At 69.7% G+C, this 56,867-nt stretch carries 53 protein-coding genes and 1 pseudogene (2 of these 54 running past the window's edge); 16 read left to right on the top strand and 38 right to left on the bottom strand.

All coding sequences use genetic code 11. The features are described from left to right. The 9 genes from ASH02_RS21930 to ASH02_RS21970 form a co-directional block, all read right to left on the bottom strand. Window positions 1-687: the 5' portion of a dihydrolipoamide acetyltransferase family protein gene (locus tag ASH02_RS21930; protein ID WP_082599559.1), read on the bottom strand. Its footprint begins 864 nt before the window's first position; the window shows 687 of its 1,551 coding nt (coding positions 1-687); the start codon lies at window positions 685-687; the stop codon falls past the left edge of the window. A 2-nt stretch (window positions 688-689) separates the two neighbouring features. Further along, window positions 690-1,673 carry an alpha-ketoacid dehydrogenase subunit beta gene (locus tag ASH02_RS21935; RefSeq protein WP_056683381.1) on the bottom strand — a complete coding sequence of 328 codons (984 nt, stop codon included), beginning with the start codon at window positions 1,671-1,673 and terminating at the stop codon, window positions 690-692. Further along, a complete protein-coding gene (pdhA, locus tag ASH02_RS21940) occupies window positions 1,670-2,824 on the bottom strand; it encodes a pyruvate dehydrogenase (acetyl-transferring) E1 component subunit alpha (RefSeq protein WP_082563873.1) in 1,155 nt (384 codons plus the stop codon). The genes ASH02_RS21935 and pdhA overlap by 4 nt, the downstream gene beginning before the upstream one ends. 212 nt (window positions 2,825-3,036) lie before the next feature. After that, the gene (locus tag ASH02_RS21945; RefSeq protein ID WP_056683384.1) at window positions 3,037-5,085 is read right to left on the bottom strand and encodes an iron ABC transporter permease; all 2,049 of its coding nucleotides are present in this window, start codon (window positions 5,083-5,085) and stop codon (window positions 3,037-3,039) included. Between the two features lie 10 nt (window positions 5,086-5,095). Then, window positions 5,096-6,082: an ABC transporter substrate-binding protein gene (locus tag ASH02_RS21950; protein ID WP_056683387.1), complete on the bottom strand. Its 987-nt coding sequence runs from the start codon at window positions 6,080-6,082 to the stop codon at window positions 5,096-5,098. A gap of 26 nt (window positions 6,083-6,108) precedes the next feature. Then, window positions 6,109-6,921, bottom strand: coding sequence for an ABC transporter ATP-binding protein (locus ASH02_RS21955; RefSeq protein ID WP_057295448.1), 813 nt, complete (start codon window positions 6,919-6,921; stop codon window positions 6,109-6,111). Between the two features lie 59 nt (window positions 6,922-6,980). Beyond that, window positions 6,981-7,919, bottom strand: a complete 939-nt coding sequence (locus ASH02_RS21960; RefSeq protein ID WP_057295449.1) for a cation diffusion facilitator family transporter — start codon at window positions 7,917-7,919, stop codon at window positions 6,981-6,983. Beyond that, window positions 7,919-8,254: an ArsR/SmtB family transcription factor gene (locus ASH02_RS21965; RefSeq protein WP_235530127.1), complete on the bottom strand. Its 336-nt coding sequence runs from the start codon at window positions 8,252-8,254 to the stop codon at window positions 7,919-7,921. Before ASH02_RS21965 ends, ASH02_RS21960 begins: the two co-directional genes overlap by 1 nt. Before the next feature lie 123 nt (window positions 8,255-8,377). Further along, complete coding sequence (locus tag ASH02_RS21970) at window positions 8,378-9,898, bottom strand: MFS transporter (protein WP_235539095.1); 1,521 nt, start codon at window positions 9,896-9,898, stop codon at window positions 8,378-8,380. Window positions 9,899-9,986: 88 nt separating this feature from the next. Here ASH02_RS21970 and ASH02_RS21975 point away from each other — a divergent pair, with 88 nt between their 5' ends. Continuing rightward, the gene (locus tag ASH02_RS21975) at window positions 9,987-10,523 is read left to right on the top strand and encodes a TetR/AcrR family transcriptional regulator (RefSeq protein WP_056683398.1); all 537 of its coding nucleotides are present in this window, start codon (window positions 9,987-9,989) and stop codon (window positions 10,521-10,523) included. A 12-nt stretch (window positions 10,524-10,535) separates the two neighbouring features. Here the strand turns inward: ASH02_RS21975 and ASH02_RS21980 are convergent, their stop codons facing one another. From ASH02_RS21980 to ASH02_RS21990, 3 genes are read right to left on the bottom strand one after another with little or no spacing between them, the layout of a single operon-like run. Further along, the gene (locus ASH02_RS21980; RefSeq protein WP_057295450.1) at window positions 10,536-11,567 is read right to left on the bottom strand and encodes a glutathione S-transferase family protein; all 1,032 of its coding nucleotides are present in this window, start codon (window positions 11,565-11,567) and stop codon (window positions 10,536-10,538) included. Window positions 11,568-11,617: 50 nt separating this feature from the next. Beyond that, entirely contained in the window at window positions 11,618-12,691 is a 1,074-nt protein-coding gene (hisC, locus tag ASH02_RS21985; protein WP_056683404.1) for a histidinol-phosphate transaminase, read from the bottom strand. A 9-nt stretch (window positions 12,692-12,700) separates the two neighbouring features. Further along, a complete protein-coding gene (locus ASH02_RS21990; protein ID WP_056891576.1) occupies window positions 12,701-13,279 on the bottom strand; it encodes a VanZ family protein in 579 nt (192 codons plus the stop codon). Window positions 13,280-13,355: 76 nt separating this feature from the next. On the opposite strand from ASH02_RS21990, the gene ASH02_RS21995 reads away from it, so the two are divergent. The 7 genes from ASH02_RS21995 to ASH02_RS22025 all read left to right on the top strand — a co-directional run bounded on the left by ASH02_RS21995 (window position 13,356) and on the right by ASH02_RS22025 (window position 19,723). Further along, window positions 13,356-13,730: a phage holin family protein gene (locus tag ASH02_RS21995; RefSeq protein WP_056683410.1), complete on the top strand. Its 375-nt coding sequence runs from the start codon at window positions 13,356-13,358 to the stop codon at window positions 13,728-13,730. Then, window positions 13,730-14,233, top strand: a complete 504-nt coding sequence (locus tag ASH02_RS22000; RefSeq protein ID WP_057295451.1) for a low molecular weight protein-tyrosine-phosphatase — start codon at window positions 13,730-13,732, stop codon at window positions 14,231-14,233. The genes ASH02_RS21995 and ASH02_RS22000 overlap by 1 nt, the downstream gene beginning before the upstream one ends. Next, complete coding sequence (locus ASH02_RS22005; protein WP_057295452.1) at window positions 14,230-15,084, top strand: fructosamine kinase family protein; 855 nt, start codon at window positions 14,230-14,232, stop codon at window positions 15,082-15,084. Before ASH02_RS22000 ends, ASH02_RS22005 begins: the two co-directional genes overlap by 4 nt. A 46-nt stretch (window positions 15,085-15,130) precedes the next feature. Next, the gene (locus ASH02_RS22010) at window positions 15,131-15,835 is read left to right on the top strand and encodes a response regulator transcription factor (RefSeq protein ID WP_056683418.1); all 705 of its coding nucleotides are present in this window, start codon (window positions 15,131-15,133) and stop codon (window positions 15,833-15,835) included. Between the two features lie 30 nt (window positions 15,836-15,865). Beyond that, window positions 15,866-17,257: a sensor histidine kinase gene (locus ASH02_RS22015; RefSeq protein ID WP_056683422.1), complete on the top strand. Its 1,392-nt coding sequence runs from the start codon at window positions 15,866-15,868 to the stop codon at window positions 17,255-17,257. A gap of 4 nt (window positions 17,258-17,261) precedes the next feature. Beyond that, entirely contained in the window at window positions 17,262-18,002 is a 741-nt protein-coding gene (locus tag ASH02_RS22020) for a M50 family metallopeptidase (protein ID WP_235539097.1), read from the top strand. Window positions 18,003-18,103: 101 nt separating this feature from the next. After that, window positions 18,104-19,723: a S1C family serine protease gene (locus tag ASH02_RS22025; RefSeq protein ID WP_082620990.1), complete on the top strand. Its 1,620-nt coding sequence runs from the start codon at window positions 18,104-18,106 to the stop codon at window positions 19,721-19,723. Window positions 19,724-19,835: 112 nt separating this feature from the next. On the opposite strand, the gene pabB is transcribed toward ASH02_RS22025, so the two are convergent. From pabB to ASH02_RS22065, 8 genes are all read right to left on the bottom strand, one after another. Beyond that, a complete protein-coding gene (gene pabB, locus ASH02_RS22030) occupies window positions 19,836-21,143 on the bottom strand; it encodes an aminodeoxychorismate synthase component I (protein ID WP_057295454.1) in 1,308 nt (435 codons plus the stop codon). Further along, on the bottom strand, window positions 21,140-21,730 hold the full coding sequence (locus ASH02_RS22035; RefSeq protein WP_057295455.1) for an anthranilate synthase component II: 591 nt from the start codon (window positions 21,728-21,730) through the stop codon (window positions 21,140-21,142). The genes pabB and ASH02_RS22035 overlap by 4 nt, the downstream gene beginning before the upstream one ends. 24 nt (window positions 21,731-21,754) lie before the next feature. Next, window positions 21,755-23,431: a sulfatase-like hydrolase/transferase gene (locus ASH02_RS22040; RefSeq protein WP_156409831.1), complete on the bottom strand. Its 1,677-nt coding sequence runs from the start codon at window positions 23,429-23,431 to the stop codon at window positions 21,755-21,757. Window positions 23,432-23,536: 105 nt separating this feature from the next. Beyond that, window positions 23,537-25,444 carry an anthranilate synthase family protein gene (locus tag ASH02_RS22045; RefSeq protein WP_056891583.1) on the bottom strand — a complete coding sequence of 636 codons (1,908 nt, stop codon included), beginning with the start codon at window positions 25,442-25,444 and terminating at the stop codon, window positions 23,537-23,539. A gap of 63 nt (window positions 25,445-25,507) precedes the next feature. Further along, complete coding sequence (locus ASH02_RS22050; RefSeq protein WP_057295457.1) at window positions 25,508-26,425, bottom strand: hypothetical protein; 918 nt, start codon at window positions 26,423-26,425, stop codon at window positions 25,508-25,510. 108 nt (window positions 26,426-26,533) lie between these two features. Further along, window positions 26,534-27,952 (bottom strand): Re/Si-specific NAD(P)(+) transhydrogenase subunit beta, encoded by a 1,419-nt coding sequence (gene pntB / locus ASH02_RS22055; RefSeq protein WP_200950085.1) that lies wholly within the window; start codon window positions 27,950-27,952, stop codon window positions 26,534-26,536. 17 nt (window positions 27,953-27,969) lie between these two features. Next, window positions 27,970-29,493, bottom strand: a complete 1,524-nt coding sequence (locus ASH02_RS22060; RefSeq protein ID WP_056683448.1) for a Re/Si-specific NAD(P)(+) transhydrogenase subunit alpha — start codon at window positions 29,491-29,493, stop codon at window positions 27,970-27,972. A 185-nt stretch (window positions 29,494-29,678) separates the two neighbouring features. Next, complete coding sequence (locus ASH02_RS22065) at window positions 29,679-31,796, bottom strand: MMPL family transporter (protein WP_057295512.1); 2,118 nt, start codon at window positions 31,794-31,796, stop codon at window positions 29,679-29,681. Window positions 31,797-31,899: 103 nt separating this feature from the next. Here ASH02_RS22065 and ASH02_RS22070 point away from each other — a divergent pair, with 103 nt between their 5' ends. Beyond that, entirely contained in the window at window positions 31,900-32,679 is a 780-nt protein-coding gene (locus tag ASH02_RS22070) for a TetR/AcrR family transcriptional regulator (protein ID WP_056891587.1), read from the top strand. Here ASH02_RS22070 and ASH02_RS22075 read toward each other — a convergent pair. Both ASH02_RS22075 and ASH02_RS22080 read right to left on the bottom strand, forming a co-directional pair. Beyond that, window positions 32,657-33,355 (bottom strand): NAD-dependent deacylase, encoded by a 699-nt coding sequence (locus ASH02_RS22075; protein WP_056683454.1) that lies wholly within the window; start codon window positions 33,353-33,355, stop codon window positions 32,657-32,659. The two genes, ASH02_RS22070 and ASH02_RS22075, sit on opposite strands and share 23 nt — an antisense overlap. Before the next feature lie 89 nt (window positions 33,356-33,444). Next, window positions 33,445-34,011, bottom strand: a complete 567-nt coding sequence (locus ASH02_RS22080) for a DUF4333 domain-containing protein (protein WP_235539098.1) — start codon at window positions 34,009-34,011, stop codon at window positions 33,445-33,447. 172 nt (window positions 34,012-34,183) lie between these two features. Between ASH02_RS22080 and ASH02_RS22085 the strand changes: the two genes are divergently transcribed. Further along, complete coding sequence (locus tag ASH02_RS22085) at window positions 34,184-34,483, top strand: type VII secretion target (protein WP_056683459.1); 300 nt, start codon at window positions 34,184-34,186, stop codon at window positions 34,481-34,483. A gap of 37 nt (window positions 34,484-34,520) precedes the next feature. Beyond that, window positions 34,521-35,585, top strand: a complete 1,065-nt coding sequence (locus ASH02_RS22090; protein ID WP_056891589.1) for a hypothetical protein — start codon at window positions 34,521-34,523, stop codon at window positions 35,583-35,585. A gap of 83 nt (window positions 35,586-35,668) precedes the next feature. On the opposite strand, the gene ASH02_RS22095 is transcribed toward ASH02_RS22090, so the two are convergent. From ASH02_RS22095 to ASH02_RS22125, 7 genes are all read right to left on the bottom strand, one after another. Then, complete coding sequence (locus ASH02_RS22095; protein ID WP_057295459.1) at window positions 35,669-36,244, bottom strand: hypothetical protein; 576 nt, start codon at window positions 36,242-36,244, stop codon at window positions 35,669-35,671. 9 nt (window positions 36,245-36,253) lie between these two features. After that, entirely contained in the window at window positions 36,254-36,733 is a 480-nt protein-coding gene (locus ASH02_RS22100; RefSeq protein ID WP_056683467.1) for a YbaB/EbfC family nucleoid-associated protein, read from the bottom strand. An 85-nt stretch (window positions 36,734-36,818) separates the two neighbouring features. After that, complete coding sequence (locus ASH02_RS22105; RefSeq protein WP_057295460.1) at window positions 36,819-37,178, bottom strand: DoxX family protein; 360 nt, start codon at window positions 37,176-37,178, stop codon at window positions 36,819-36,821. Next, window positions 37,178-37,774, bottom strand: a complete 597-nt coding sequence (locus ASH02_RS22110) for a TetR/AcrR family transcriptional regulator (RefSeq protein WP_057295461.1) — start codon at window positions 37,772-37,774, stop codon at window positions 37,178-37,180. The genes ASH02_RS22105 and ASH02_RS22110 overlap by 1 nt, the downstream gene beginning before the upstream one ends. Before the next feature lie 297 nt (window positions 37,775-38,071). Continuing rightward, a complete protein-coding gene (locus tag ASH02_RS22115; protein WP_156393673.1) occupies window positions 38,072-38,839 on the bottom strand; it encodes an SDR family NAD(P)-dependent oxidoreductase in 768 nt (255 codons plus the stop codon). A 64-nt stretch (window positions 38,840-38,903) separates the two neighbouring features. Continuing rightward, window positions 38,904-39,335, bottom strand: a complete 432-nt coding sequence (locus tag ASH02_RS22120) for a nuclear transport factor 2 family protein (protein WP_057295462.1) — start codon at window positions 39,333-39,335, stop codon at window positions 38,904-38,906. A gap of 282 nt (window positions 39,336-39,617) precedes the next feature. After that, window positions 39,618-40,553 carry a 1,4-dihydroxy-2-naphthoyl-CoA synthase gene (locus tag ASH02_RS22125; RefSeq protein WP_057295463.1) on the bottom strand — a complete coding sequence of 312 codons (936 nt, stop codon included), beginning with the start codon at window positions 40,551-40,553 and terminating at the stop codon, window positions 39,618-39,620. Window positions 40,554-40,609: 56 nt separating this feature from the next. Between ASH02_RS22125 and ASH02_RS22130 the strand changes: the two genes are divergently transcribed. Next, window positions 40,610-41,047 (top strand): nitroreductase family deazaflavin-dependent oxidoreductase, encoded by a 438-nt coding sequence (locus ASH02_RS22130; RefSeq protein ID WP_057295464.1) that lies wholly within the window; start codon window positions 40,610-40,612, stop codon window positions 41,045-41,047. Window positions 41,048-41,061: 14 nt separating this feature from the next. Here the strand turns inward: ASH02_RS22130 and ASH02_RS22135 are convergent, their stop codons facing one another. The 7 genes from ASH02_RS22135 to recC all read right to left on the bottom strand — a co-directional run bounded on the left by ASH02_RS22135 (window position 41,062) and on the right by recC (window position 52,922). Continuing rightward, on the bottom strand, window positions 41,062-41,676 hold the full coding sequence (locus tag ASH02_RS22135) for an ACT domain-containing protein (protein ID WP_056683490.1): 615 nt from the start codon (window positions 41,674-41,676) through the stop codon (window positions 41,062-41,064). A gap of 42 nt (window positions 41,677-41,718) precedes the next feature. Further along, window positions 41,719-42,297, bottom strand: a complete 579-nt coding sequence (gene thpR / locus ASH02_RS22140) for an RNA 2',3'-cyclic phosphodiesterase (protein ID WP_057295465.1) — start codon at window positions 42,295-42,297, stop codon at window positions 41,719-41,721. A 130-nt stretch (window positions 42,298-42,427) separates the two neighbouring features. After that, entirely contained in the window at window positions 42,428-43,573 is a 1,146-nt protein-coding gene (locus ASH02_RS22145; RefSeq protein ID WP_057295466.1) for an acyl-CoA dehydrogenase family protein, read from the bottom strand. A 106-nt stretch (window positions 43,574-43,679) separates the two neighbouring features. Next, a complete protein-coding gene (locus ASH02_RS22150) occupies window positions 43,680-44,402 on the bottom strand; it encodes a hypothetical protein (protein WP_056683500.1) in 723 nt (240 codons plus the stop codon). 50 nt (window positions 44,403-44,452) lie between these two features. Further along, window positions 44,453-46,246 (bottom strand): exodeoxyribonuclease V subunit alpha, encoded by a 1,794-nt coding sequence (recD, locus tag ASH02_RS22155; RefSeq protein WP_057295467.1) that lies wholly within the window; start codon window positions 46,244-46,246, stop codon window positions 44,453-44,455. Further along, entirely contained in the window at window positions 46,243-49,581 is a 3,339-nt protein-coding gene (locus ASH02_RS22160; protein WP_235539099.1) for a UvrD-helicase domain-containing protein, read from the bottom strand. Before ASH02_RS22160 ends, recD begins: the two co-directional genes overlap by 4 nt. Beyond that, window positions 49,578-52,922, bottom strand: coding sequence for an exodeoxyribonuclease V subunit gamma (gene recC, locus ASH02_RS22165; RefSeq protein ID WP_057295468.1), 3,345 nt, complete (start codon window positions 52,920-52,922; stop codon window positions 49,578-49,580). The genes ASH02_RS22160 and recC overlap by 4 nt, the downstream gene beginning before the upstream one ends. Window positions 52,923-52,941: 19 nt before the next feature. On the opposite strand from recC, the gene ASH02_RS22170 reads away from it, so the two are divergent. Beyond that, window positions 52,942-53,709 carry a hypothetical protein gene (locus ASH02_RS22170; RefSeq protein WP_056891602.1) on the top strand — a complete coding sequence of 256 codons (768 nt, stop codon included), beginning with the start codon at window positions 52,942-52,944 and terminating at the stop codon, window positions 53,707-53,709. Between the two features lie 40 nt (window positions 53,710-53,749). Then, window positions 53,750-54,487, top strand: a complete 738-nt coding sequence (locus tag ASH02_RS22175; RefSeq protein WP_156388742.1) for a hypothetical protein — start codon at window positions 53,750-53,752, stop codon at window positions 54,485-54,487. Window positions 54,488-54,507: 20 nt separating this feature from the next. Here ASH02_RS22175 and ASH02_RS22180 read toward each other — a convergent pair whose 3' ends face one another. Beyond that, window positions 54,508-55,137, bottom strand: a complete 630-nt coding sequence (locus ASH02_RS22180) for a TetR/AcrR family transcriptional regulator (protein ID WP_056683516.1) — start codon at window positions 55,135-55,137, stop codon at window positions 54,508-54,510. A 125-nt stretch (window positions 55,138-55,262) separates the two neighbouring features. Between ASH02_RS22180 and ASH02_RS27615 the strand changes: the two genes are divergently transcribed. Next, window positions 55,263-55,313 (top strand): hypothetical protein (locus ASH02_RS27615; protein ID WP_442938423.1); only part of this gene is annotated, 51 nt, incomplete at its 3' end. A gap of 1 nt (window position 55,314) precedes the next feature. After that, a pseudogene (locus ASH02_RS27620) lies at window positions 55,315-56,255 on the top strand (DUF5938 domain-containing protein); the annotation flags it as partial. Window positions 56,256-56,264: 9 nt separating this feature from the next. Here the strand turns inward: ASH02_RS27620 and ASH02_RS22190 are convergent. Beyond that, a protein-coding gene (locus ASH02_RS22190; protein WP_056683523.1) for a hypothetical protein crosses the window boundary here: on the bottom strand, window positions 56,265-56,867 show its 3' portion. It continues 231 nt past the right edge of the window; only the last 603 of its 834 coding nucleotides appear in the window; its start codon lies beyond the right edge, outside the window — the gene reads right to left on this strand; its stop codon occupies window positions 56,265-56,267.

Genomic DNA, 56,867 nt, shown 5'->3' on the forward strand with positions numbered 1-56,867 from the left:
ACGCGTGACCGTGCCGTTGGGTCCAGTGGCGCGCAGCGCGGCCAGGTCGACCCCGAGGTCCTTGGCAAGCTTGCGCACCGGCGGCTTGGCCAGGGCGCGTACGGCGCCCGGGTCGGTCGCCGAGGCGGGCACGAAGGCCGGCGTCTCGAACTGCGGGGACACGGCGGACTGCGACGGAACGGCCGGCTCGTCGGCCTCGACCACCGGCTCGGACTGCGCACCGCCGGGCGCGAAGGCACCCTGCAGCTGCATCTGGGTGGCCGCCGCCGACTCGGTCGACGGGGAGGCCGAACCCTTGCGGGGTCGGCGGACCGGGCCACGCTCGGCCTTCATGCGGCCGACCAGGCTCTCGCCCTCGCCGCCACCGCTGGCGGCCGGGTTGGAGAGGTCGATCTCGCCGATGTCGCGGGCCGGGGCCTCGCCGGACGGGGCCGCCGGGGCCGGGGCCTCGTCGGGGTCGCCGACGGAGATGATCGGGGTGCCGACCGGGATCATCTCGCCCTCGGGCACCAGCAACGCCAGCACCGTGCCGGCGTACGGCGAGGGCAGCTCGACCAGCGACTTGGCGGTCTCGATCTCGACGATGATGTCGTTGACCTCGATGACGTCGCCGACCTTCACCTTCCAGGCGACGATCTCGGCCTCGGTGAGGCCTTCACCGACGTCGGGCAGCTTGAACTCAGCCATGCTCAGAACTCCAGGGATCGGTCGACGGCGTCCAGGACCCGGTCGAGGTCGGGGAGGTAGTCCTCCTCGATGCGGGACGGCGGGTAGGGGGTGTCGAACCCGCCCACGCGCAGCACCGGCGCCTCCAGGTTGTAGAAGCACTTCTCGGTGATGCGTGACGCGACCTCGGCACCCATGCCGAGGTTCACGTGCGCCTCGTGGACGATGACGGCGCGGCCGGTGCGGCGTACGGAGTCGAGGACCGGACCCATGTCGAGCGGCGAGAGCGTGCGCAGGTCGATGACCTCGAGCGACTTGCCCTCGGTCGCCGCGGCCTCGGCCGCCTTCATCGCGGTCTTCACGGTCGGCCCGTAGGCCAGCAGGGTGAGGTCGGTGCCGGTCTTGACCACGCGCGAGGTGAACAGCGGCTCGGGGGTGATCGACTCGTCCAGCTCGGCCTTGTCGGCGTGGTACTGGCGCTTCGGCTCGAGGAAGATCACCGGGTCGTCGCAGGCGATGGCCTGCTGGAGCATCCAGTAGCCGTCGACCGGGTTCGAGCAGGCCACGACCTTGAGGCCGGGGGTGTGCGCGAACTGCGCCTCCGGCGACTCTGAGTGGTGCTCGACCGCGCCGATGCCGCCACCGAACGGGATGCGGATGACCATGGGCATCTTGGTGTTGCCCTTGGAGCGGAAGTGGATCTTGGCGACCTGGCAGACGATCTGGTCGTACGCCGGGTAGACGAAGCCGTCGAACTGGATCTCGACGACCGGGCGGTAGCCGCGCATCGCCATGCCGACCGCGGTGCCGACGATGCCGGACTCGGCCAGCGGCGAGTCGATGACGCGGTCCTCGCCGAAGTCCTTCTGGAGGCCGTCGGTGATGCGGAAGACGCCGCCGAGCCGGCCGACGTCCTCACCCATGATGAGGACCTTGGGGTCGTCTTCCATCGCCTTGCGCAGCCCCATGTTGAGGCCCTTGGCGAGGGTGATCTTCTGGGTGCTCATGAGTGGGCCTCCTCGAAACCGGCGGTGTAGGCCGCGAAACCGTCACGCTGCTCGGCGAGCTCCGGGGGGATCTCGTCGTAGACGAAGTCGAAGATCGCGTGCGGGTCGGGGTCGGGCAGTGCCTTGCAGCCCTCGCGGAGCCGGACGCCGAGGTCGTCGGCCTCCTGCTTGACCGTGTCGAGGAAGCCGTCGTCGACCAGACCGTTGCGCTTGAGGTAGGCCTCGACGCGGGCGATCGGGTCCTTCAGCTTCCAGTGCTCCACGTCGGCGGAGAGCCGGTAGCGGGTCGGGTCGTCGGTCGTGGTGTGCGCACCCATGCGGTAGGTGTAGGCCTCGATGAGGGTCGGGCCCTGTCCGTCGCGGGCCCGCTGCAGCGCGGCCTTCGTGACGGCGTACGTCGCGAGGACGTCGTTGCCGTCGACGCGGACGCCGGGGAAGCCGAAGCCGAGAGCCCGCTGGTAGAGCGGGATGCGGGTCTGTCGCTCGATCGGCTCGGAGATCGCCCACTGGTTGTTCTGGCAGAAGAACACGACCGGCGCGTTGTAGGACGCGGCGAAGATGAAGCCCTCGTTGACGTCGCCCTGTGAGGACGCGCCGTCACCGAAGTGGGCGATCACGGCGGCGTCGCGCTCGGGGTCACCCGTGCCGACGACGCCGTCGCGCTGCATGCCCATGGCGTAGCCGGTGGCGTGCAGCACCTGGGCGCCGATCACGATGGTGTACTGGCCGAAGTTGTTGTCGTTGGGGTTCCAGCGGCCGTGGTCGACCCCGCGGAAGAGACCCAGCAGGTCGAGCGGGTCGACCCCGCGGCACCAGGCGACGCCGTGCTCGCGGTAGGTCGGGAAGACGTAGTCCTGCGGACGCAGGGCGCGGCCGGCGCCGATCTGGGCGGCCTCCTGGCCGAGCAGCTGTGCCCAGATGCCGAGCTCGCCGTGGCGCTGGAGCGCGGTGGCCTCGGTGTCGATGCGGCGGGTGAGGACCATGTCGCGGTAGAAGCCGCGCAGTTCCTCGGCGGAGAAGTCCATGTCGAACTCTGCGTGGTGGACACGCTCTCCCTCGGGCGTCAGGAGCTGGACGAGCTCCGGCCCTCCGTCCTGCTGTGAGGGACCGAAGACCTCGACGAGGTCTGGCCCGAACTCTGCATGGGACACGTGTGCACTCCTTCTCTTCGCCGGCCTGCGGGGTCACCGAGGCAGGGTGTGGGAACCGCGTCACGAACGCGTCGAAGTGGTGGTACGGCGTGGACGTGACGGTCTATCCGGCACCGGGAACCGTCTGTGACGGGAACCACACTGCCGTTCTCTCAAGGTACCCGTCCAGTCGGCCCCCTCGCCAATCGAGCGGTGCCTGCCCCAGACCCGCCTCAGGCCCGGGAGCGCCAGAGCAACCAGACGAAGTACGGCGTACCGATCAGGGCGGTGACCATGCCGGCCGGCACCTGGTCGGGTGCGATCACGTTGCGTCCCAAGGTGTCGGCCAGGCTGACCAGGAGCGCTCCGAGGAGCATTGCCACCGGGAGCACCCGGATGTGTCGGGAACCGACGACGGCGCGGGCCGCGTGCGGGGCCACCAGGCCGGTGAAGACCACCAGGCCGATGGCGGCGGCCGAGGCGGCGGTCAGCACGACGGCGACCACCAGGAGGAGCAGCCGGGTCCGCTCCAGGGACAGGCCGAGCACCCGCGGGGTGTCGTCGTCGAGGGCCATCACGTCGAGGTCGTTGCGGTGGCGCAGCAGCAGCGGGAGTCCCACGAGGACGACGAGAACGAGCGGGACGACCTGGTCGTAGGTGCGGCCGTAGGTGGAGCCGTTGAGCCAGGTCAGCGCGAGCTGGGTGTCGTAGGGGCTGGCGCTGATGATGATGAACGCGATGAGCGCCTGGCCGACGGCCGCGACACCGACGCCGACCAGCACGAGCCGGATCGAGTCCAGGCCGCCCCGCCACGAGACGGCGTACACGATCACGAAGGCGACGGCTGCCCCGACCAGCGCCGCTGCGTTGATCGTCCAGAGCGCGGTGGTCCCCACGAACGAGATGCAGGTGACCGCACCCACACCGGCGCCCGCGGTGACGCCGAGCAGGCCGGGCTCGGCCAACGGGTTGCGGCAGACGGCCTGGGTGGCGCAGCCGGCGAGGGCCAGCGCCGCGCCCGCGAAGGTGGCCGCAATGAGACGCGGGGTCCGCTCCTCGAGCGTGTAGTGGACGACTGGCCCCGCGTTCCCGGTGAGCCAGTGGGTCACGTCGCCGAGCAGGAGGCGGTCGTCACCCATCAGCAGCCAGCCGTTGCCTGCGAGCAGGCCGAGGACGGTCGCACCGACGAGGAGCACCGACAGCCCGACCACGAGCAGCGTCGTGAAGCGGAACGGGGACCCGGGGCGGGTGCGCGCGGAGGGCGCGTCGGGCACCGTGCCACCCTGGCGGAAGGTGCGGGCGATGCCGACGAGGACGATCGCGCCGAACATGGTGGTCGCGACGCCCGTCGGCACCCCGGGCCCGAAGGTCCCGGTCGGCACGAGTCGCATCAGGACATCGGCCAGGACCACCAGGACGATGCCGATCAGGCCCGAGAGCGGCAGCAGCACGCTGTGCTTGTGCACGTCCTTGATCCACGGTCCGGAGAGCCGTGCCAGCACGGGGGCGCACAACCCGATGAAACCCATCGGGCCGGCGACGGTCACGGCGAGGCTGGCCAGCAGGACGGCGATGAGTACGGCGGCCAGCTGCACGAGCCGCACGTTGACGCCCAGGCTGGACGCGGCGTCGTCGCCCAGGCTGATCAGGTCGAGCTGTCGGCTCAGCAGCATCGCGACGAGCACCACGACGACGACCGCCACCGCCCCCTGCGCCGGGGCGTCGATGCTGATCTGGACCAGGTTGCCGTTGCCCCAGGCGAAGAGGCTCTGGGTCTGCTCCTCGAAGAGCAGCAGAAGCAGTCCGGTCAGGGAGCCCAGCGCCAGCGCGAGTGCCGACCCGGCCAGCACCAGGCGCGCCGGACCGGAGGCTCCGCCGGACAGGGCCAGCACGATCCCGGCGCCGAGCAGGCCGCCGAGGAAGGCGACGCTGCCCTGCAGGAACAACGGCAGCGAGATCCCGAGGGCCGCGACCAGGGTGGCCGCGAACCAGGCTCCGCCATTGATCGCAAGGGTGTCGGGCGAGGCGAGGGGGTTGCGGGTGACCGACTGGAGCAAGGCTCCCGAGACGCCCACGGACAGCCCCACGACCAGGCCCGCCAGCAGGCGTGGGAGGCGTGAGCCCATGAAGACGTCACGGGTCAGCTCGTCCCCGCGCCCGAGCGCGAGCTCGAGCAGGTCGCCGAAGCCGATGGCGGACGTGCCCTGGGTCAGGTGCACCGCACTGGCGGCGAGGGCCACCAGGACCAGCACCCCGAGGCCGGTGAGACTGCGCAGGGTCACGACCGGTGGATCACTTCGTCAGGTTCGCGACGATCTGGTCGACGAACTCCTGCGCCGAGACCGGTCCGCCGAACGTCCACACGCCCTTCTCGAGCGGGTAGAGATGGCCGCTGGTCACGAACTCGAGCTCGTTCCAGATCGGGTTCTTCTCGAGCTGGTTGCCGAAGACGTCGTCAGCCTCGACCGGGCTGTTGTAGAAGAACCGCACGCCGTCACCGAGTGAGGTGAGGCCCTCGGGGTCCGTGGTGCCCAGACCCCAGTCCTTGTCGACCTCGCCGGTCCACGCGTTCTCCAGTCCGAGACCCTCGGCGAGGTCGGACATCAGCGAGCCCTTGCCGAACAACCGAATGGTGACGTTGCCACCCTCGGCCCAGCCGTCAGCCATCGCGAACGTGGCGCCGGCGGCGTCGCTCTCGGCGATCGCCTTCTTCCCGGCCTCGAGCGAGGCCTCTAGGTCGCCGATGATCTTGTCGGCCGCCTCGGTCCTGCCTACCGCTTCGGCGATGGTGCGAACGTTCTCCTTCATCAGGTCGAGCTGTCCGGAGCCGTCGGCCGTGTCGAGCACGATGACCGGCACGTCGCGCTTCTCGAGCTGCTTGACGATGGCCTCGGGACCGGAGCTGTCGGTGATCACCAGCTCGGGGCCGGTCTTCATGATCTCGGTGAAGCTGGGCTCGCTGCGCTTGCCGACGTCCTGGACGGAGTCGTCGACCTGCGCGTTCGCCACCCACGCGTTGTACTCGTCGCCGTCCGCGTGGGCGACCGGCATCACGCCGAGGCTGACCAGGGTCTCGGTCTGCATCCACTCCAGCGACACCACCTTGGTTGCGGGGTGGTCGAGCTCGACGGTCTTGCCGCGAGCGTCCTCGACCGAGACCGGACCGCCGGTCGCGACGGAGTCCTCCTGCTCGTCCTTGGCGGGTTCGGTGCTGCCGCAGGCGGAGAGGGCCAGGGCCAGCGGCAGGCAGGCGAGTGCGAGCGCGCGCGATGTCTTCACGGTGGTGCCTTTCGGGGGTGGGTGGGTCAGGCCATCTGGGCCAGGCGACGCTCGGTGCGGTGCACCGGGTGCACGGAGACCCGTGAGGTGGCCGGGTCGCGGTGGATCGCGACCGGGAGTCCGTAGACCGCGGAGACACGCTCCGAGGTGAGGACGTCTGACGGAGCGCCCGTGGCCTGGACGGCTCCGTGGTGGAGCAGGGTCACGACGTCGGCGACGTCGGCGGCCTGGTTCAGGTCGTGCAGCACGACCCCGACCGCGACACCGTGGTCGTCGGCCAGGTCGCGCACCAGGTCGAGCAGCTCGACCTGGTAGCGCAGGTCGAGGTGGTTGGTGGGCTCGTCCAGCAGGAGCACGTCGGTCTGCTGCGCCAGGCAGCAGGCCAGCCACACCCGCTGGAGCTCGCCACCGGAGAGCTCGTCGACGCCACGGCTCGACATCTCGGCGACTCCGGTCACCTCCATCGCCCAGGCGACGGCGGCCGGCCCCTCGGGGTCGCGGGCCTTCCACTTGCCGCGGTAGGGGTGGCGACCGAACTCGACCACCTCGGCGACCGGGACCCCCGAGGGCACCGGTCGGTTCTGTGAGAGCAGGGTGATCACGCGGGCGAACTCGCGCTTGCCCAGCGTGGAGACGGACTCGTCGCCCAGGGAGAGCGTGCCCCGGTCGATCTTGTGCAGGCGGGCCATGGCGCGCAGCAGGGTCGACTTGCCGCTGCCGTTCGGCCCGACCAAGGCGTGGACCCGCCCGGGATCGACGGTGAGTGACGCGGCACGGACCACCGTGCGGTCGTAGTAGGAGAGGTCGAGGCCTTCGCCACGGAACTGCGCACTCTGCATGAAGTCAGGGTAGCCTAACCTCACTTGAACGGTCATCAGGGCGTCCGAATGCCGGCGGCTCAGTCGCAGCCGGCCTCGCCGAGGTTCTCGTGGCTGCGATGGCTGGCCGGCTCGACCTGGAAGGTCGCGTGGTGCAGCTGGAAGTGGTCGACGGCGCAGCCCTGGAGCCGGTCGAGCATGCCGCCGACGCCGATCTCGGCGAGTGCCTCGTCGGTGACGGTGATGTGCGCGGAGAGGCTCGGCAGGCCACTCGTGATGGTCCAGGCGTGCAGGTCGTGCACGTCGGTCACGCCGGGCACCTCGACCAGGTGTCGTCGTACGTCGGCGAGGTCGAGGCCGGCCGGCGCGATCTCGAGCAGCACCACCAGGGACTCCTTCAGCAGCACGAACGACCGCGGCAGGATCATCACCGCGATCAGAAGCGACGCTATCGGGTCGGCGCGATGGAAGTCGGTGGTCAGGATGACCACGCCGGCGGCCACGGCGAGCACCGATCCGACCAGGTCGGCGAGGACCTCGTTCGCGGCTCCCTTCAGGTTCAGCGAGCCGGTGTCGGAGCGGTTCAGGATCACCATCGAGACCGCGTTGGCCACGAGGCCGACCGCCGCGAAGGCGATCATCGGGCCGGCTTCGACGTGGGTCGGATCGGCCAGACGACTGATCCCGGCCCAGGCGAGATAGCCACAGACACCCAACAGGACAAGGGCATTGACCAGCGCCGCCAGGATCTCGGCGCGGTGGTAGCCGAACGTCGAACGCGGCCCGGGTCGCAGTGTGGCGACGTACGACGCCCCGAGCGCGAGCACCACGGCGGCGGCATCGGTGGCCATGTGACCGGCGTCGGCGAGCAGGGCGAGCGAGCCGGTGACGAAGGCGCCGACGACCTCCACGACCATGACGGAGGCGGTCACCGCGAGCACGATCCTCAGCCGCTGGCGGTCCTCCGCCCGGCCGCTCGCATGACCGGTCGAGTGTCCGTGACCGTGTCCGTGGCCCATCAGCGGTCCCGATGACGCACGACGGCGTCGACGGCGTGCTCGGCCTGGTTGAAGGCGACCTCGACGAGCTCGAGGGCGTGGTCGTTGGCCAGCCGGTAGTAGACCCGGTTGCCCTCCTGGCGCGTGGAGACGACCCGGCTCATCCGCAGCTTGGCGAGGTGTTGGGAGACCGCGGCCTGCGACTTGCCGACCTCCTCGGCCAGCACGCCCACCGACTGCTCGCCGTCGCGCAGCGCCATCACGATGCGCACGCGTGTCGCGTCGGCGAGCAGGGAGAAGATCTCGACGGCCACGGGCAGGTGCGCGTCGAGCTCTTCATCCGTATATGCGTGCATGCGCATATAGTCGCACACCCGTCGACCTGTCGCCAGTTCATGTCGACCCGTCGCCAGTTTCAGAAGCTCACGACAGGTCAACCGAAACTGGCGACAGGTCGAGCGGAATTCACGACGGGTCGATCAGACGCGGGCGCGCAGGATCCGATGGACGGCGAACGCGACCGCGAAGGACAGCAGCGAGGCGATCGCTGCGGTCAGCGTGACTCCGGAGTCGAAGGCATGCGAGGCCGAGGCCAGCAACGCGTCGGCCGATGCCGGGGGCAGTCCGCCGGCAACCTCCACGGCTCCCCCGAGGGTGGCGCGGGCCTGCTCGGCGTCCGGGCCAGAGACGGTCACCGGCACGTCGATGCCCTGGCGGTAGGCCAGGTTCAGCAGGCTGCCGAGGACTGCCGTGCCCAGCACCGCACCGATCTCGTACGCCGTCTCCGAGACCGCAGAGGCGGCACCGGCCTTCGCCGGCGGAACCGCACTGAGCGCGAGGTCGTTGGACACCGTCTCGGACATGCCGACGCCCGCACAGACCAGCACGAAGCCGATCAGGAGCACGGCGCCCGAGCCGGTGTGCCCCATCGCGGAGACGGCGGCATAGCCGGCCGCATTCAGCAGCACACCCGCCACCATCACCCGCGCCGCGCCGAAGCGCCGCACCATCGGCACCGCACCGAGGCCGAGCACGACGGTCACGACCAGGCCGGGAACCATCATCAGGGCGGCATCGAGCGGCGAGTGCCCGGCGATCAGCTGCAGGTGCTGGGCCAGGAAGTAGATGAAGCCGACGAGCGCGAAGACGCTGACCAGGTTCACCACCAGCGACACCGAGAACACCGGGTTGGCGAACAGGCGGACGTCGAGCATCGGGTTGCTGCGCCGCAGCATGCGGCGTACGAACCCGATGCCGCAGGCGATGCCGACCAGGACCGCCATCAGCGTCAGCTCGTCCAGTCCGTGGGTGGCCACCGACTTGATCGCGAAGACCGAGGCGGCCAGCGCCACCGAGACGAGGGCGATGCCGGCCGGGTCGACCGGACCGGGGTCGGGGTCGCGCGACTCGGGGAGCAGCCGCATGCCGAGCACCAGGAGCGGCACGAGGAGTGGCACGGCGATCAGGAAGATCGAGCCCCACGAGAAGTGCTGCAGCAGCCAGCCGCCGACCACGGGACCGAGCGCGGCGCCCGCGGAGAAGCCGGCCATCCAGATCGCGACGGCGGTCCGCCGCTCGGCCGCTTCGGTGAAGATGTTGCGGATCAGCGAGACGGTGGCCGGCATCAGCATCGCACCGAAGACGCCGAGCAGCGCACGGGCCGCGATCAGCCAGCCCGCGCTCGGCGAGAAGGCGGCCATCACGGAGACCGCCGCGAAGCCGGAGGCGCCCCACAGCAGGATCCGGCGCCGGCCGATCCGGTCGCCGAGACTGCCCATCGTGACCAGGAGCGCGGCCAGCACCAGCGGGTAGATGTCGATGATCCAGAGCAGCTGGTTGCCGGTCGGACCCAGCGACCGCGACAGGGACGGTACGGCGAAGCTCAGCGCCGTGTTGTCGATCGAGACCAGCAGCACGGGCAGCATCAGGACGGCCAGCGCCACCCACCGGGAACGGCGGGAGAGCTGGTCGGGAGCGAGCGGGAGCTGGTAGATCGTCACCCGCACAACTGTACCGTCTGGACGGTACAGTTACTAACCCGTGCGATGGTGATCTCCGCCTCCACGCCGTGGTCGATAGGGTCGCCCCATGTCCCGTCCTCCCAAGGCCCGCGAGTCGGCGCTCGCGGCGTACTGCGAGCTGCTGCGCAGCGAGGGCGAGCGCGCAACCACGATCGACAAGGTGGCCGCCCGGGCGGGGATCTCCAAGGGCGGGGTGCTCTACCACTTCCCGAGCAAGGAGGCGTTGGCCGAGGCCGCACAGGCCAGGTTCCACGAGGAGTGCGAGCGCGACCTGGTCACGATGGCGCAGGCACCCGAAGGGCCGTCACGCCATTACGTGCGCACCTCCTGGACCAGCGGCAGCGACCTCGACACCTACTACACGGCCATGGTCCGCCTGGCCCAGTCGTCCTGGCAGCCGGCCATCGACGAGCTCGAGAGGGTCCACGCGGCCTGGCTCGACCTGATCCGCTCCGAGGTCGGGGACCGGCACGCCGCCGAGGCGATCATGCTGATCGGCGAGGGCCTCTACCACCACTCGTCCATGCCGGGCGAGTGGTCGCGCGCCACCTTCGCCCGCTCGCTGGACCAGCTGCTCGACCAGGTCGACCGGCTCAAGGCCTGAGTCGGCGCTCGGTCAGAGCCGCTCGCGTCCGTGCGGCGAGGTCCATCCGCTCAGGTCCGGGCCCTTCGGCACGATGCCCGACGGGTTCACGTCGGTGTGCACCACGTAGTAGTGCTGCTTGATCTGGTCGAAGTCGATCGTCTCGCCGAAGCCGGGCGTCTGGAACAGGTCACGCGCATAGCCCCACAGCGCCGGCATCTCGACGAGCTTGTTGCGGTTGCACTTGAAGTGCCCGTGGTAGACCGGGTCGAAGCGCGCCAGCGTCGTGAAGAGTCGTACGTCGGCCTCCGTGATCGCGTCACCCATCAGGTAGCGCCGGTCGGTCAACCGCTCCTCGAGCCAGTCCATCGCCGTCCAGAGCCGGTCGTACGCCGCGTCGTACGACTCCTGCGAGCCGGCGAAGCCGCACCGGTAGACGCCGTTGTTGACCTCGGTGAAGACCCGCTTCATCACCGACTCCATCTCCTCGCGGAGGTCGTCGGGCCACAGGTTGGGCGCACCGGGGCGGTGGTGGTCTCGCCACTCGAAGAAGAGGTCGTGGGTGATTTGCGGGAAGTCGTTGGTGACCACCCCCTTGGTCGGCACGTCGACGATCGCCGGCACCGTGATGCCGCGCGGGTAGTCGGGGAACCGTGCGAAGTAGGCCTGCTGCAGGCGTTCGTACCCGAGCACCGGGTCGACACCGCCCGGGTCGAGGTCGAAGGTCCAGCTCCGCTTGTCGTGCGTGGGTCCGGGCAGGCCCAGGGAGATGACCTCCTCGAGGCCGAGCAGTGAGCGGACGATGATCGAGCGGTTCGCCCACGGGCACGCCTTGGCCGCGACCAGGCGGTAGCGACCAGGCTCGACCGGCCACACCTGGACGTCGCGCGGGCTGTCCTTGCTGCCGCTCGGGAACGCGTCGTCCAGCGGGTCCGCGGAACTCTCCCCGGCGAGGATCCGGTCGGGGATGTAGTTCATGTCGCGGGTGAACTCCTTGCCCTTCTCGACATAGGCCTGGCTCCGGTCGGTCACGGCACTCCTCCTGAAAGTTGCTTCTTCAACCATAGTCGGCGCAGGCGTGGCCGGTGAACTCACAGGCAGCGTGAGTGCGGCGGTCAGTGCGGGAAGGTGCCGGCCAGGTCGACCAGGCGGTCGTTCGCCTCGGGCTCGCCGATGCTGACCCGGGCACCCTCGCCGGCAAACGGGCGCACGACGATGCCGGCCTCGTCCGCAGCGGCGGCGAAGTCGGCGGTCTTCTCGCCGAGCGCGAACCAGACGAAGTTCCCCTGGGCGTCGGGGATGTCCCAACCGGCCTCGCGCACACCCTCGACGACCCGTGCGCGTTCGCCGACCAGCGTCTCCACCCGGTCGAGCAGTTGCGGCTCGGCCTTCAGCGAGGCGATGGCCGCGGCCTGGGCGACACCGGAGACCCCGAACGGCAGCGAGACAGCGCGCAGGGCGGCGGCGAGCGGCGCCTGCGCCACGGCGTACCCGACCCGGAAGTTGGCCAGCCCGTAGGCCTTGGAGAACGTGCGCGTGACCACGACGTTGGGGAACTCGCGGTAGGTCGCCAGCCCGTCGACGGCGTCGTCCATGCGCACGAACTCGACGTACGCCTCGTCGACGACGACCAGCACGTGAGAGGGCACCTTGGCCAGGAACTCATGCAATGCCGTCTGGGTGACGGCGGGGCCGGTGGGGTTGTTCGGGGTGCAGACGATGACGACCTTGGTGCGGTCGGTGATCGCGGCAGCCATGGCGTCGAGGTCGTGCTCGCCGGTGGCGGTGACCGGCACCTGCACCGACGTGGCCGCGGCGGCCGTGACGGCGATCGGGTAGGCCTCGAACGAACGCCACGCGTAGACCACCTCGTCGCCGGGGTCGCAGAACGACTGCATGATCTGGTAGATCAGCGCGACCGACCCGGTGGCCACGGAGAGGTCCTCGACCGGTACGTCGAAGTGCTCGGCGAGTGCTGCGTACAGCTCCACGCAGCCCATGTCGGGGTAGCGGTTCATCTGGCCGACCACGCCCATCGCCGCCTCGACCACACCGGACAGCGGCGGGTACGGGTTCTCGTTCGAGCTGAGCTTGTACGTCGTGAAGTCGGGGCGCGGCACGGGCGGCTTGCCGGCCACGTACGCCGGGATGTCGCCGACGTTGGCGCGTGGCTTGGGGGTCGAGGTCATGGCCGCAGGTTAGTACCCCGCGCGGCTGCGTCGTTTCCGGTGCTTGTGGCGCCACGGCTGGAACACCAGGATCAGCACCAGCCCGAGCCCCACCCCGAACGCCGCCCCGGTGACGTTGTCGACGATGTCGGTGACGTCGCAGGCCCGGTCGATGCGGGCCACCTCGAGCTGGGTCTTCTCGATCACCGCGGAGAACGCAGCGAGCGCGACGAGGCCCAACGGGGTGAGGATCCAGCCGGCTCGCCACCGGGCCACCGAGAGCACCAGCAGCGCGCCGGCAGGGATGAACAGCGCGGTGTTGAGCGTGCGCTGCCCGGACTCGAAGATCCAGAACCCGTCGGGGGCCGGGCCGCCGATGTCCGTCGAGCAGGTGGCCATCCGCGCGTCTTCCGGAATGGCCAGGTCGACCGCGTCGAGAGGCGTGAGCGTGACCAGGCCGATCACCGTGATCGCCCACAGGAAGCCGGCGATGGAGAAGGCGGAGACCCAGCCGAGCGGCTTGAGCAGGGCGAGCGCCAGGAGCAGGAACACGACGGCGGAGGCCACGGTCCCGAGCACCATCGCACCGGTACCGCCGAACTCATTCACCCGCCAGAGGTTACAAGCCGGGCCCCGAAACGCCGATCCTGTGTGTCCGCGTTGACGCCTTGTCTAGGCTGAGGCCGTGAAGTTCCTCGCCTGGCTCCTGACCAACGCCGCTGCGCTGGCTGTCGCGGCATGGCTCCTGGACGGCATCAGCTTCGAGGGCTCCGACTGGCAGGCGAAGATCCTGCCCCTGCTGCTGGTGGCCCTGATCCTCGGCCTCGTGTCGATGTACGTCGAGCCGGTGGTCAAGTTCCTCTCGATCCCGTTCATCATCTTGTCCATCGGCCTCTTCCTGCTGGTGATCAACGCCCTGATGCTGATGCTGACCGCTTGGATCGCCGACAAGGTCGACATCGGCTTCCACGTCGACGGCTTCTGGAACGCACTGTTCGGCGGCATCATCATCACGCTGGTCTGCGGCTTCATCGACGTGGCCGTGCTCGAGGACGACTGATGCCGCTGCCGCTCCCGCGCACCCACGGCACCTACCGCGTCGCCCTGGTCTGCCTGGGCAACATCTGCCGCTCCCCCATCGCCGACGTCGTGGTCAACCACCGGCTCGACGAGGCCGGGCTGGCCGACCACGTCCATGCCGACAGCTACGGCACCGCCGGCTGGCACGTCGGCAAGCCGATGGACCCACGCTCGGCGGCGGTCCTGACCACCCACGACTACGACGCCACGCAGCACCGGGCCCGGCAGTTCGACGCCGACGTCGTGTCGTCGTACGACCTCGTCCTGGCGATGGACCACGACAACGTGAGTGACCTCGCCGCGATCGGGGTCCCCGCCGACCGCCTGCGCCTGTTCCGCGACTTCGACCCGACACCCGGCGACGGCGTCGTCCCCGACCCCTACTACGGCGGCGACGACGGTTTCCGCGACGTGCTCGCCATGGTCGAGCGCACCGCACTCGGCATCACCCACGCACTGCAGCAGGAGGTCGTCCGTTCATGACGCGCAACTCCGCCACCGCTCGCAAGGCCGAAGAGCTCCTCGACGTCCAGGTCGTGGCCACGGCGCCGGTCGCCGGCGGTGACATCTGTACGGCGACCAGGCTCAAGCTCTCCGACGGACGTTCGGCGCTGATGAAGACCCACGTGCACCCACCCGAGGGGTTCTTCGCCGCCGAGGCCCGCGGGCTGCGCTGGCTGGGCGAGTCCGGGGGCGTCGCCGTCCCCGACGTGCTGGCCGGCGACGCCGACTGCCTGATCATCTCGTTCGTCGAGACCGGGAAGCAGACGCCCGACGCCGCGGTGGAGTTCGGTCGCGCGCTGGCCGCGACCCATGCCGTCGGCGCCACCGGCTTCGGCGCCGACGCCGACGGCTTCATCGGGCGACTGCCGATGCGCAACACCGCAGCCGACACGTGGGCGGAGTTCTACGCCACCCGCCGGCTGTTGCCCTACCTGAAGCTGGCCCGCGACCGTGGTGCGATCGACGAGTCGGGTGCGAGGGGCATCGAGTCGCTCGTCGGACGACTCGCCGACCTGGTCCCGGTCGAGCCCCCGGCCCGACTGCACGGCGACCTCTGGAACGGCAACGTGCTGTGGGGCACCGACGGGCACATCCACGTGATCGACCCCGCGGCGTACGCCGGTCACCGCGAGGTCGACCTGGCCATGCTCTCGCTCTTCGGCATGCCCCACCTGCCGCGTGCCCTCGACGCCTACCACGAGGCCGCGCCGCTCGCCGACGGCTGGGAGGACCGGCTCGGATTGCACCAGCTCTTCCCGCTGCTGGTCCACGCATGCATGTTCGGCGGCGGGTACGGCGCCCGCGCGGCCAGCGTCGCGGCGCGCTACTGAGCGCGATTCTCAGCCACGCCTCAGGAGTCTTTGGCACAGTGGTGTCGTGAACAGTGCTGCACCCAAGCCCCACGTCCTCGTCGTCGACGACGACCGGGCCGTCCGTGAGTCCCTCCGGCGCTCCCTCGAGTTCAACGGATTCACCGTGTCGATGGCCGAGGACGGCGCCCAGGCCCTGGCCGGGATCGGCAACCTGCGACCCGACGTCGTCGTGATGGACGTGATGATGCCGCGGCTCGACGGCATCGAGGCGACCCGGGCACTGCGCACTGCGGGCAACGACGTACCGATCCTCGTGCTGACCGCGCGCGACGCCGTGGGTGACCGCGTCGACGGCCTCGACGCTGGCGCTGACGACTACCTCACCAAGCCGTTCGCACTCCAGGAGCTCCTCGCCCGGCTGCGCGCACTGCTGCGCCGCGTCGTACCCCACGACGAGCTGGTCGACGAGACGCTCGCGTTCTCCGACCTGACCCTCGACCTGGCCAGCCGCGAGGTGCGCCGCGGCAAGCGCGCCATCGAGCTCACCCGCACCGAGTTCGCGTTGCTCGAGATGTTCATGCGCCGTCCCAAGCGGGTGCTGGAGCGCTCGTTCATCCTCGAAGAGGTGTGGGGCTACGACTTCCCCACCACTGCGAACTCCCTCGAGGTGTACGTCGGCTACCTGCGCCGCAAGACCGAGGCCGAGGGCGAGGCCCGGCTGCTGCACACGGTGCGCGGGGTGGGCTACGTGCTTCGGGACTCCCCGTGACGGGCAGCCGAATCTGATGGGCCGACTCTGATGGGCCTGTCGCCGCGCGAGCCGAGCCGGTGGCACTACCGCCGCAGCCTCGCCAGCCGGGTCACCCTGCTCACCACGTTCGCGGTGGGCCTGACGGTCGCCGTCCTCGCCCTGGGTGCCTACGTGACCGTGCGCATGCAGATGCAGGCCAGCCTCGACGCCTCACTGATCGACCGGGCCCAACGCGCCTCTCAGGCTCCGACCCTGTCCGAGCTGACCGTGGAGATGCGCTGGCCGTCGTGGGCGTTCGGCGCCGCCGACGTCCGTATCGCGTTCATCCGCCAGGACGGCAAGACCTGGTCGATCGACGACGGCCCGGTGCTCAAGCTCGGTGGCGACGAGATCGACGTCGCCAGGGGCGACGCACACAGCTCGATCCGCACCATCGAGGCCGGTGACACCCGCTACCGCGTGGTGACCGTGCCGACCCGCGACGACGGTGTGGCGCTGGTGATCGCCCAGTCGCTCGACTCCCAGGAGACCGTGCTCGGGCGCCTCGGCATCGTGATGCTGCTCTTCGGGGTGGCCGGCGTGATCGCTGCCGGAGTGGCCGGCTGGGGCGTGGCCCGCAACGGGCTCCGGCCAGTACGCCGGCTCACCTCGGTGGTCGAGGAGATCGGCCGCACCGAGGACCTCACCCCCATCGAGGTCGAGGGCAACGACGAGATCGCCAGGCTCTCCTCGGCGTTCAACACCATGCTGGCCGCGCTCGAGGCCTCCCGCGAACGGCAACGCCAGCTGGTCGGCGATGCCGGCCACGAACTGCGGACGCCGCTGACCTCGCTGCGCACCAACCTCGACCTGCTGCTCCAGGCCGACGCGTCCGGCGGCATGCCGCCCGAGGCCCGCGCCGAGCTGCTCGACGACGTGGGCGCCCAGATCGAGGAGATGACCAACCTGATCGGCGACCTGGTCGAGCTCGGCCGCGACGAGCACGCGCCGCACCAGGTCGAGCTGGTCGATCTCAAGGAGGTGCTCGACCGGGCCATCACGCGGGTACGCCGTCGCGCGTCGAGCATCGACTTCGACGTCGAGGCCGAGGACTGGTGGGTCACCGGCGAGTCGGCCGCTCTCGAGCGCGCCGTGATGAACCTGCTCGACAACGCCGCCAAGTGGAGCCCTGCCGACGGCACGGTGACCGTCCGCCTGGCAGACGGTGTGCTGACCGTCGCCGACCAGGGCCCCGGCATCTCCGAGGCCGACCTCCCCTACGTCTTCGACCGCTTCTACCGATCCACGGAGTCGCGGTCGATGCCCGGCTCCGGCCTGGGGCTCTCGATCGTGCGGCAGACCGCTGTGCGCCACTCGGGGTCGGCCGAGGCGAGCACTCTCCCCGACGGCGGCGCCTGCCTGACGCTGCGACTGCCCGGACGCACCCTGCAGCAGGTCTGACCCGGTGCGCTTCCCTGACCCGGCCACGTCCACGGTGGCCTTCACCGACGTGGCCGGCGAGATCTGGTCCCGCGCCACGACGACCGTGCAACCCGCACCGTCCCCGCGCGTCGTGCTGCTGCTCGCCGTGCTGGCGCTTGCGCTCGTGGTGCACCCACTCAGCTGGCACTGGGTGCGCCACCTGGTCACCGTCGTCCACGAGGCCGGGCACGCGTTCGTCGCCGTCCTCGTCGGCCGACGGCTCTCGGGCATCCGGGTGCACTCGGACACGTCCGGGCTGACCGTCTCGCGCGGGAAGCCGCGCGGCCCCGGCATGGTGGCCATGCTGTGCGCCGGCTACCTCGCGCCTGCCGCCCTGGGCCTGCTCGCGGCGCTGATGCTGGCGAACGGCCGCGCGTTCGGCCTGCTGTGGCTCCTGGTCGCCCTGCTCGTGGTGATGTTCGTGCAGATCCGCAACTGGTACGGCGCACTCGTGCTGCTGGTGATCGGCTCTGCCCTGGTGGGCGTCTCCTGGTATCTCTCCGACACCCTCCAGTCGGCCCTCGCCTACCTGATCGCCTGGGTCCTGCTGCTCGCCGCGCCGAAGCCCGTCGTCGAGCTCATGCGCGAGCACCGCGGTCGCCGTACCGGCTCGGACGCGGACCAGCTGGCGCGCCTCACACCGTTCCCCGCAGGCTTCTGGATGGTGGTCTTCCTGCTGGCGAACGTCGCCGGCCTCGCCCTGGCCGTCGCCACGCTGTTCTGACCTGAACGTCTGACCGGGACGTCTGACCTGGACGTCGATCTGGCCCGACAGGCCGCGGATGAGGGGTTTCCGGGCCGAACATTCACGGCATGATGTCGGCCATGAGCGATGAGAACGCGGGAGACGACTCCAATCCCACGACGGCGATCCGCCCCGGCGCGCGCAAGCACCAGCAGGCCGAGCCGACCCAGCCGTACGCCGCCCAGCCGTACGCCGACCAGCCGCCGGAGCCCGCGTCCCCGGAGGCCGAGCCCAGCGTGGCTCACGCGATCAACGATCCCGGGCCCGACCACGAAACCTCCCCCGTGCCTCCCGCCCAGGCGCCCCAGCAGGCGGCGTACGACGGTCGCCACGCGCACCAGCCCGGTCCCTACGCGCCTCCCCAGGACCAGGCGTCGCCGGCCCCGCAGAGCCAGTTCGCCCCGCCCCAGGATCCTGGCCACCCGGGTCAGCAGGGCCAGTTCGCACCGCCCGGACAGGCCGCCCAGCCCTACGGCCAGGGCCCGCAGCACGCCCAGCCGTGGGAGGCACCCCCGGCGTACCCGACGGGCTATCCCCAGCCGGGGCACCAGGCCCCCCTGGGCCCGCCGACCGAGCACCGACAGACCGGTGGGAGCGGGCGCGGCAAGACCGGCATCGGCCTGCTCGCGGGTGCGCTGATCCTCGGAGCGGCCGCCGGCTTCGGCGGCGGCTACCTGCACGACGAGACCTCCGGCGGCGGAGACGGCAAGGTCGACGCCGGCCAGATCGACATCGCCGGCCTCAACCTCCAGGACCTCGTCTCGGTGCAGAACGTGGCGGAGAAGACCCTGCCGTCGGTGGTCAAGATCGAGGCCTTCGGGGCCTCCAGCGGCAGCACGGGTTCGGGGATCATCATCAGCGACGACGGCCTCATCCTGACCAACTACCACGTCGCCTTCAACGGCATCGAGGGCGACACCACCGTCTACTTCGACGACGGCAGCAGCACCACCGGGTCCTTCGTCGGGGCCGACCCCGACATGGACATCGCGCTGATCAAGGCCGACGACGTCTCCGGCCTGACCCCGATGAAGTTCGGCGCGGCCGAGGACCTGAAGGTCGGCCAGGCAGTCGTCGCGGTCGGCTCGCCGTACGGCCTCGAGTCGACCGTCACCGCCGGCATCATCAGCACCGTGAACCGCCCGGTCAACGTCGCCGGCATGGAGGCCTCGCAGGAGGCCATGGTCTACCCCGCACTGCAGACCGACGCCGCGATCAACCCCGGCAACTCCGGCGGCGCACTGGTCAACATCAAGGGCGAGCTGGTCGGCATGAACTCCGCCAACCGTACGGCGTCCAGCAACACCGGCTCCGAGGGCGACCTCGGCTCGATCGGCATCGGCTGGGCCATCCCGGTCAACGTCATCGCACCGATCGTCGAGGAGCTGAAGAACGGTGACGAGCCGACCCACGCGTGGTTGGGCATCATTCCCGGCAACGCCCGCGAGTCCGGAGTCGCACAGGGCGCCACGGTCGAGGACTTCACCAGCGACAGCCCCGCCGAGGAGGCCGGCCTGAAGCAGGGCGACGTGGTCGTCGCCGTCGACGACTACCCGATCGCCCAGGGCCTCGGCCTGGTCACCACCGCCCTGCAGTACCGCCCCGGCGACAAGGTGAAGCTGCGGGTGCTGCGTGACGGCAAGGAGCAGACCTTCGAGGTCACCCTGGCCGAGAAGGGCCGCCTCTTCGACGACCTGTGAGGCCGGGCATGCAGTGAGCCGTGCAGTCGGCCGTGCCGTGAGCGCAGCGCCGGCGGAGGCCGGGTCGTGCCGCACAGGGCCTCCGCCGCCCCAGTCCAGGCCCGGCCCCGGCTCAGTCGAAGACGCGGGTCAGGCGCTCGGCCTTGAGGCGGGACTCGGCGTACTCCTCGTCGACGTCCGAGCGCACGGTGATTCCGCCGCCGGTGCCGAGGCGCCAGCGTCCGTCGCCGCTGGTGGTCAGGCTGCGGATCACGACGCCGAGGTCGGCCCGACCGTCGCCGGAGATCCAGCCGAAGGCCCCGGAGTAGACGCCACGCGACGAGTCCTCGACGTCGCTGATGATCTCCATGGTGCGCAGCTTGGGCGCGCCGGTCATCGAGCCGGCCGGGAACAGCGCGCGCAGGGCCCCGATCGTGGTGATGTCGTCGCGCAGGTGGCCGCGCACGGTCGACACGAGCTGGTGCACCGAGCTGTAGGTCTCGACGTCCATCAGCACCGGCACCTCGACGGAACCGACCTCGCAGACCATGCCGAGGTCGTTGCGCAGCAGGTCGACGATCATCAGGTTCTCGGCGCGGAACTTCGGGTCCGTGGCCAGCAGCCGGTGCAGCCGCTCGTCGTCCTCGGCGCTCTCCCCTCGCGGAGTGGTGCCCTTGATCGGCTTGGTCTCGATCGCCCGGTGCCGGTCGACGGTCGCGTAGCGCTCGGGTGACGAACTGAGCAGCCAGGCACCCTCGTGCTGCAGGAACCCGGCGTACGGCGCCGGGTTGAGCGCGCGCAGTCGCAGGTACGCCGACACCGGGTCGAGCCCGGACTCGATGGCGAGGCGGTAGGTCAGGTTCACCTCGTAGGAGTTGCCGGCGTGCAGCTCCTCCTGCACCCGCGCGAACTCCGCCGCGTACTCCCCCGGCACGTCGGTGGTCGAGGCCACCTCGGTGGTGGAGGCCTCCTCGGTGGTGGAGAACAACGAGGCCTCCTCGGTGGTTGAGGAGCGAGCGCCAGCGAGCGTCTCGAAACCACCACTCCCCGACACATCCACCTCGGCATGCTCGAAGATCCGCACGTTCCTGGTCCGCATCCAGACCGCGGTCGGCATCGGGTCGTCGGCATCGACGGACGCCGGCAGGTCCGGACGGCTGGCGTAGCCGAAGTAGCCGACCCAGTGCACGTCGGCGCCGTCGCCGGCCGACTCCGCCTCGAGTGCGGCGAAGATGTCGTCACCGACCACCTCACGCGTGCCGGCGGCGACACGGTGCACGAGGCCGGTGCGGGCGTCGTACGTCAGCGAGACGTCGTCCTCGTCCAGCCAGCCCAGGATCGAGCGGCGTCCCGACCAGGGCCGAGCGCCACCACCGTCCAGCCAGAAGCAGCGGTCGTGGGCGGCGGCGATCTCGAGGAAGTGCGGCACCGGGTCGGTCATGTCCGCCCCAGGAAGTTCGCCACGAGCTCGGCGCCGTGCCGGCTGAGGATCGACTCGGGGTGGAACTGCACGCCGTGAAGGGGAAGCGTGCGATGCCGGACCCCCATGACGACCTCCGGCTCACCGGGCTCGCCGTCGCAGGTGGCGGTGACGACGAGGTCGTCGGGCAGCCGGGTCGCGGCCAGCGAGTGGTAGCGCACCACGTCGAACGACGCGGGCAGCCCGGCGAAGACGGACGTGCCGTCGTGCCGGACCGAGGCCACGTCACCGTGGGCCGGGGTGATGCGCTCGACCGTGCCGCCGTACGCCGTGACCAGGCCCTGCATGCCCAGGCAGACGCCGAGCACCGGCGTCGTGCCGGCCAGCAGCACGTCGTTGCCGACCGCGAAGTCGGCCGGGTCGGACGGGTGGCCGGGGCCGGGCGAGAGCACGACATGGCTGAAGCCGAGCAGGTACGCCGCGGACGTGGCGTCGTGCTGCACGACCTCGGGCAGGGCCCCGGTGACGGCGGCGACGAGGTGGACGAGGTTCCACGTGTAGGAGTCGTGGTGGTCGACCACCACCACGTTCGTCACCGCATCGATCACATGCGCAACCTACTGGGTCAGGACCTAGCGCGTCAGCGCCAGACATTTCGGCCGGACGCGCTCGGAGCGTTGTTCACCGCACGCGACGAACTCCTCCAGTCGCCGCTGCAGCCGGCGCACCTCCGCCCGCTTGCCCGGGTCGGCGTAGGAGTTGGTCTGCTCGAACGCGGAGTCCCGGTAGTCGTAGAACTCCCAGGCGTAGTCGGTGCCCTGCCAGTCCGGGTCGAGGTCGAGCCGCACCAGGAGCGCGTCCCGGCTGCGGATCGCGACGTACGACGGGATGACGTCGATCGTGCCGCCGGAGTAGACCCGGTCCGGGTCCAGGCCGAGCGAGGGCGCGTAGGTGTGCTCGAAGAACGCGTGGCGCGACCCCTTCGCGGTCTGCTCGAGCAGGCTGGGCGCGAACGACGTGCCCGAGCGCCAGGGCTCCGGCTCGAGGCCGGCGAGGTCCTCGAAGGTGGCGGCCAGGTCGATGTTGTTGACCACCTGCGGGCGGGTGCCGGCCTCGATCGACGGCCCGACCACCAGGAGCGGCACGTGCGCGTCGGAGTCGTAGGGCGCGCCCTTGCCGCGCTCGAGGTCGTGCTGCCCGAGGTGGAACCCGTTGTCGGAGGTCAGCACCACATAGGTGTCGTCGTCGACGGCCGCCAGGATCCGCTCGACCATGCGGTCGATCGAGGCCACCATGCGGGCCCGGTTGCGCAGGTCGACGACCGCGTCCTCGGGCCACAGCGTGGTGGTCGTCGGCTTCCAGCCCGGGGCCGGGGTGCCGTCGGCGCGCACCGGCAGGTTGTCGGACTGGTCGTCGCCGAACCCGACCAGGTCGTCGAGGTCGAGGTCGCTGCAGTCCACCCGACCACAGTTGCCCAGCGGCCCGGCGTGGCCGGTGCGGTCGCGCATCGCCGGCGGGAAGAGCGGCTCGTCCGGCCACGGGGTGTCACCGTCGACCCGGCTGTGCGGACCGTACGGCGCCACCTCGAGGTAGAACGGCGCGTCGTCGGGGGTGTGGCGCTCGATGAAGTCGAGGGCCAGGTCCTCGGTCACCGTGCCGGCGTACGCCGCGTCCTTCACCTCGTCAGTCGCCGACGCGGGAGGGATCGCATGCTCCCGGACGCGCAGCTCGCCGTCCTCGACGTACGAGCTGGCGAAGCCCCAGCCGTCGTACGCCGAACCGAACAGCGCGTTGAACTCGCTCCAGCCGGCCGGCAGCTCGAGGTCGGTCATGCCCGGTTCGAACTGGTTCAGGTACTTGCCGACGAACCCCGTCGTGTAGCCGCTGTGCTTCAGGTGCGCGTTGACCGAGCGTTCGGGGTTGCCGTAGGCGGAGAACGCCTCCCAACCGCCGATCGGGCCGTAGGGGTTGGGCAGGTTGGCGGTGTTGGTCAGCACGCCGGTCTGGTGCGGGTACTGCCCGGTCATCAGGCTCGACCGCGACACGCAGCACAGGGAGTCGACCACGAACGCCCGGTCGTACGACGCACCCTGCTGCCGCATCGCCTCGGCCGAGCGCATGGTCTGCAGCAGGTCGAGGGAGAAGTCGTCCATCAGCACCAGCACGATGTTGGGGCGGGCCGGGATCTCGACGGGCGCCGCGATCGTGGTGGAGGGGCCGCCGGGCGCGTCGGCGTCGGCGACAGTGCCCTGATGGCGTCCGGTGACGACGACGGCGGCAACCAGGATCGCCAGGAGCGCAAGGGACAACACCCGGAACCGCACTGCAAACCCCCGTCTGGTTCGAGCCTCTGCCCTATAGACGTCGGTGAGGCCCGAAAGGTTGCGCCGGGGGGCGCCCGGGTTGGCTGAGGCTCAGGTCAGGAGTTCGCGCATCAGGTCGTGGATCAGGTCGTAGCCGTTCTCGGTCAGGATCGACTCGGCGTGGAACTGGATGCCCCGGAAGTGCGGCCCGCGGACGAGGTGCACGTCGCCGGTCTCGGGGTCGGCCTCGACCGTGACCCCGTCGGGGGCCTGCCCCTCGACCCGTCCGACGAACGTGTTGTAGAAGCCGACCCGTTCGGTGCGGCCGTCGATCGAGACAGGTGACTGGGTGCCCTGGAAGACGATGTCCTTGTAGGCAAGGGGAATCCCCAACCGCTGGCACAGCGTCTGGTGCCCCAGGCACACCGCGAGGAACGGCTGCTCGGCGGCCAGGAGCGCGTCGACCGCGGTGCGGAACGTGGCGATCTTGGGGTGGTCGCCGTCGCGCGGGTCACCAGGGCCGGGGCCGACGATGACGAGGTCGAACCCGTCGAGCACGCCCGGCGCGTAGTCCTCGTGGCGGACCACGGTCGAGGTCATGCCGAGCACGGTGAGCACGTGCCGCAGCATGTTCACGAAGTCGTCCTCGCCGTCGAGGATCACCGCCGACTTCCCCTTCAGGGCCACGTCGGGCGCCGACCCTTCCTGGTCGGTCAGCCAGAACTTCGAGAGCCGCTGGTTGCGGGCGTTGAGGGCGATCAGCACGTCCTCGTCGCGGGCCAGCTCGCCCAGGCTCTCCGGGGGCGCGGCCGCCGGGGGCACCAGCCCGAACGCGCTGAGGATGCCACCGGCCTTGGCGTGCGTCTCGCGCACCTCGGTGGCCGGGTCGGAGTCGCGCACGAGGGTGGCTCCGGCGACCACCCGGAGCACGCCCTCGGTGCTGACGTCGGCGGTGCGGATGACGATGGGGCTGTCGAGGGTCGGCTGGCCCTCGCCGTCGCGCCCGAAGAGCGCCAGCGCCGCGCCGTAGTAGGCGCGCCCCTCGGGCTCGTAGGCCGCGATCAGCCGGCAGGCGTTCTCGACGGGTGAGCCGGTGAGCGTGGCGGCGTACATCGTGTCGCGCAGCACCTCGCGCGGGTCGCGGTCGGTGCGGCCGGCGAGGAGGTACTCGGTGTGCACGAGGTGCGTCATCGGCTTGAGGAACGGGCCGAGCACCTGGCCGCCCTCGTGGCAGATGTCGCACATCATCTTGAGCTCTTCGTCGACGACCATGAAGAGCTCGTAGATCTCCTTCTCGTCGGCGAGGAACTCCAGCAGCTGAGCCTTGGTCTGCTCCTGCGGCTGCGCCTGCTTGGGCAGGTGGAAGGTGCCCGAGATCGGGTTCATCCGCACGTCGCCGCCCTGGATGCTGACGTGCCGCTCCGGGCTCGCCCCCACCAGGTAGCGGTCGCCGGTGAAGAAGACGTAGGTCCAGTAAGCACCGCGCTCGCGCTCGAGCAGCCGGCGCAGCACGGTCAGGGCCTGGTCGTCGCCCCAGCCGCGGGCCTTGGCACGGTAGTTGCGGGCCACCACGAGGTTGGCGCCCTCACCGTTGCCGATCTCGTGTGCGATGACCTTCTCGACCACACGGGTGTAGTCGTCGTCGCTCGAGTCGAAGCCGCCCGGGTCGTCGAACTCCACCGGTACGTCGGGCAGGGCGGCCAGCAGGTCGGCGTACGCCACGTGTTGCTCGAGGTCGATGTCGACCACGACCAGCGGCGTGCCGTCGTCGATCGCGTCGAACCCGCGCTCCCGGACCTGGCGGTAGGGCACGGCCACCAGCCGGTCGAACTGCCGGCCATCGACGGGGATGCCGGTCTCGAGCGGCACGTCGAGCAGGCTCTCCACGACGGTGCGCCGGCCACCGACCAGCGACAGGGTCGCTGCGTCCTTCTGGCGGACGATGGCCCAGGCCTCGTGGCCCCGCAGCTCCTCCAGCGCAGCGCGCGCATCGGTCGGGGCGGCAGGGTTCTCGGGCATGGCGAGACTCTACTGTCTCCTGGTTGAGTGCTCAGGTGGTGCCCAGGGCAACCACCTGAGCACTCAACCTGCGCGCTTCACCAGCGGGACACCGAGAGCGATCAGGTCCGCCATGACTTCACCCGGTTCGTCGCGGATCTCGACAGCGGCACATCGCGCAATCAATCGCGTGGGGGTGGTGATCCTTCGTTGTCGCCGCATGTCCGCGGAGTACTGCATGACGTCCAGGTGGAAAGCACCGTCGACTTCCAACACCACCACCCGGCCATCGGGGAGGTCCCACTCGCAGTCCGTCCATCTCCGCCTTCCTGCGCGGTCGACGCGGGCTCTTTGCCTGTGCGGCGGCACGACGCCGTAGGAGCGACAGGCTCGCCGTACGTCCATTTCGGCAACCGACTGTGCCCCACCCGCCAAGTCGAGAAGAGTGGCCCGGAAGTCACGGGACCGGCGCAAGGGATTCATCGTGGTCAGACATGCGCCGAGTCGATCCGGTGTGGTCAGACCCTGTTGGACCACGGCGGCCAGAGCACCCTGCGCCGTGCGCTTGCTCCGATCGTAGGCGCCGAAGAGCAGAACTGCCGGCTCGAGACGCAGCAGCGGGAGCGTCACCGGTGCCAGCCACTTCTGGATGGGCCTTCGAGTCCGGACGATGTGCAACTCGGGAACCTTCTCGAAGGAGAGCGCGTCGTCCACGACCACCGTGACGAGGTCGCGATCCCAGTTGCGAAGGCCGTGCACCTTGGCCGCGGTGAGCCCACCGACGGCCGACCCCGGGCCGCAGTGGAGCACTCCGAGCCACAACCGCTGCTCCCAGTTGAGTGGGCCGGTGGTCGTGGTGAGGACTGACTCCGTGCGCCAGCACCATCGGCCGGCAGAGACGTTGGCGCGCACCGCGGCACGAGTCACGCCGAGGGCGTACAGCTGACTGCGGGCCAGGACTCCGTGCTGCAATCCGGCCAGGCTTGACCATGCCTCATCCATGCAATCGATTCTGCGATGGCATGGGACCGGTCTCGCCGGTCATCCACAGGCGCCGAGGTTGAGTGCTGAAGTGGTTGCTAGGGCAGCCACTTCAGCACTCGACCTGGATCAGAGCGCGCGGAGGATGTCCTCCACCCGGTCCTTGGCGTCACCGAAGAGCATCTGGGAGTTGTCCCGGAAGAACAGCGGGTTCTGGACGCCGGCGTAGCCCGACGCCATCGACCGCTTGAACACCACGACGTGCTCGGCGTTCCACACCGTCAGCACCGGCATGCCGGCGATCGGGCTCGACGGGTCCTCCGCGGCGGCGGGGTTCACGGTGTCGTTGGCACCGATCACCAGCACGACCGTCGTGTCGTCGAAGTCGTCGTTGATCTCGTCGAGCTCGAGGACGATGTCGTAGGGCACCTTCGCCTCGGCGAGCAGCACGTTCATGTGACCGGGCAGGCGACCGGCGACCGGGTGGATCCCGAAGCGTACGTCGATGCCCTTGTCCCGCAGCTTGGAGGTCAGCTGCGCGACGCCGTACTGCGCCTGGGCGACGGCCATGCCGTAGCCGGGGGTGATGATCACCGACTTGGCGTGGGTGAGCAGGTCGGCGACGTCCTCGGCGTTGGTCTCGCGGTGCTCGCCGTAGTCGGTGTCCTCCGAGGGGCCGGCCTCGATGCCGAAGCCACCGGCGATCACCGAGATGAACGAGCGGTTCATCGCGGTGCACATGATGTAGGACAGGTAGGCACCCGAAGAACCCACCAGCGCGCCGACGATGATCAGCAGGTTGTTGTTGAGCAGGAAGCCCGACGCGGCCGCGGCCCACCCGGAGTAGCTGTTCAGCATCGAGACGACCACGGGCATGTCACCGCCACCGATGGAGGCGACGAGGTGCCAGCCCAGGGCCAGCGCGACGATGGTGACCACGATCAGAAGCCACAGCTGCGGGTCGATGACGAACCACACGGTCAGTGCGGCGAAGAGCACCAGCGCACCGAGGTTGATGAGGTTCTTGCCCGGGAGCACCAGGGGCGCGGACTTCATCTTCGCCGACAGCTTGAGGTTCGCCACGATCGAGCCGGTGAAGGTGACCGCACCGATGAAGACGCCGATGAAGACCTCGGCGGAGTGGATGCCGAGCAGGTCGGCGTGCTCGAGCACCTTGGCGTCGAAGCGGTGCGGGTGTGCCTCGATGTGCAGGTAGCCGTTCCAGCCGACGAGTACGGCGGCGAGACCCACGAACGAGTGCAGCAGGGCGATCAGTTCAGGCATGCCGGTCATCTCGACCGTGCGTGCCAGTTGCAGGCCGACCAGGGCGCCGACGATGACCGCGGCGATCAGCAGGCCGAGACCGAGGCCCTCGATGTCCTTGTCGATGGCGAGGACCACCGTGGCGACCAGGGCGATCGCCATGCCGGCGATGCCGTAGTAGTTGCCGGCCTTGGCGGACTCATGCTTGGACAGCCCGGCGAGGGCAAGGATGAAGAGCAGGGCGGCTACGACGTACGCAGCGGCCGATGCGGATTCGATGCTCATGATTTCTCAGCTACCTATCAAGACCTGGAGAACATGGCGAGCATGCGGCGAGTCACCGCGAAGCCACCGAAGACGTTGATGCTGGCGAGCAGGATCGCCACGAAGGACACCGCGGTGATCGTGCCGTCGTACTGACCGATGGTCTCCAGCGCGCCGACGACGATGATTCCCGAGATCGCGTTGGTCACCGACATCAGCGGAGTGTGCAGCGCGTGGTGCACCTTGCCGATCACGTAGTAGCCGATCACGACGGCCAGGGCGAAGACCGTCAGGTTCAGCTGCAGCTGCGCCGGCGAGGCCGCGACCAGCAGGAAGAACAACAGGGCTGCGCCGCCGACGATCGCGGAGGTGCGCGCCGGGCTGGCCGGCTTCTTCTCCTCCTTGACCGCAATCTCCGCGGCCGGGGCGGCGGCCGGGGCGGCCGAGACCTGCACCGGCGGCGGGGGCCACGTCGACTCACCGTTGCGTACGACGCAGATCGAGCGCTGCACCACGTCGTCGAAGTCGAGGACGAGCTGACCGTCCTTCTCCGGCGTCATCAGCTTGAGGAGGTTGACCAGGTTGGTGCCGTAGAGCTGCGAGGCCTGCGCGGGCAGACGGCCCGCGAGGTCGGTGTAGCCGATGATCGTCACACCGTTCTCGGTGGTGACCACCTCACCGGCGACCGAGCCCTCGACGTTGCCGCCGGACCCGGCAGCCATGTCCACGATGACGCTGCCCGACTTCATCGAGGCGACCATCTCGGCGGTGATCAACCGGGGCGCCGGGCGTCCCGGGATCAGCGCGGTGGTGATGGCGATGTCGACGCCCGGCATGGTCTCGGCATACAGCGCCGCGGCGCGGGCGTTGTAGTCGTCGCCCATCTCCTTGGCGTACCCGGTGGCCGACACCTCGGCCTCAGGGTCCTCGACCGCGAGGTACTCACCACCCAGCGACTTCACCTGGTCGGCGACCTCGGGACGCGGGTCGGTGGCCTTGACCACCGCGCCGAGCGAACCGGCGGCCCCGATCGCGGCGAGACCGGCGACACCGGCACCGGCGACCAGCACCGTGGCCGGCGGGACCTTGCCCGCAGCGGTGACCTGGCCGGTGAAGAACCGCCCGAAGACGTGGGCGGCCTCGACGACGGCACGGTAGCCGGCGATGTTGGCCATCGAGCTCAGCACGTCGAGCGACTGGGCGCGCGAGATGCGCGGCACCGCGTCCATCGACAACGCCGTGATCGGCCGCGAGGTCAGGTCCGCCACCACCGACTCGTCCAACCGGGCATTCAGGATGCCGATCAGCGTCGCGTTCTGACGCAGCTGGTCGAGCTGGGCATCCGCCGGGGCGTTCACGCCGAGGACGATGTCGCCCTCGAACGGATCGCCGATCTTCGCACCGGCCTCGACGTACGCCTCGTCCGCGAAGCTGGAAGCCGAACCGGCCCCCGACTCGACGATCACGTCGTAACCGAGCTTGAGCAGTTGGCCAACGGTGGCCGGGGTGGCAGCGACACGGGTCTCCCCGGTCTGTGCCTCCCTGATGACGCCGATGATCATGTGATCACTCCGATTCCATGCTGATGACGACCACGCAGTCTGTGGCGACGTACGCGATGCTGGCAGCATTCCGCATGGGTAGCGGAGTCCTGCCGGGTGGTTGGCAATCTAGAGCCCGGGCGCCCAATATGCGGGCAACCATCCCAGCATGCGGATCGTGAGTCGCGCCTCAGCGCCCGATCCGGTCAGTGGCCCTTGAGGCCGAAGCGCTCCCACCACCGCAGCAACGGTCCCGGCGCCCACCAGTTCCATCGGCCGAGCAGCTTCATCGTCGCCGGCACCAGCAGGGCACGTACGACGCTCGCGTCCAGCAGCAGGGCGACCAGCATGCCGATTCCGATCATCTTCATGAACACGATGCCGCTCAGGCCGAACGCACCGATCACGATCGCCAGCAGCAGCGCCGCGCTGGTGATGATCCGCCCCGTCTTCTGCAGTCCGGTGGCGACCGCCTGGTCGTTGTCGTGGGTGAGGTCCCACTGCTCCCGCACACGGGAGAGCAGGAAGACCTCGTAGTCCATCGAGAGGCCGAAGAGGATGGCCAGCATGAGGATCGGCTGGGTGGCGTCGAGGTAGCCCTGGGACTCGAATCCGAGCGGCCCCTCCAGGTGACCGTCGGCGAAGATCCAGGTCACCACTCCGAACGACGCTGTGATCGAGATCGCATTCATCACGACTGCCTTGACCGGCAGCACCACCGACCCGAAGGCCAGGAAGAGCAGCAGCAGCATCACGCCGATCACGATCAGGCCCATCCACGGCAGGTGGCTGCCCACGGAGTCGAGCAGGTCGACCGTCGAGGCGGAGAGCCCGCCGACCTGCACCGACCCACTGCCCGGCTCGACGTCCCGGATCCGTTCCACCACGTCCTGGGAGAACTGGGACTGGCTGTTGCCCCGCCAGGTCGCCCTCAACAGCGTGACGTCGCCCTTGTCGGCCACCGGCTCCACGGTCACCGGGGCGCGCATCCCCTCCACCTCGCGGACGTACGCCGCCACGTCGGCCTTCGACGTGCCGTCGAGCAGCAGGTTGGCGCTGGAGGTCTCGGGACCGAAGTCGGTGTTGAGCTTGTCGGCTGCGACGTGCGCGGGCGCGTCGGAGGGCAGCACGCGATAGTCCACGCTGCCCCACTTGACGCCCAGGAACGGGGACGCGATCGCCAGGAGGGCGACGGTGACCAGCACGGTCACGACCACCGGGCGCCGCATCACGCCGTGTGCCAGTCGGGCCCAGGCGCCGTGGTCACTGCCCACCGAGACCGGACGGTGCCGGCGCCACGGCAGGCGACCGCCGTCGACCCGGCGTCCGAGCAGTCGCAGCACCGCCGGAAGAACCGTCAGCGCGGAGACCATCGCCACGATCACGGCCGCCATGCCGCCGTACCCCATCGACTTGAGGAAGCTCTGCGGGAAGACCATCAGCGAGCTGAGGGCGGCCGCGACCGTCAGCCCCGAGACGAGCACGGTGCGTCCGGCGGTGGTCATGGTCGTCCTGATCGCGGTCGCCGAGGCGTCGGGGTCGTCAGCGGGGAGGCGGCCAAGCTCCTCGCGGAAGCGGCTGATGATGAAGAGGGCGTAGTCGATCGCCAGGCCGAGCCCGATCAGGGTGATCACGTTGACGGAGAAGACCGACACCTCGGTGAACACGGTGAGCAGCCGGACCACGGCCAGCGCGCCGATCACCGCGATCGCCCCGACCAGCACCGGCATCGAGGCGGCGACAAGGCTGCCGAAGATCAGCAGGGAGAGCAGCAGCACGAACGGCGCCGAGATGGTCTCGGCCTGCGCAAGGTCCTTCTCGGTGATGTCGTTGACGTCGCCGTACACCGCGAAGGCGCCGGCCACGTCGGTCTTCAGCCCGTCGGCCTCGAGGTGCGGCTCCAGCGCGTCCCAGCTCTCGAGGAGCTCGTTCTGGGTGTCGCCCTCGAGAGAGATCGGCACCTGGACGGCGTGCTTGTCGTGACTGACCAGGGCCTCCGACGGGGTGTCGTAGTAGTTCACGATCCTGGTCGTGACGGTGGGCAGGTCGGCCACCATGTCGCGCACCGCGGCCTCGAACTCCGCGTCGTCGACGGTGAGGTCGTCGCTGGAGTAGATCGCGACCACGTCGACGGTCTGGTTGCCGAACACCGCCCGTTCGTGGGCGAGTTCCTTCGAGGACTCGCTGGCGGAGTCGTCGAAGCCACCCTGGGAGAGCGAGTCGAAGACGCCGGCCCCGTAGGCGCCCGCGCCGAGCACCGCGAGCACGCCGATGACGAGGATCTGCACTGCCCTGCGGGCGACGATCGCACCCCAACGCTCCATGACGACCATCCCTTTGTGACGAGGTGTCAGATTAGTTAACGCCGTTAACTGTAAACAGTGTAAACTCGTCGCGTCAACCGCCCCCGGGAGGAAATTCGTGACCATGGCCAAGGAACGCCGCGAACGCCAGCGGCAAGCGACCCTCGACGAGATCGTGGCCGCCGCGCGCGCGATCCTGGCCGAGGGAGGCGAGCTGTCGCTGCGGGCCGTGGCCCAACGGATCGGGATGACCGCGCCCGCGCTCTACCGCTACGTCGAGTCCTACCAGGACCTGCTGCGCGTGGTCGCGATCGGCATCGACAGCGCCATGTCGGCGGAGTTCCTCGAACCAGCCCGCGACGCCCACCCGGTCGACGACCCCGCGGCCCGCATCACCGCCGCTGCAGTCGCGTTCCGTCGCTGGGCACTCACCGCGCGCAACGAGTTCTCCGTCGTGTTCGCGAACATGGACGTCGCCTCACTGTGCATGGACCCGACCCTGACCGAGACCACGCTGACCAAGGCCTCCGCCTCGGGAGCCCTGTTCAACGACCTGCTGGTGCAGATCTGGCAGAAGTACGACACCCCGTTCCCGCCACTGAACGAACTGGACGACGACCTCGTGCAGATCCTGCGCGACCCGATCATGCCCGACGTCCCACTCGAGATTCCCGACGAGATGCGCGGGCTGCTGTGGGTCTTCACCCAGTCGTGGGCCGCCCTCTACGGGACCGTCACGCTCGAGGTGTTCGGACACCTCGACCCGCGGATGATCGAGAGCGGTGTGCTGTTCCGCCAGATGTTCCGCACCCAGGCCACGCTCCTCGGCCTCGCCGACGAGCTCGACCGGCTCGAGCCGCTGATCGTCACAGGGCTGAATGTCACAGGGCTGCGCGCGACATGACCTCGTCGACCCAGACCGGCACCAGCTCGCCGGCCTTGCCGTGCCGCGCCTCGTCGAAGAACGACGTGCCCTCACTGGGCACCAGGTTCAGCTCGAGGGTGCGCGCGCCACATGCCTTGGCCATCTGCACGAAACCGGCCGCCGGGTAGACCGCCCCCGACGTACCGATGGAGACGAAGAGGTCGGCGGCCATCAGCTCGCGCTGGATCCGGTCCATCTCGTAGGGGATCTCGCCGAACCAGACCACGTCGGGCCGCAGCTCGCTGACCCCGCACCGCGGGCACGGCGGGAAGTCGCTGAGCTCGTCGGTCCAGTGGGAGCGCCTGCCGCAGCCCCGGCACAGGGCCGACAGCAGCTCGCCGTGCATGTGCAGCACACGGCGCGAGCCCCCGCGCTCGTGCAGGTCGTCGATGTTCTGGGTGACCAGGAGCAGGTTGTCGCCGATCACCTCTTCGAGGCGGGCCAGCGCGAGGTGCGCCGGGTTCGGCTCGACTCCGGCCAACGCGGCCCGGCGGTCGTCGTAGAACTTCTGCACCATGGCCGGTCGGGCGTCGTACGCCTCGGGGGTCGCGACGTCCTCGACGCGATGGCCCTCCCAGAGGCCGTCGGCGTCGCGGAACGTCGGCACGCCGCTCTCCGCGGAGATTCCGGCACCGGTCAGCACGACGACATTCACCCCTGCACCATAGAGGGAACCGGCGAAGCGTCACCGCCGTTTCAGGATGCGTACGACGGGGTGTCGCGCGGCCACCGGCCCGACGGTGCTCACTTCTCGGCGAAGGTGTAGCTCATCGTGTAGTTCGTCAGGTCCACCTCGGTGGCGGTCACCTCCAGGCTCTTGTCCTCGCCCGCCACCGTGAGGGAGCAGGTGATCGTGGCGCCTTCCTCACCGGGCAGGTCGGGGCACTCGAGGGACTGCGGCGCCTCGCCGAACTTGCTCTCGGCCTGGGTCGACAGGTCCGCCTCGATCGACTCCGCGGTCTGGCCGAACTCCTTGGCGGCGTCCTCCATCTGCACGTCGAGGCCGAAGTCGTCACCCGAGACCTCGCTGACCTCGACCTGCCCGTCGACGACGAGGTAGTAGCCACTGGCCTCGCTCGTGCGCGTGCACGTGGCGGTGGCGCCCTTCTCACGGTCGACGTCGGGGCACTCGAAGCCGCCCTCAGCGAGGTTGTCGACCTCGCTCTCGAGCGCCGTCTCCGCCTTGGCCGCCACGTCCTTGCCGGCGATCACGTCCTTGTCGTCGCCCCCGCCGCCGTTGCCGCCGCCGTCGTCCGAGCAGCCGGCCAGCGCCACCAGGGCGATCGCAGCCAGTGTGGTCGTGAGCGTCATCGTGCGCATGGAAGTCCCCTGGTGTCGGTGAGTCACGGCCCCACCCTTCCCGACTCCCGCAGAATCATGCGTACGCCGTACCCGGAGCGGAGCGATTCGGTCGCTGGACGATGTTTCAGTGTCCCGAGGACGGGTACGGGCCGGAGCACACAACCCCGATCGAGGAGTCCCCATGAGCGGAGAAGTCCGTGTCGACCCGCCGTCCCTGCGGCGACTGGCCACCGAGCTCGACGATGTCATCACCCTCCTGGCTGCAGCACAGCAGTCAATTTCCGACTCAGACACCCAGGCCGATGCGTTCAGCCCTTCGGGCCAGCCGCTGGCCTACGCCTTCCTCGGCGCCATCGAGTACGCCGGCAACGACGCCTACGAGCAGGCCGCCCAGGTCGCCTCGATCCAGCGCCGCCTGAACCGAACCGCAGACCAGTGGGAAGAGGCCGAGGAAGCCTCGACCGTACGAGTCATCCGTTGACCCCGCGCACCACCACCCCAACGACTGAGGAGCGAATGTGAGCATCGGCGAAGGCGTCGACGCAGGAGTAGAGGCAGCCGTCCGCGTCAACCAAGGGTTCTGCATCTATGCAGGCTGTTTCCCGATCAACGTGCTCCCGCCACCCCTGTCCATCGTCGCGGACCTTGCCCTCACCCAGGCCGCCAAGTCGTTCCCGGCGATCGGCGATGGTGGAACCCTCGGCCGTCACGGCATCGTGAAGCGGCGCGGAACGCTCGGCGGGCTCAACAAGAACCCGGGCCTCAAGTTCAACAACGGCACTGCCTGGATCATGAGTGACGGGCTGGGCGCGCCCTTCGCGGTCGGCGAGGCAGCCGACAAGTGGTTCGATGCCGCGGACAAGCTCTCGCAGGCCCGCTCGCGCCTGGAGCAGCTCACCTCCAGCCTCACCTCGGACCAGTGGTCGGGTGACGACCGCGAGGCGTTCAACAAGGAGCTCGGTGAGCTGGCCCAGCAGATCGGGGACGCCGAGCTGTTCGCCACCATCGTGGGATGGTCCCTGGTCGCCGGCGTGGTCCCCCTCGGCGCCTGGCCCCTCGGCTGCAGCATCGTGGGCGTCATCCAGTTCGCCAACGCGAGCCTCTTCTACGCGGCCGTCGCCAGCATCGTCGGAAACCTCGGCCCGTCCGAGGTCATCTACGCCGAAGGCCTGGCCACGGCGATCGCCTGCAACCGCAGCCTCAAGATCGGCTCCTACGTTCTCCTCGGAGTCCTGTCTGCGGCGGCTGCCGGCATTGTCGGCGGGGCCCTCATCAACGCCGGACAGCAGGAGAGCCACGGCGACGAGGATGCGTGGACCGACCTGGCCCGGGCCACGGTCGAGATGACCATCGAGCAGGGCGTGAAGAACCTGGCCGGGAGCGGCATCGAAGCACTCAGCCCGTGGCCGGTCGACCTCGGCAACCGGATTGCGAACCCGGAGGACTACCTGGGGAAGAACAACGACCCCATCCAGGAGGGGGTCGACGATCACCTGGGCGAGCACGCCGAGGACGCCGGCAACAAGGGCGGCGACATCCTGTTCGGCGAGGACAAGCCGGACAGCGGTCCCTACAGCGGCTGACTGCGACAGTTGGAGCCCCGGTCCACCGAGCTTTCGGTGGGCCGGGGCTCCTGCGTGGTCAGGGCTCCTGCGTGGGTCGGGGCTCAGGCCAGGATCGCGAGCACGAGCGGCACCGGCGACACGATGATCAAGAGGGCGAGTACGACGCGCGCACAGCGACCGCCGGCCGATTGGGACCGTGGGTCGCGGACGAGGCCGGTGCCTGCCGCCGCTCCGTCTCGGCGGCTCGGGAACACGCGGTCCACCAGACGACCGAGCGTGCCGAGGACGGTGTCGTACCAGAACTCGAGGAATGACTCGAGGGCGACGATGTAGCCGATGGAGACAGCCGGGTCGCGTCGAACTCCCAGCAGGAAATGCCCTGCCGTGGAGCCGTGCCTGACCGCCAGCCGAGCCTCGACGAAGAGGCAGACCACGGCACCGAGGATCCCGATGCCGATGCCGAGCCCGATGAACAACGTGGAGCGATCGTCGTCGGACTCAGCGAGAAGGATCCCGAGGCCGAACCAGAACACGAAGAACCCGGCCAGGGCGATCCAGTCGAGCAGCCCCGCCGACCAGGCACGCAGGCCGGAGACGGGTTCGCCGTACGGGGCGCCGGTCGTGGTCGTCGAGGGTGGTCCGCCCTGCCACTGAGGCGGCGGTGGCGGGTAGGACATCGCCGTACCTCAGCCGGCGCTGCCGGGACGGTCGCCCCGCTTCGACGGGTTGTACTGCTGCCGCAGCCGGGCCACCCGGTCGAGCTCCTCGCCGCTGAGGCGGAACGCGCCCATCATCTCCTCGCGGAACCGACCGAGCTGCCTCTGCGCCTCTTCGGGGTCGGGCATCTCCGGCGTCTTGACGCCCAGGTTGTTGACGATCTCCATGGTCTGGTCGCGCAGGTGCTCCACGGCCTCCGCGATCGCGGCCTTGACCTCGCGCGAGAGGATGCCGGACGTCAGCCGAAGAGCACGCGGATCGAACTCGAGGTCCTGGATGCCGCGCTGGGTCCAGGTCACCCGGACCTTGCCTTCGGCCCCGAACCCCTCACCGACCAGTTCGGCGAGCTGCGGCTCGATCTTGCGGAACTCACCGAGCTTCCGCTCGTTCTCCTGCATCTCCTGTTCTGCCTGCTCGAGATAGCGATGAAGCTGGTCGTGGAATGACATCCGAGAAATCTCCAAAACACGGGGTGGGCATTTTCGTCTTCACCGTACCGCGCACCCGCGACGCACAAACCCCTGTCTACAAGGCTCAGAGGACGAATGAGTACAGCAGGACCGCAACAGCAAAGAGCAGCATCCCCAGGCAGTTGAGCCAGAACTCCTGCTTGAGGAACCTTGCCTTGAGGTGCGCGTATGTTGCCGCCAGGAAATAGGCGATCACACCGACATTCGCCGCGAGACCGACGCCCTCGACCTTGATGCCGATGAGCAGTCCAGCGACTGCGAGGAGCTTCACGCAGATCAGCACCCACCACCACTCGCGTGGGAGGTTCACGCCGTCCAGGCAGTCGCGGATGAACTTCGGCGGGCGAATCGACAGGATCGCGTCACCGAACAGGGCAGCGGCGAGGAGCGCCGTGGGCCACCAGGGCTCCGGAAGCACGGACATCACTTTCCTCTCGGGGTTGCGATGTAGGTGAAGACGGCGTGCATGTCCTCGAGCGACTGCTCAGCGGCGACGCCTCCCCTGGCGGCGGAGGCGCGGATCGCGCCGAGGTAGGCGAAGTAGATCGCCTTCGCCGCGACCGGAACGTCCTTGGAGCCCATCCCGGACTCCTGCAGGACGACGGAGAACTCGCGAACGAGGTCGTCAGCCAGGCCGTGGAAGAGAGCCGAGTCGTGATCACCACTCGTGAGGATGGCGCTGTACTCGCGCGACAGCTGGGCGTCCTCGGCGAAGATCTCCAGGAAGGGTGCGACGACCTCGAGAATGCGATCCGCCGGGTTACCGCCGGGCCCCGATGGGCCCTCCGGAACGCCGTCACGCCTGCGCCCGACGTGGATCTGCTCGATCGACCTGTCGAACATCGCGACAAGCAGCTGGGCCTTGTCGCCCACAGTCATCACGCTGCCGACACTGACCCCGGCGTCCGTCGCGATGTCCCGGACCGTCGTCGCCCGGTAGCCGCGCTCGCGGAACAGCCGCTCCGCGGACGCCATCACCTTGTCGTGGGTGGCCTGTCGCAGCTCGTCGCGGGTCACCACGGTGCGACCATCTTTGACTGAACACGTTCACTGAACATGTTCAGACAATAGGTGCGAGTCCCTGACCCGTCAAGGCGTCACGCACGCGACATGCGATGACGTCGTGCGCGTGGGCGAACGGTCAGCTCAGCACGGACTCGGCACGAAGGCCGTGCGCCAAGGGTCACCTGGTGGCCGCGGTCCCAGAGTTCCACCGCCGCCCACGAGCCGATCAGCCCGGTGCCGCCGACCACCAAGACCTTCGCCTTGCTCACCGCTCTCCCAGTCTCCCGCTCTCGATCACCGAGGGTGAGCGCGTCAGACGCCGTACCCGCCGTCGACGTCCAACTTCTGCCCGGTGATGAAGTTCGCGCGATCCGAGACCAGGAAGGCAACGGCCTCGGCGATGTCGTCAGCAACACCGAAACGTCGGAGGGGGATGTTGCCACGCGTGATCTCCAAGGCACTCGGCTCGAGTTCCCCGCTCGAGATCAGGCGCTCTGCCATGCCGTCGGTGAGCATGCCGGGACCGACGCTGTTGAACCGGACCCCGAACCGACCCTCCTCGGCGGCAAAGCCACGCACCAGCGATTCAACGGCAGCCTTGGGACCGGCAGACATGCCGTCCCGGACGGGATAGCGCGAGGTGGCAGCGGTCGTCACGGCAACGACGGTCCCTGAGGAGGAACGCAGCGCCGGCAGCGATGCCGAGATCAGATTGAAGAACGCCGCGACCTCGGCGTTGAGCGCCTGGCCGAACTGGCCCGGGCTGACCTTGGAGAGATGGATCATCGGAATGTGGGGGCCAGCGGAATGCACGACGGTGCGCACACCGTCCCAACCTTCACCGACATCCTTGACGTAGGCCGCCGTCGCCTCGGGATCCTGCAGATCGATGGCGTCGGCGCGCGCGGTCGCACCGAGGGATCGGAGCTCCTCCACCAATGCGTCTGCCGCATCGGTGCGGCTGCGATAGGTCAGTGCGATTCTGGCGCCGGGGGCTGCGAGCTTGCGACAGATCGCGGCACCGATGCCGCCGGTGCCACCGGTCACGATGATTGCACCAGGCGTGTTCGAGGTGGACATGGTCATCCCCTTCGGGTGTTGACGGATCGCAGCAACATGTGACCCAGAGCTGCGTCTGAGTGGGTCAGGGTCGACTGATCTGTCGGGACGCAATGAGCCAAGTCCCGTCGATCCGCACGAACCGGTCGCGGTAGACGCCCATCGATTGCAGTACGGGCATCTCCCGGCCATGCGTGTAGTAGTGCCAGTACGCCATGGACGTTGCCTCGTCGGGTCCCGGGTCGACGGACACGGTGGTGATGACGTGGAACGTTCCTGTTCCGGGGCCCTGGATCCCGGCATCGCGTCTTTCCTGCGCGCCGATGAGGGCACTCTCGCGGCCGGTTCGGACTTGGGCTGGAAGGTCGATGTCCGGCGACGCAGGCATCTCCCAGGTGAAGTCTTCTGCAAGCAGCGCGCCGTACTCCTCAAGCGTTCCGAGGTCGGCCGCCTGGGCCAACCTGGCGACCAAGTCGGAGATCAAGACGACATGCGCTGCGCGTTCGAGCAGGTCCACTTCAACGTCCCTTCGAGGATTCGACTCATCCGTGTCACATCCAAGCAACGCCTGATACTGGAGTCGTGCCCTCTCCCACTCATCGAGAAGCAGAGTCCCCGTGTGGGGTACTTCGCCGCCAGGCTCGGCCCCACCCGAGCTAGCTCAGATCGTGCGTCAAATTCAGCAGATGTCCGATGAGCGCGAGATTCGGACCCTCCTCGCCACCATCTACCTGCTGGAAGACGAGGACCTCCAGGCCTCTGACCTGCGGGTTTCGACAGGCTCAACCACCGGCGGCGATCAGTAGTACCAGGGAAACTCGGACCAGTCGGGGTCGCGCTTCTCGAGGAACTGGTCGCGACCCTCGACGGCCTCGTCGGTCATGTAGGCCAGGCGAGTGGTCTCGCCGGCGAAGAGCTGCTGGCCGACCAGGCCGTCGTCGATCATGTTGAAGGAGTACTTCAACATCCGCTGGGCGGTCGGGCTCTTGCGGTTGATCTTGCGGCCCCACTCGAGGGCTTCCTTCTCGAGGTCGGCATGGTCGACGACCCGGTTCACCGCACCCAGTGCGTGCATCTCCTCGGCGTCGTACTCGTCACCGAGGAAGAAGATCTCACGGGCGAACTTCTGCCCGACCTGGCGGGCGAGGTACGCCGACCCGAAGCCGCCGTCGAACGAGCCGACATCGGCGTCGGTCTGCTTGAAGCGGGCGTGCTCGCGGGAGGCGAGGGTGAGGTCGCAGACCACGTGCAGGGAGTGGCCGCCGCCGGCCGCCCAGCCGTTGACCAGGCAGATCACGACCTTGGGCATGAAGCGGATCAGCCGCTGGCACTCGAGGATGTGCAAGCGACCCAGCTTGGCCTTGTCGATCGGGTTCGGCGGGGCACCCGCGTCGACGTGGCCGTCGGTCTCGTACTCGTAGCCCGCACGGCCACGGATCCTCTGGTCGCCGCCCGTGCAGAAGGCCCACTTGCCGTTCTTCCCACTCGGCCCGTTGCCGGTCAGCAACACGCAGCCGACGTCGGCCGACGTACGCGCGTGCTCGAGGACCCGCAGCAGCTCGTCGACCGTGTGCGGCCGGAACGCGTTGAGCACGTCGGGGCGGTCGAAGGCGATCCGCACGGTGCCGTGCGCCTTCGCGCGGTGATAGGTCAGGTCGGTCAGGTCGTCGAAGCCGGGCACCACGTCCCACGCCTCGGCATCGAAGATTTCGGAGACTCCGTCGATCGCGCTCATGGGCGCAGGCTATCGGCCCCGTGGAATGCGCGTTCCGCCCGTGCTGTTGTAGAGGCATGACACTTCAAGGTGAGTACGAGCCCAGCGCTGCCGAGTGGGTCCGCAACCAGGTCTCCGCCTACGAGGCCTCCGGCGGCGAGGAGGCGAACACGCTTGCCGACGGCCGGCCGATCGTGGTGATCACTTCACGCGGCCACAAGTCCGGCAAGCTGCGCAAGAACCCGGTGATGCGGGTCGAGAAGGACGGCGTCTACGCGGCCGTCGCCTCCAAGGGCGGCGCCCCCGAGCACCCCGAGTGGTTCCACAACTTCGTCGCCGACTCTCACGTCGACCTGCAGGACGGCCCCGAGCCGCACGAATACGTCGCCCGCCTGGCGTCCGACGAGGAACGTGCCGAGTGGTGGACACGCGCGGTCGACGCGTTCCCGCCGTACGCCGACTACCAGCAGAAGACCGACCGCGAGATCCCGCTGTTCCTGCTCGAACGCGTCTGATCCTGTCGTGCGGCCTACGAGCGGGAGATGCTCACGGCCAGCCCGACGAGGTGGCTGAGGCGGGCGAGCTCCGACTCGAGGATGTCGGGTCCGCCGCGGCGTCCGATCAGGATCAGCTCGTCCGACATCAACGGCGCCGCCGCGAGCAGGTTGTTCTCGTCGCCCGAGGGCACGATCGTGGCCCGGTCGACGTCGTGCCACTCGACGGTGTCGGGTGCCGCAGGGGTGCCGTGCACGCGGACCACCCCGTCCGGCGTACGACGCACCCGCGCACCCCAGTCGGCCCGGAACGTCAGCGGCAGCAGGTCGACGAGTCGGTTCAGCGCCTGCGTCGGGTGCGAGGTCAGCTCTTCGACGGCCTCGAGGTCGAGCACGAGGTTGCCGCCCGCGGCGTAGCGCGAGATCCACACGACCTGCACGCCGTCGAGCTGGTTGCACGCCGAAACGATCGAGTCGGGCATGCTCCCCGGCGCCATCTCGAGCAGCACGTCGTCGACCGCGGTGCCGTCGTGGCGGTGCTCGACGATCTCGATCGCCTCGATGTCACCGCCTGCCTCACCGATCGTGGTCGCCAACCGTCCCAGTGAGCCGGGGACGTCAGGCAGTTCGACACGGAGCAGGAACGGCATGACTCGACTGTATCGGCCCGGTGTTTCGGCAACATTGCCGTTTCACGCGCTGGCTTTCCTCCCGAGGGGGAACACCTCCACCACTTCATGGCGCGGGCGGCGTCTCGGTCCCTCCCCGAGATGGGACTCGAAGAGAGTGATCTCGTGCGCGGTCCAGGTCGGGCCGGCGTACGCATCGAGCAGGCGGACCCAGTTGGAGACCTCCGCCGGTCGGCCCAGACGGGCCAGCGTGACGTGAGCGCGGAACCGCCCGCCGTCGACCTCGGCTCCGGCCTTCGCCGCTGCGGCGCGGGCCCCTGTCGCCAGTCGGTCCAGCTCGATGCGGGCGGCATCATCTCCTTCCACGCCTGCCCACAGCACGCGCGCCCGGTCAGGGCCCGGGAAGGCTCCGCCGCCGGCGATCCGGAGGTCGAACGGCGTACGCCGGTGCGCGGCGCGACCAAGCCGTTCGACCAGGTCGTCGAGGTGCCGCTCGGCCAGGGCCGGACTGAACGCCAGGGTGAGGTGCCACTGGTCGGGCACGGTCCACCGGAAGTCGGCCGCCTCACGCCGCGGCTCGAGGAAATCCTCGAGGTCCTCGAGCACCTCCGCCGGCGGCACCACCGCCACGAACACCCTCACCCAAATCACGATAGTCCCTGACGTTTGGGTCCTCAGGACGCGATAGTCCCTGACGTTTCGGCCCCTCGCGGGACCGGAACGTCAGGGACTATCGCCATTCAGGGGCCGAAACGTCAGGGAGTATCGAGAACTACAGCCCCAGATCGCGGCCGATGAGCTCCTTCATGATCTCGTTGGAGCCGGCCCAGATCTTGGAGACGCGGGCGTCGCGCCAGGCGCGGGCCACGCGGTACTCGTTCATGAACCCGTAGCCGCCGTGCAGCTGGACGCAGTGGTCGAGCACGTCGTTCTGCACCTGCGAGGACCACCACTTCGCCTTGGCGGCGTCGATCGGCGAGAGCTCGCCCTTGTCGTGCGCCACGACGCACTGGTCGATGTAGGACTCGGCCACCTCGATCTGGGTGAACAGCTCGGCCAGCAGGAACTTGTTGTGCTGGAAGGAGCCGATGCCCTGGCCGAACGCCTTGCGGTCCTTGGTGTACTGCAGGGTCTCCTCGAGGATCTGCTTGGCGTGCGCGACGTTCGAGATCGCGCAGCCGAGCCGCTCCTGCGGCAGCTTCTGCATCATGTGGATGAAGCCGCCGTCGAGCTCACCGACGATGTGGTCGTCACCGAGGCGGATGTTCTCGAAGAACAGCTCGGCGGTGTCGGACTCGTCCTGGCCGACCTTGTCGAGCTTGCGGCCGCGGCTGAAGCCCTCGGCGTCGGCGGGGATCGCGAACAGCGTGATGCCGCGGGCGCCCTTCTCCGGCGAGGTGCGTACGGCGGTGATCACCAGGTCGGCCGAGTAGCCGTTGGTGATGAAGGTCTTGGAGCCGTTGATCACCCACTGGTCGCCGTCTCGGACTGCGGTGGACTTCAGCCCGGCGAGGTCGGAGCCGCCGGACGGCTCGGTCATGCCGATGGCCAGCAGGACCTCACCGGCGGCCACACCCGGGAGCCACTTCTGCTTCTGCTCCTCGGTGCCCAGCTCGACGAGGTACGGCGCAGTGATGTCGGCGTGGATGCCCAGGCAGGAGCCCAGGGCCGCGTTGACCTTGTTGAGCTCCTCGAACAGCACCGCGTTGAAGCGGTAGTCGTCGGCGCCGGCGCCGCCGTACTCCTCGGGGATGGAGAGGCCGAGGAATCCCTGCTTGCCGGCCTCGAGCCAGAACTCGCGCGGCAGCGCCTTGTTGGCGGCGTGCTCCTCGACGTTCGGGATGACGGAACGCTCGAGGAACTCACGCACGGAGGCGCGGAAGGAATCGTGGTCGGCGTCGTAGATGGTGCGCTTCATGCGCCCGATCCTACCTGCTGGTAACCGGACTGCGCCCTGTGCGTTCGCACCAAGGACCCGGGCGAAATGGTGCCGTCAGCACACCCCTGGGGTCACCGCACCGGGATCAGCCGAGCGGGACGACCTGGTCGTCGGCGGGCGCCTGGGCGTCGACCTCTTCGTCGTAGTTGGTGAACGTGAACTCACCGGGCTCGTCGCCCTCGCTGGTGCTGAGCTTGAGGATGTGGTGCTTGCCGTCGACGGCGATCCACGCAGTGCTCGACTCGCCGTTCTCGTCCTCCGACTTGATCTCGACGGCGTCCTGCCCGTCGATCTCGGTCACGTCACCGACCGTCGCCTTCTTGTCGTCGTCGGTGTCGTTGAACTCGTCGAGCATCTGGTCGAGGTCGCAGACCTCCGCGAAGTCGTTGTCCGCAGGGAGCTTGGCCCACTTGTCGCCCAGCACGGCGATGATCTGCGGAGCAGTGTCGCCCGCGCTGGCCGTCCAGAAGGCCTCGTCGGCCTTCAGGAAGGAGTCGGTGCCGGTCGAGATGATCTGTGCCTGGCCACCGTTGATGGTCATCGTGCCGGTGCAGCGACCGTCGACGTCGGTGGTGAGGTCGAGCGCGGTCTCCTGGCCGTCGTTGGTGAAGTTGCCGGTCATGGTCAGCGAGGAGACGTCCTGCATGTCCTTGATGGTCGCGTCCTTGATCTCCTCCGCCGACTGGTCGGCGAAGCTCTTGCTGCCGCCGTCGGAGTCGTCGCCGGAGTCGTCGCCGCAGCCGGCAAGTCCGAAGGGAGCCAGCGCCGCGAGTGCCACGAGCGCCACGGCCTTGTTGGGGGTCCGCATGATGGATTCCTCACTGTCGTGGCCGCAGGGCCGATTCCGATTCAGGGCGACTATAGGTCCACACCCGGGTCTGCCGCGCGCAGCCTCTGCTGCAGACCGCTCGGCCGCACCGCCCGCCTGGCCACCCCGAGACGTACGGCGGCCTCGCTGCCGACCACGACCACCTTCTCCTTCGCACGGGTCACGGCGGTGTAGAACAGCTCGCGGGTCAGCAGTCGGGACTCCTCGTCGGGCAGCAGCACGGTGACCACGGTGGCCTGGCTGCCCTGCGCCTTGTGGATCGTCATCGCATGCATGGTCTCCACCGCGTCGAGGCGGCTCGGCGCGAAGTCCAGCAGCCCCTCGGCGCCTCGCAGCACGACCCTCAGCGCGCCGTCGGACGCACGACGGATCACGACCCCCGTGTCGCCGTTGTGCACGCCGAGGCCGTAGTCGTTGGCGGTCACCAGCACCGGGCGCCCGACGTACCAGGTGTCGTAGAGCGGGTCGCCGGTCACCTCGGAGAGCCAGGCCTCGACCTGCCGGTTCCAGTGGCGTACGCCGTACGGTCCCTCACGGTGGGCGCAGAGCAACCGGTGCTCGTCGAGCGCGGTCAGGGCGGCCTCCGCGTCACCCGCCTCCGCATGACGACGTACGGCGAGCGCGGCGTCGGTGATCGTGGCACGCAGGGCACTGGCCGGGTCCTCGGCGGTGACGAACTCGACCTCGCCGGAGCCCGAGCCTGAGTCGAAGCCGGAATCGGAGCCCGCCTGCAGGGCGGCAACCGCGTCGTCGTCGCGCCCGTCGCGCAGCGCCTCGGCCAGCCTGATGATCTGCTCGGTGGAGCGGTGGTTGTCGCGCAGCGCGATCACGGTGCCGTCGTCGGGCAGCCCGAGCACCAGGTCGTTGAGCACCGCACCGGCGTCGACGGAGGCGAGCTGGTCACGGTCGCCGACCAGGACCAGTCGGGCCTCCGGACGCACGGCCTCGAGCAGCCGGGCCATCATCGTCAGCGACACCATCGATGTCTCGTCGACGACGACGATGTCGTGGGGCAGCCGGTTGGCGCGGTGGTGCCGGAAGCGGGTGCCGTTGTCGTGGCGCGAGCCCAGCAGGCGGTGCAGCGTGGACGACGTGAGGCCGGCCAGCCGGGCCCGGTCCTCAGCGGGAAGCTTGGCGGTCTCCGCCTGCACGGACTCCTGGAGCCGGGCCGCGGCCTTGCCGGTCGGGGCCGCCATCGCGATGCGCACCTGCTGGCCGTTGGACTCGGCCTGCTCGATCAGCACGGCGAGAAGTCCGGCAACGGTCGTGGTCTTGCCGGTGCCGGGTCCGCCGGTCAGGACGGTGGTCCACTGCCGGGCAGCCCGGTCGACGGCGGCGGCCTGCTCGGCGTACCCGCTGTCGGGAAAGACCCGGCCCAGCGCGGCCGTGAGGGCGGGTTCGTCCACGACGGGGGCGGGCAGCGCGCGCCGGGCCACGAGGTCGTCGCAGACCTGCACCTCCTGGCGCCAGTAGCGGTCGAGGTGGAGGAGCCCGAACTCCCAGTGCAGCACGTCGGCCGCCACCAGCGGACTCGCCTCGATCGCCGCGACCCACGCGGTGACGTCGGGCCAGTCGAGCTCGGGGTCGATCTCTGCGGCGTCGGCCGGCGCCAGGCAGACCGACCCGTGGCGCACGGCGCGGGTGACGAGGGCGACCGCGAGCAGCACGGTCTCGTCGGGCTCTCCGCCGAGCGCACCCAGCCGGTTGGCCACGTGCACGTCGGCAGCGGTCAGCACACCGGCGTCGTTGAACGCCCGCAACAGGCCGTCGGAACGCCGGGCCAGGTGCCGGTCGTAGCCGTCGACCAGGTCTGAGGTCGTCATGCGCGGGCTCCGTCCAGCAGGTCGCTCAGGTCGGTGACCAGGTCGATCGGCGGGCGCCACGAGAAGACGCCGGTGGGATGGCCGTCGTACGACGGGGTGTCGGCGCCGCACATGCCGCGCAGATAGAGGTAGAGCACGCCCCCGAGATGGGTCTCCGGGTCGTAGTCGGCCAGGCGCCACCGCAGGTAGCGGTGCAGGACCACGGCATAGAGCAGTGCCTGCAACGGGTAGTCGGAGTGGCCCATCGCCGCCTCGAGCGCCTCGCGCCGGTAGTCGGCGGAGGTCAGCGGTTCGTCGAAGCCGCCGAGCCAGTTGGTCTTGTAGTCGACGATCAGGAAGGTCGGACCGACCCGGAGCACCACGTCGACCGACCCGGTGAGGTAGCCGCGGAGGTCCTGGCCGCCGAGGTTGGGGTCGGCCAGCGCGGCGGCGTACGGCAGCAGCGGGTCGTCGGCGGGCAGGTGGCGCCGGAGCAGGGGCGCGATGTCGCCGAGGGTGACCGGCGCACCCGGCAGGTCGCGCTCGTCGGCCTCGTCGCCGCCGGAGAGCGGGAGCTCGAACTCGAGCTCGCAGAGCCGGTCGGTCATCGGGATGTCGCGCAACGTGACCGGCCCGGCCAGGGGGCCGAGCGGGCTCTCGCACACCGTCTTCAGGGCCTCGGCCAGCGCAGCCGCGTCGAGGTCGACCGGCCACCGGACGAGCTGCTCGACCACCCGCTCACGCAGCTCGGCGACGAGGTCCTCGGCCGACGGGTCGGCGGTCTCGAGCACGGCGTGCACCAGGGAGCCGAAGGTCGCGCCGACCGGCAGGTCGCCCATGGGTGAAGGGACCTCCGGTCCGTCGCCGTGCCGCACGGGCACCGGCTCGATGGCGTCCGGCTCGTCCTGCCGGGGCGTCTCCTCGGGCTCACTGCCCACACCGGGCAGGGTGGGCTCGGCGGTCTCGACACTGCTCAGCGCGGAGTACGACGTACGCCGCCAGTGGGTGTCGACGGTGCGTCCGAACGAGCGTGCCGAGAGCTCGTCGGACGGCCGGGCCAGCTCGGCGGCGGCCAGCTGGGCCGGCACCGCGGGTGCCCAGCTCGGCCCACCGCGCTGCTGCCAGGCGTCGAAGAACGCCTGGGTGGCGTCGTCGTCGGAGAGTGCCACGTCGGCCGGCACCACGCTGGTGCCGGGACCGCGGCCGATCAGCATGCGGTGCAGCGCCGAGGTCTTCGCGTTGTTGGACGGCGCCCACCACGTGACGACCTGTGACTGGGCGCGGGTCATCGCGACGTAGAGCAGTCGCAGTGACTCGCCGAGGTCCTCGGCGCGGGCGCGCGACACGTTGGCCCCGCGACCGGGTCCGTCCTTGCCGACGTCGATCGAGCGATGTTCGTCAGACTCCGCATGGAACAACGGGATGGAGGGATCGAAGGAGTACCTGTCGGCCACGAACGGCAGGTGCACGACGGGATATTCGAGCCCCTTGCTGCCGTGGATGGTGACCAGCTGCACGGCCGCCGCGTCACTGTCGAGGCGACGGGTGCGCTCGGAGGCGACCTGCACCTTGTCGTCGGCCATCTGCGCGCGCAACCAGGTGAGCAGGGCGACCAGGCCGAGCCGGTCGACCAGCGCCGCCTGGTGCATCGCCTGCGCGACGTGGCGCAGGTCCGTCAGGTGGCGCTCGCCGTCGACCCGGCCGAGCACGCGCGCATAGAGTCCGCGGATCACCGCCGCCTCCATGACCGCGGCGACCCCACGCAGGCTGAACAGCTCGGCCCACTCGCGCATCGTCGCGGCCACGTCGTCGGTGAGGTCGGGGACCGTGTCGAGCTCGACAGCCGAGCGACCGAGGAACGACGTGAGTGCGGCGCTGCGCACCCGGCTCGAACGGTGCGGCTGCTCGAGCGCCTCCAGCAGGGTCAGCCACTCGACCGCGGCCGGGGTGCCGAAGACGCTGCCGCCCCCGGCGACCACCGCGGGCACACCGATCTCGTGCAACGCCTCGCGCACCATCTGCAGCGACTTGCCGGTGTGGGCCAGCACGGCCACGTCACCGGGCGCGATCGGGCGGCCGTCGTATGTCGCGCCGGAGGTGAGCAGGTTCTTGATGTCGTGGGCGCAGTCCTGGGCGATCAGCGGACGGATCCGGCCGACCGCCACACCCCGGTTTCCCTTGGCCCGGAACTGCTCGCGGCGCACGACCCGCACCCGGAAGGGAGTGTCGTCGGGGCCACCGACCAGGCGTTGGTCCTGATGTGAGGACGCCGCACCCACAGGGCGTACGACGATGCGCGGGTCGCCGAGCTCGGCACCTTCGAGGACGGCCTGCAACGACGAGAGCAGCGGCTGGTCGGAGCGCCAGTTGGTGGCCAGCGTCTTGCGGGTCGTGGCGGTCGCCGCGGCGGCCAGGTAGGTGACCACGTCGCCCCCACGGAAGGCGTAGATCGCCTGCTTCGGATCGCCGATCAGCACCATGCGGGCGTGGCCGGTGAACGCCCGGTCGAGCACCTGCCACTGCACCGGGTCGGTGTCCTGGAACTCGTCGACCAGCACGACCTTCCAGCGCTGGCGCATGCGGGCGCGGGCCGGGGCGTCGTCCGCGGTCAGCGCGTGGGCCAGCTGGGAGAGCAGGTCGTCATAGCTGAGCACCCCGAGCCGGCGCTTGCGGCGGTCCATCTCGGCGCGCACCGCGGTCGCGAAACCAACCCGACGGCCGGCGCCGGTGGTGCGCTCCGCCTCGGCGGGCTCGAGCCGGGCCTGCGGGTCGTTCACCGCGGCGCGGGCCAGCTCGAGGGCCTCCGACCGGCTGAAGAGGGGGCCGTCCTCGGCGTCCGCGAAGCCACGCAGGTAGAGGTCGTCGACCACCTCGATCAGCAGGTCGTCGAGATCCTCGACCAACCGGGCACTGGAGTCGGTGTCGCCGGCCACCCCGAGGCTGCGCAGCACCAGCTGGCAGAACTGGTGGGTGGTCGCGATGGTGGCCGCGTCGAACGATCCGAGCGCCTCGCGCACCCGGTGTCGGCGAACGGCGACCTCCTCGGCGCTACCGGTGAGCAGCAGGTCGACCAGGTCGTTGGCCTCCCGCGGGGCGTCGGGGGTCGACAGGGCGCGCTCGGCCTCGACCAGCTGGCCGCGCACGCGCTCGCGCAGCTCCTGGCTGGCGGCTCGTCCGAACGTGACCACCAGCATCTCGTCGAGCCGGGCCTCCCCCTCGGCGACGAAACGGGTGACCAGGGCGCCGATCGTCCAGGTCTTGCCGGTGCCGGCACTGGCCTCGAGCAGGGTGGTGCCGGTGGGCAGCGGGTCGGTGATGTCGAAGGCCTCGAGGTCCTCGTGGAACAGGTCGCTCACAGCGGGCCCACCTTCTCGGCCCCGGTCAGCAACGGCGACCAGACCCGCCACGCGAACTGCCCCAGACGGTGCGGCTCGTCGTTGAAGTCCTCGTCGGCCCGCGGCGCCCCGGTCAACACCGAGATCGGCGCCTGCTCGCCGTACAACCGCACGTGGGCGGGGTCGTCGTGCTCGCCGGGTACGACGAACGCGCGGTCACGGTCGGTCTTCCACTCACGGTCGGCGATCTCGACCGGGTCCTTCGGGTCGCCCATGCGTGAGCGCACGCTGGCCTCGGCGTAGGCCAGCCCGGTGCGCAGGGGCAACGGGATCGGCTCGCGCAGCCCGCGGTCGTGGATGTCGACCAGCTCGCGCAGCCACTCGACCGCGCGGTGGTCCAGCGGCCCGGCCAGTGCGTGGGCCGGACCTGCCTTGCCCTTGCCGACCGCCGAGGCGACCCAGTGCTCGTCGGGGTGCGACGCGCTGAGGGCGAGCAGGTTGATCCACGACATGAGCCGTTGCCGGGCGCGCAGGGAGGAGTAGGTGACGCTGACGATCCGGTTGCCGCGCACGCCGGGCACGGTGCCGGTGAGCCGGCGTCCGTCGCCGAGGTCCACGTCGACGTCGAGGCTGCGCGGGCTTCCCTGGCGAAGCTGGTCGGTCTTCTGCACGAGCGCCTGCACGTCGGTCACGACCGCACGGAGGGTCCGCTGCCCGAGCTGTGCGGGAGGGAGGAGGCCGCGCAGCTGCTCGGCGGTCATGCTCGAGACCGGCTCGAGCCCGTCGAGCACGTCGCTCAGCAGACGGTCACCGACGCCCCACTTCTCCAGGCCGTCGAGCTCGATCGGGATCGCGTCGCGGGTCTCCTCGGCCTCGAGCGGCGAGGCCACGTCGAGCCGGCGCCGCAGGAAGGAGCGCGCGGGGTGGGTGAAGAACTGCTGGAGGTCGGCCAGCGACACGTTGTCGGTCGGCCGGGCGGCCAACGGCTCCGTCACGAGCGGCCCGGGCGCGGAACGGGGGGCCAGCGCGGCCCGGGCCCCGGCCTCGGCGGCGGCGTCGAAGGTGAAGGTGCGCTCCGGGTCGGTCAGCCCGGGCAGCACCAGGTTGCGCCGGTCGAAGGGCTGCAGCGGGTGATGCACGCAGAGGTCGGCGTCGGGCGCGATCCGCGAGACCGCGTCGATCAGCTCGCCCAGGGGCACCGCCGGAGGTCGGACGGCGCCGGTCTGCTCGTTGGCTCCGGTGTAGGTGACCACGAGTCGTTCGGTCGCGGCCAGCACGGCGTCGAGGAGCAGCTGCCTGTCCTCGCTGCGGGCGTCGCGCTCGCCGGTCTGTGGGTTGCGGGCCAGCACGTCGTCGCCGTCCACGTGGCCGGTTCGTGGGAAGACTCCGTCGTCGAGGCCGACCAGGCAGACCACCCGGTGCGGCACGGAGCGCATCGGCACCATCGTGCAGACGGTCAACGTGCCGGTGCGGAAGTTGGCGCGGGTGGGTCGCCCGGAGAGCCGGTGGTTGAGCAGGTTGCGCACGTCGGCCAGTCGTAGCTGGGTCGTGTCGCCGTCGCCGACCGCGTCACGGATCATCGCCAGCTCGCGCTCGAACTGCGCCACCTGCCAGGCATCGTCGCGCTCCACGTCGGTGAGGGCGAGCACACCGTCACCGAGGGCAGTCACCCAGTCGTCGACGGTGCTGGCCGCCGCCATCGCGGCGAAGACGGCCTCGAGACGGTCGACGTACTCGGCGAACCTGCCGACCAGGTCGATGTCGCCCGAGGAGACGTCGTCGACCGGCAGGGCCGCGCCGAGCCAGGTGTGCTCGCCCTCGGCCATCGCGACGCCGAGGAGCACCCGGTCGAGGCCGGCCCGCCAGGTGTTCTGGCCGAAGCGTTCGAGGGCGTAGTCGGCCCGCGAGGCGGCGTCCATGCCCCAGCGGATGCCGGAGGCCTCGACCCAGCGCGCCACCTGGTCGAGATCGTCGTCATCGACCGCGAAGCGGTGCCGCACCGGCGGGCTGGCGAGCAGGTCGAGCACCTCGGTCGCCGCGACCCGGCCGCCGGCGATCTCGACGAGCCGGGCGGCGACCGCGAGCAGCGGGTTGGTGCTGGCCAGGGAGCGGTCGGCCAGGCGGACCCGCAGCCGGTGCGCCGGGTGGCCCTTGCCGCCGGCAACCTCGCCCAGGCCGAAGCCGGCCTGGATCAGCGGGGCGTAGGTCTCGATGTCGGGACACATCACGAGGATGTCGCGGGGCTCGAGCGTCGGGTCGTCGGCGAGCAGCCCGACCAGCACCTCGCGGAGCACGTCGACCTGCCGCGACGGGCCGTGACACGCGTGCACCTGCACGGTGGAGTCGACCAGGCCCGGCACGGGATCCGGCAACGCGTTGCCGCGCAGGCCGGCCTGGAGCCGACCCAGGATCGAGCCGCTCGCCGGCAGGGTGCCGACAGGCGGCTCGTCGTCGGCCGGCACGAGCGCGAGCGTGCGCTGGAGCTCGCGGGAATCACGGCCGAGCGAGGCGAGCAGGGGGTCCTGCACGAGCTCGGCCGAGCGGTCGGCGGTGCGCGCCACGGGCCCGGCCGCCGACACCTCGACCAGGTCGTCCCACAGCGAGGTCGATGCCTGCGGCAGCCAGAGGTGGACGTCGCGCAGCTCACCGAGGGCACCGAGCAGCTCAGCCTCGGTCCGCGGCAGGCGGGTGTGGCCGAACAACGAGAGCCGGGCGGGCAGGTCGAGTCCGTCTCCGCCGGCGCGAAGGGCGGCAAGGGTCTCCACATGGCGCACGTCGGGTGGCGCGATGTCCCTGGCCGCCACGACGCACCGCCACAGCTCCGCCTGCCAGGCCAGGTCGCCGTCGAGCGGACCACCGCAGCCGTCGGTGTCGTCGCCGTCGCGCCAGTCGGTCAGCAGCTGCGGCCGCTGCACGGCGTACGACGCGAAGAGGCCGGCGATCCGCCGGGCCACCGAATAGCGACGACTCTGGCGCAGCTCACCCTCGGCACCACCGACCCCGTGGCCGAGGTGCGTGGCGAGGGTGACGCACCACGTCTCGTCGAGGCTGGCGTCGATCACCTCGAGCACGGTCCAGACCAGGCGATCCGGGTCCCACGGGTCGTCCCGGTCGCGGCCGAGCAGCATGGAGACCAGCGAATGGGGGCTCAGGAAACGCACACCCGCACAGACCCCGTCACCGCCGCGGGCGCCGACGCCCAGGCGGTGCGACAACCGCTGCGTGAGCCAGCGCTCGACGCCACGGGCCGGCACCACGACGATTTCCTGCGCGAAGGGGTCCGGGAGCGGCTCCGACAGGAGGTCGGCCAGGCCGGACGCCAGCAGGTCCGTCCGTTCGGCGCGATGAATGCGGAGGCTCACGCGGGCTACCCTTACACACGTGTCAGACACCCGCCGCCGTATCGGTTCGCTCGCCGTCGTCGGCATCCTCGCCCTGGGCCCTGCATTGCTCAGTGGGTGTGCTGGCGATGACGCAGGCGTCACCGACAAGGACCTGTCGAAGGCCCTGCTCACCTCGGACGACCTCGGGCCGGACTTCAAGATCTCTCCTGACGACGACGACCACGACGATGACTCCGACGGTCCCGACTGGGGTTGCCTCCTCGACTTCAAGGACGACGCCACCGACAAGGACGACGACGGCGACGACATCGAGGTCGAGATCGAGGCCAGCGCCGACCCGGGCATGCCCGCGGTCTTCCACGTGATCTCCAACGCCGAGAACGCCGAGCAGGCCCGCGCGCTGCTGAGCGAGCTCGGCTCCCAGGTCGACGACTGCGACAAGGTCGACACCACCGAGGACGACACCCGCTGGCAGTTCGACGTCGACTCCGACCGGGTGGCCTGGGCGGACGGCGTCAACCAGCAGATCAACGTGCTGGCCGAGGGCCACGCCACGGTCTCGGGGGTCGAGCTCCCGATCTCGTTGTCGTTCACGGCCGTGCGCGTCGACACCGCGGTCTCGCTGGTGATGTTCGTCGACATGGCCAGCGACATCGACCGGGCCCGACGCGACGTCGTACAGGTCGTGGTCGACAGGCTGACGGCCGCCCTCGACGGCGAGGACCAACCGGCAGATGCCGGGGTCCTCGAGGACTACCCGATCGGCAAGGAGTATGCCGACCTGCTCGGCGGCGCGGACGCCTGAGCCGGGGTTGAAGAAGCCGTCCGGCGGGTAGCCTGCCGCCATGACTACTCGGGGACTGGTGGCGCTGCTGGCCGCCACGATGCTGACCCTCACCGCCTGCGGCGACCAGACGGACCCGCCGAAGGACCTCGGCGCGGCGATGGGCGACCCGGCGATCCCGCCGTACAACCCCGACGAGCCGCTGGACGACGACCAGCTCGCCGAGGTCCTCGTCAACGCCTCCGACGTGGGCCCGGAGTTCAAGGAGCGCACCCAGAAGTCGCCAGAGAACGACTCGTTCGGCTGTCTTGCCAGGATCGACGACATCGACGACTTCGGGACCCCGGACAACTACCGCGAGATCGTCTTCAACGGCTCCTCGAAGACCCAGCAGTACACCAGCATCTTCGCGTCGGTCGCGTCCTTCGACCAGTCGGACACCACCGACGAGTCGGACAACGACGCCGCCCTCCTGACCTGGGGCAAGATCGACCAGCACATGAAGGCCTGCACGAAGGTCCGCACGCGTGACAAGCACGGCCGGGTGCAGGTCGACCTGACGTACGACGACTCGCTCGACGTCTCCGCCGACGGACAGTCCAGCCTGACCGGCAAGGGCTTCTACACCTACGACGGCAAGCGCTATCCGCAGGTGGCGACGTACACGGTCGTGTGGGCGGGCAACGAGATCATCACCATCGCCGCGTTCGGGGAGCGACCGGACGTGCTGTCCCGCATCCAGCCGCTCGCGAAGGCGTCGGTCGAGCGGCTCAACGCCCTGGAGAGCGCGGCCCAGTAGGCCGCGGCCAGCTCACGGGCTCAGGAGCGGAACAGCGCCGGGAGGATCGACAGGGTCTGCGCGCGCAGGGTCTCGAGTGCGTCTTCCTCGCCGTGCACGTGGGCCAGCAGCGCCCTGACGAACACGCCGTCGACCATGGCGTACGTCGTGGCGGGGGTGAACGCCGGCTCGGCGCCGGTCAGCTCGGAGTAACGGGTGACGATGCGCCAGATCATGTCCTCGAGCAGCCCGTCGATCACCTTGACCTGCTCGCGGAACTCCTCCTCGAACATGCTCTGACCGCGCAGGTCGTACCAGAGGCGGTGCATGGGCGCCTCGTCACGCAGCGTCTCGACCAGCTTGTCGATGAAGCCGGCGACCAGCTCGTCACCGGTGGTGGCGGTGGCGACGACGTCGTCGTACCGCTTCGAGCACTTCGTCTTGTAGTAGCGGACGCAGTGGATGATCAGGTCGGCCTTGCTGTTGAAGTAGTAGTGCACCACTCCGTGGGAGAACTCCGAGTGCTGGGCGATCTCGCGCAGCGAAGTGCGGGCATAGCCGAGCTCGCCGAGGGTGGTCAGCGCGGACTCCGCGAGCTGGGTACGCCGCTCGTCGTACTTCTCGTCACGCGTGCGGGGCGTGCCCCGCTTCTTTCCCACCGTCTCCGTCACGGGCTCATCGTATCGGTGCCGTTCGGAAGTGTCCCTACCCAATCTTGACGATTGTCAAGGACATTTGCCTCGAATTGCTTGACGTTTGTCAAGTCACCTCCCAATCTGTTGGAGGACTGCCAGACTTGGCAGGACGAGCTTCCTTCCCCCTCTGTTGGAGTATTTGTGACAGCCTCNTGAGCCGGGCGATCGCCGACCAGCTCGACGTCCTGGGCGTCCCGTTCACGCTCCTCGAGCCGCAACGCGACGACGCCGACGACCTGACCGCACAGTTCACCGGTGCCACGGTGGTGATGAACCTGTTCGGGCCGTTCGCCGACACCGGCCACACCGTGGTGGAGGCCGCCCTGCGCGCCGGGTGCCACTACCTCGACGCCTCCGACGAGATGGACTGGCTGGTCAAGGCGCGTGAGACCTGGCACCAGCAGTTCGTCGACGCCGGCCTGGCCCTGGTTCCCGGCCTGGCCCAGCCGTTCGCGACGAGCGAGATCGCCGCCCAGCTCTCACTCGAGACGCCGGGGGCCGAGCTGCTCGACGTGATGCTGCTCTGGCAGGGCGCCTCGGCACCCTCCTCCGCGCTCCAGCTCCAGCGCGTGGTGAAGGAGAACGGCTTCGACCTGGCCGACGTCCTGTCGTGGCCGATGGACCGCACCCTTCACGTGCGCCTCCCCGAACACACCGAACCCGGCCTGGCGATCCGCCTCGACGACTCTCCCCACTGTCTGTGGTTCGGCCAGGACGACCGCGTCACCGAGCTTCGCGCGTACGGCGGCGCTGCCGAGCGCTCGTCACTTGTCAGCCTGATGAGCCACCCCTCGGCCGAGCATGCGGTCGCCGAGGGTCGCAGCCCGCTGGCCATGGACCAGACGGTCGACGCGTCGATCGACTCGGTCTGGTCCATGGGCTCCGGTCGCCGCACCCACGTGGTGCTGGCCGGCACGTGTCCCTACGCGCAGACCGCAGTGCTCCACGCGGCGGCGACCCGTGCCCTGCTCACCGGCGGCGCGACACATGCCGGGTTCGGCTCCGGCTCCCAGGCCTTCGGGCACCGCTTCCTGCTGGATGCCCTCCAGGAGGCCGGCGTCATCGAGCCGCCGGTGGTCACCATCGGCGCCTGAGGGCGGTACCTACGCAGGCACTGCCTGGTCCGACGCATCGACTCTTTCGGTTTCAGGTCTACGCGCATCCGGCAGGAACTTGGCGGCGCCGTTCACGGCGACGACACACATCGCCATGCTCAGGAACGTCGCAGCCCAGACGATGCCGCTCGAGAACTCGGACTCGTCGAGATGCAACGCGATGATCACCGGAGACCCGAGCCCGAAGTTGGCGCCGAAGAAGGTCACCGGGAACAGCACGAACAGGCCGAGCAGCCCCCAGGCCGTCTCGACCCGTCGCCAGAGCTGTACGGCGACCACGGTGAAGATGACCACCTGGGTTCCCTCCAGCACGCCGATGATCAGCGGGTAGTTCACGATCCGCAGCTCATAGGGGCCGTAGTAGGTGTAGACGTCGGTGCTCGTGCCGATCACCTCGAAGACGCACGACGCAGCGATCTCGGCGAGCCAGACGAGGAAGAGGTTCTTACGGCCGAGAGTGCCCCGGTAGATGTGTCCTCCGGCGTACAGGCAGGCGCTCGCGTAGAGGATGATGTAGCCACTGTGCGACCAGTTCGGCTGGACCACCCCGAACGCAGTGAAGTGGGAGTACATCGCGCCGGGCTGACCGTT

This window comes from Nocardioides sp. Soil796, from assembly GCF_001429525.1.
Classification (GTDB): domain Bacteria; phylum Actinomycetota; class Actinomycetes; order Propionibacteriales; family Nocardioidaceae; genus Nocardioides.

Excerpts from the sequence above, each read along its gene's own strand:
- ASH02_RS21935 (WP_056683381.1), bottom strand. The coding sequence starts at position 1,673 with ATGAGCACCCAGAAGATCACCCTCGCCAAGGGCCTCAACATGGGGCTG.
- ASH02_RS21955 (WP_057295448.1), bottom strand. The coding sequence starts at position 6,921 with ATGCAGAGTGCGCAGTTCCGTGGCGAAGGCCTCGACCTCTCCTACTAC.
- ASH02_RS21960 (WP_057295449.1), bottom strand. The coding sequence starts at position 7,919 with ATGGGCCACGGACACGGTCACGGACACTCGACCGGTCATGCGAGCGGC.
- ASH02_RS21965 (WP_235530127.1), bottom strand. The coding sequence starts at position 8,254 with ATGCACGCATATACGGATGAAGAGCTCGACGCGCACCTGCCCGTGGCC.
- ASH02_RS21975 (WP_056683398.1), top strand. The coding sequence starts at position 9,987 with ATGTCCCGTCCTCCCAAGGCCCGCGAGTCGGCGCTCGCGGCGTACTGC.
- ASH02_RS21980 (WP_057295450.1), bottom strand. The coding sequence starts at position 11,567 with ATGGTTGAAGAAGCAACTTTCAGGAGGAGTGCCGTGACCGACCGGAGC.
- hisC (WP_056683404.1), bottom strand. The coding sequence starts at position 12,691 with ATGACCTCGACCCCCAAGCCACGCGCCAACGTCGGCGACATCCCGGCG.
- ASH02_RS22000 (WP_057295451.1), top strand. The coding sequence starts at position 13,730 with ATGCCGCTGCCGCTCCCGCGCACCCACGGCACCTACCGCGTCGCCCTG.
- ASH02_RS22005 (WP_057295452.1), top strand. The coding sequence starts at position 14,230 with ATGACGCGCAACTCCGCCACCGCTCGCAAGGCCGAAGAGCTCCTCGAC.
- ASH02_RS22015 (WP_056683422.1), top strand. The coding sequence starts at position 15,866 with ATGGGCCTGTCGCCGCGCGAGCCGAGCCGGTGGCACTACCGCCGCAGC.
- ASH02_RS22025 (WP_082620990.1), top strand. The coding sequence starts at position 18,104 with ATGAGCGATGAGAACGCGGGAGACGACTCCAATCCCACGACGGCGATC.
- pabB (WP_057295454.1), bottom strand. The coding sequence starts at position 21,143 with ATGACCGACCCGGTGCCGCACTTCCTCGAGATCGCCGCCGCCCACGAC.
- ASH02_RS22045 (WP_056891583.1), bottom strand. The coding sequence starts at position 25,444 with ATGCCCGAGAACCCTGCCGCCCCGACCGATGCGCGCGCTGCGCTGGAG.
- ASH02_RS22050 (WP_057295457.1), bottom strand. The coding sequence starts at position 26,425 with ATGGATGAGGCATGGTCAAGCCTGGCCGGATTGCAGCACGGAGTCCTG.
- pntB (WP_200950085.1), bottom strand. The coding sequence starts at position 27,952 with ATGAGCATCGAATCCGCATCGGCCGCTGCGTACGTCGTAGCCGCCCTG.
- ASH02_RS22060 (WP_056683448.1), bottom strand. The coding sequence starts at position 29,493 with ATGATCATCGGCGTCATCAGGGAGGCACAGACCGGGGAGACCCGTGTC.
- ASH02_RS22065 (WP_057295512.1), bottom strand. The coding sequence starts at position 31,796 with ATGGAGCGTTGGGGTGCGATCGTCGCCCGCAGGGCAGTGCAGATCCTC.
- ASH02_RS22070 (WP_056891587.1), top strand. The coding sequence starts at position 31,900 with ATGGCCAAGGAACGCCGCGAACGCCAGCGGCAAGCGACCCTCGACGAG.
- ASH02_RS22080 (WP_235539098.1), bottom strand. The coding sequence starts at position 34,011 with ATGACGCTCACGACCACACTGGCTGCGATCGCCCTGGTGGCGCTGGCC.
- ASH02_RS22085 (WP_056683459.1), top strand. The coding sequence starts at position 34,184 with ATGAGCGGAGAAGTCCGTGTCGACCCGCCGTCCCTGCGGCGACTGGCC.
- ASH02_RS22095 (WP_057295459.1), bottom strand. The coding sequence starts at position 36,244 with ATGTCCTACCCGCCACCGCCGCCTCAGTGGCAGGGCGGACCACCCTCG.
- ASH02_RS22100 (WP_056683467.1), bottom strand. The coding sequence starts at position 36,733 with ATGTCATTCCACGACCAGCTTCATCGCTATCTCGAGCAGGCAGAACAG.
- ASH02_RS22105 (WP_057295460.1), bottom strand. The coding sequence starts at position 37,178 with ATGTCCGTGCTTCCGGAGCCCTGGTGGCCCACGGCGCTCCTCGCCGCT.
- ASH02_RS22115 (WP_156393673.1), bottom strand. The coding sequence starts at position 38,839 with ATGTCCACCTCGAACACGCCTGGTGCAATCATCGTGACCGGTGGCACC.
- ASH02_RS22125 (WP_057295463.1), bottom strand. The coding sequence starts at position 40,553 with ATGAGCGCGATCGACGGAGTCTCCGAAATCTTCGATGCCGAGGCGTGG.
- ASH02_RS22130 (WP_057295464.1), top strand. The coding sequence starts at position 40,610 with ATGACACTTCAAGGTGAGTACGAGCCCAGCGCTGCCGAGTGGGTCCGC.
- ASH02_RS22135 (WP_056683490.1), bottom strand. The coding sequence starts at position 41,676 with ATGCCGTTCCTGCTCCGTGTCGAACTGCCTGACGTCCCCGGCTCACTG.
- ASH02_RS22145 (WP_057295466.1), bottom strand. The coding sequence starts at position 43,573 with ATGAAGCGCACCATCTACGACGCCGACCACGATTCCTTCCGCGCCTCC.
- ASH02_RS22150 (WP_056683500.1), bottom strand. The coding sequence starts at position 44,402 with ATGCGGACCCCCAACAAGGCCGTGGCGCTCGTGGCACTCGCGGCGCTG.
- recD (WP_057295467.1), bottom strand. The coding sequence starts at position 46,246 with ATGACGACCTCAGACCTGGTCGACGGCTACGACCGGCACCTGGCCCGG.
- ASH02_RS22175 (WP_156388742.1), top strand. The coding sequence starts at position 53,750 with ATGACTACTCGGGGACTGGTGGCGCTGCTGGCCGCCACGATGCTGACC.